This is a genomic window from Candidatus Binatia bacterium (assembly GCA_036563615.1).
Classification (GTDB): domain Bacteria; phylum Desulfobacterota; class Binatia; order UBA12015; family UBA12015; genus DATCMB01.
Genome location: DATCMB010000015.1, coordinates 1 through 40,864 on the forward strand (window position 1 = coordinate 1; position 40,864 = coordinate 40,864).

A 40,864-nucleotide genomic window follows, 5' to 3' on the forward strand; every position below is an offset into this window, starting at 1 on the left:
GCTGACGCCGCCGACGAGCAAGCTGCCCTCGCAGCCCGCGACGCAGGCGGTCGCGAGAGCGCACGCGGTCGTGAAGACGGCGGCGAGCGCGCTCGCCCTCGAGGTCGGTGCCGGCACGGCAGCGCCTTGCATGCGCGAGCCGCGTCGCGCTTGCAAGCGGGCGCGGACTCGCGCACGTCGTCCTCACATGCGCGCGCTGCTCGACGCCACCACGCCGCTCGGCGCAGCGCTGCGCACGACGCTCGCCGCGACGCTGGCGATGGCGCTCGCCCTCGCGCTGCACGTCGAGGTGCCGGCGCTCGCGGTCGTCTTCGTGCTCGCGCGTGGCACCGCGGGCGCCGTCGCCATGCTCGGCGGAGCGGTGGTCGGCAACCTCGCGGCCATCGCTCTTCTCGCGTCGTTCGATCAGAGCCGGGCCGCGTTCTCGCTCGCGCTGCTCGCCCTCACCACGCTCGCCGGCTACGCGTCGCTCGGACGGCGCTACCCGTACGCGTTCGTCCAGTTTCAGCTCAGCTTGCTGATCCTCGTCGGGCAGGCGCTCGATGCGCCCGATCGCGCCGTGCTGCACGCGTTCTACGATCTGGCGAACGTCGCGATCGCGGCGTTTGCGACGTTCGTCGCCGGCGCGTCGCAGCCCTTCGCCGTCCCCGAGCAGCTTCGGCGCGCGCTGGCTGCGGCGCTGCGCGCGTTGCCGTCGCTCTGCGATCCGGCGACGGCGGACGACGCGGCCGTGCGGCTCCAGCTCCTCGTGTTGCGCGCGCGTCGGCTGCTCGCGCAGGCGTGGCCGACGCGGCTCACCTCGCGCGCGCGCCATCGCGCGCTCGACGCGGCCGTGACGGCGGTCGACGATCTCGTGCGCGCGCTGCTCGCGCTCCGTGCGCTCGCGCGCTCGCGCACGAGCGCGTCGGGTACGGCGCACGATCTCGAGCGCGCGTGCGCGGACCTCGCGACGGGCGCGGCCGCGTTCGCGCCGCTCGTGGTACCGTCGCGTCCCGGACCCGAGGACGCCGCCGCGCTGCGCGACGAGGCACGCGCGCACGCGCTCCTCACCCGGCGCGCGGTGCTCGCCGTCGAGCAGCAGGACACCGCTGCTGCACGGCTCGCGCAGGTGGCACGCGACGCGCTCATGCGCCTCGCGCTCCTCGCGCCGCTGCTGCCGCCCGGCGCCGCGAGCGAGAGCCGGCTCGCCTCGCTCGAGGATCGCGGCGCGCTTCCGCCGGCAACGCGCGACCGTCCGCCGCTCGACCGCTACCGGCTGCGCCATGCCGTCAAGGCGGCCGCGTCCTACCAGCTCGTACTCTGGGCGTGGGTCGCCGCCGAGTGGGGCGCGATCGTTCCGGCCTTCGTCGTCTCGGTGCTGGTCGCGACGCTCGCGACACCGCTCGGCGCGACGCTGCGCAAGGCCGCGCTGCGCGTCGGCGGCGTGCTCGCAGGCGGTCTCGTCGGGCTCGCGATCTCGATCGTCCTTCTGCCGTACGTGACCGAGCTGTGGACGATCTGCGTCGTCGTGGCGCTGCCGCTGTTCGCGTTCTTGCTTCTGCAGCAGCGCAGCGAGCGGCTCGCGTTCGCATCGCTGCAGGCGGCGATCGCTTTGAGCTTGACGCTGGTGCACGGACCCGCGCCGTCGCCCACCTGGCGCGCGCCGCTCGAGAGCCTGATCGGCCTCGCGTTCGGCATCGTCGTGGTCGTCGGCGTGATGCACGCGGTGTGGCCGATCGACGCCGTGACGTCGGCGCGGCGAACGCTCGCGGCGCTGGTGGCCGGCAGCACGCGCCGGCTCGCCGCCCTGCTCGGCTCGGGCGAGCCTGACGAGGCCCACGACGCCGCCGCGGCGCGGCTCGACCGCGAGCACGCCGCGGGCTTCGCGCACGAGGTCGAGCTCTACGGCGGACAGTTCGGGCGGCCGCCGGGGCAGCTCGCCCGACTCGTCCGCCTCGCCTGCGAGGTCGACGCGCTCGCGTGGACGTCGTGGGGAGCGCGCTCCGCCGAGCGCACGACGGCGCTGCCGGCCGAGCGCGCGAAGCCGCTGCCAGACGACGCCGCGCGCGAGCTCGCGAGCGCCGCCGCCGCCCTCGAGGAGGCGGGCACGGAGATCGCGCGCGCGCTCGTCGCCTTGCCGGGCGAGCTCGAGACGTCCGCGCTCGACGCCGCCCTGCAGCGGCTGCGCTCGTCCTGCGCGACGCTCGGCGCGCGCGCGGGCGAGCACGGCCTTGCGGAGATCACGGAGTTCTCGGCGATCGCGACCTGCGTCGCGCGCGTCCTCGACGAGCTGCGCGACGGGCTCGCAGGCCCGATGGGCGAGACACTCGCGTCACGACGCGCGGCTTGACGCGCGGACTCACCGCTCCACTGCGCGCCGCCACCGCGCGCATCGCTCGCGCGCGCCCTCGATCGCGCACGGCCGGATCGCACGTCGCGGTTGCGATCCGCAGCTCGCGTACGACCTGCTACGGCGCCCGCGCCTCCTCCGGCCACGGCCTCGGTCGCATCGATCGTCACCTCCGCGTTCGCACCCGAGCGCAGCGGGTGCGCCGGATCGAGCTCGGTGAAGGTCACGCGCACGGGAAAGCGCTGCGCGAGACGCACCCAGTCGAGCGTCTGGCTGACGCGCGCGAGGCCGTAGCCGGTGGTCTCGCCGTCGACCTGGTAGATCCCCGCGCTCACGCCCTCGACGACGCCGGGGAAGGTCTTGCCGGGGTACATGTCGACGGTGATCCACGCACGTTGCCCCGGGCGGATGTTGCGCAGGTAGGTCTCCATGAAGTTGGCGCTCACCCACCAGGTGTGCGCCTCGACCAGCGCGAACAGCTCCTGGCCGCGCTTCACGTACGTCCCGACGCGGACCAGGAAATTCGTCACGTAGCCGTCGGCGGGCGCCGGCACGCGGGTGTACGAGAGGTCGAGCTCCGCGGCCCACAGGTCGGCGCGCGCGAGCTCGAGGTCGGCTTCCGCGGCGCGCACCGCCGCGAGGTCGCTGTCGAGCTTCTCGCGCGACACGAACTGGTCGCGTGCGAGGCGCTGCGTGCGCTCGAGGATCTGGCGCGCGTTGAACAGCTCGGCCTCCGCGCGCGCCACCTTGCCGGCGGCTCGCCCGACGCGGGCTTCGTACGGCTGGCGCTCGATCTCGAAGAGCAGATCGCCCTTCCGCACCGTCTGGTTGTCGCGCACGTAGAGGTGCGTGATCGGGCCGTCGACCTGGGCCGCGATGCCGACGACGTTGGCGCGCACGTAGGCGTCGCGCGTGTGCGGGTAGCGGTGCTGGTACTCCCAGGTGCGCCATCCCGCCCACGCCGCGAGCGCTCCGAGCAGGAGCACCGTCGCGATGCGGAACAGCCGCTTTCCTCTGCGTCGCACGGCCGCCCCCTCAGCCCGCCGCCGTGACGTTCTCGCCGATCGCGCGCAGCAGCACGGCGTGGCTGATCAGCAGGTCGGTGCGCGCGCCGACGTTCGCCGCGCGCGCGGTCGCGAGCTGCGCGAGGCCGTTCAGCAGCTCGACGACGTCGCCGACGCCGTCGCGGTACGTCTGCAGCGCCGCGCGGTACGATTCGCGGGCGGCGGCGAGCAGCGCGTCGCTCGCGCGCACGCGCGCGACCGCGGTGCGCAGGTCGTAGTACGCGTCCCACACCTCGGCGACGACCCGCTGCGTGCGGTCGCGCAGCGCCGCGGCGCTCGCCGCGCGACGAGACTCCGCGGCGCGCAGCGCGTTCCACCGCCGGAACCCTTCGAAGAGCGGCACGTTGACCTCGATGCCGTAGCGGTACTCGTCGTAGGCGCCGTCGTTCGGTCCGCCGAGCTCCGGTGCTTGACGGTTGTAGCTCGCGCCGGCGACCAGCTCGGGGAGGAAGGCGGCCTTGGCGGCGGCGATCTGCGCGTCGTCGCGCAGGACCTCCGCCCGGTACGCGCCGAGCTCCGGGCGCTTGCGCCGCGCGCGCGCGATCAGCTCGTCGACGCTCTCCTCGACCGGCTCGAGCACGAGCGACGTCGGGAGCGGCGCCACCTCGAAGCGCGTGTTCGCGTCCCAGCCGACGGCGGTCGCGAGCGCGCCGTGCGCCGACTCGACCGCACCGCGGTCCGCCGCGATGTCGAGCTCGACCCGCGCCACCCCGGCACGTGCCTGGTAGACGTCGACGATCGTCCCGGTACCGACGCGCAATCGCTCGTCTGCCGCGCGCAGCACGAGCGTCGCGTCCGCGAGCGTCTCCTCGTCGGCCGCGAGCATCGCCCGGCTGCCGATCAGCGCGTAGTACGCGGTCGCGACGTTCAGCAGGACGTCCTGGATGCGCTGGTCGTAGCGCCAGTTCGCGGCGAACAGTACTTGACGTGCGACCTCGACCTCCGCCGCGCGCCGTCCGAAGTCGAAGACCAGGTAGTCGATCGAGATGCCGGGCTCGCGCACGGGCTCGACCGGGGGCTGCTTGCCGTCGACCGCCGGCGCGCGATGGTCGACCACCGAGACGTTGCCATAGACGCGCGGCAGGTAGCGTCCCCGCTCCTCTTCCCAGCCGGCGAACGCGGCCTTCGCCTCGTGCCACGCGCGCTGCGTCTGCGGGTTGTTGCGCAGCGCGACGTCGAGCAGCTCCGCGAGCGTCAGCTGCGCCTCGTCCGACGCGGGGGCCGGCGCCGGTCGCGCGACGAGCGGATCCTCTTCCGGCAAGCCGAGGGCGCCGTCGTATGGCGGCGTCCACGGCTCGCCGAGCTCGGGCGGCAGCAGGTCCGCCGTGCGCAGCACGCCGCCGAGCGAGGCGCAGCCGGCGAGCGCCGCGGTCCACGCGATGCTCACGACGACCGACAGCGAGTAGAGCGCCGCCCTCCCCGCATCTCCCGTTCGTCGTGCACCCCGGCCACGCTGCTTCATCTGCGAACCGACCCAGCCGGGCTGCGTTATCAGGACGTGCCGCGGCGACCAAGCGGCGGCGCAAAGAGGACGAGAGCCTTGCGCTCCGCGAGTGACGAAGGCTCGTCACGCGAACAAAAGTGAACGTGCAAACTTGAACGCGGTCCTTGACGTTTCCTATGCGCGCTGCGCTGCACGTGCGGATTCGTCAACGCCTGCCGTGCAGTGAGTGCGCCATCGGACGCGCGCTGCCTGGCATGGCGGCTGCATCCGCAGGCCCGCTGCGATGCAGCCCAAGCCGAAGATCCTCATCGTCGACGACGAGGCAGGACCACGGGAGTCCCTCAAGATCATCCTCAAGCCCGAGTTCGAGGTCGTCACGGTCTCGCGGGGGTCGGATGCGCTCGAGATGCTCCGCGACGGGAGCTTCGAAGTCGTCCTGCTCGACCTCACCATGCCGGAGGATCTCTCGGGCACCGAGACGCTCCAGTCCATACGCGACGCGAACATCGACGTCGAGGCGATCGTGATCAGCGGCCAGGGCGCCGCCGATCCGATCATGGCGTGCGTCAACCTCGGCGCCTTCCGCTACATCAAGAAGCCGTACCGCGCGGACGAGGTCGTCGGCGCCGTGCGCGACGCGCTGCACAGCCGCGAGACGCGACGTCGTCAGCAGGCGATGCGCGAGCGCTTCCTCGGCAGCCTGTCGCACGAGCTGCGCACACCGCTCAACGCGATCGTCGGCTACAGCGAGATCCTGCACGACGAGATCCGCGACCTGCTCGCGGAGGAGCATCGTCACGCGCTGGCGCGCATCCAGCACAGCTCGGAGCGTCTGCTCGCGTACTGGGAAGGGCTCTTCTTCCTCGGCGAGCTCGACTCGGGGAGCCTGCTCGTCCAGCCGCGCGAGCTCGAGGTGCAGCCGTGGCTGCAGCGTCTCGTGCAGCGCATCGATCGCAGCAGCGAGGGCGGTCCGTCGCTGCACCTCGACTGTCCGCAAGGGCTCTGGGCGCTGACCCATCCCGAGACGCTCGCCCGTCTGCTCGCGGTGCTGATCTACGAAGCGACCGAGGACCAGAGCGGTCCGATCGTCGTCTCGGCCTGGGATTCCGGCGACGCGGTGTGCTTCGCGGTCGAGCACGACCTTCTGCCCTTCGAGACGCCGCCCGCCGAGGGCAGCTCGGATCAGGACGCGACCGCGACCGAGCTCGCCCGTGAGGTCGTCGCCCGCGCGTCCGACCTGCTCGGTGCGACCGTCGAGCGCACCTCGGCCGGCCCCGGCCGCATCCGCATCCTGATCACCATCCCGCCGATGCGCGACCCGACCCGGAGGTCGTCGCTGCGGCGGACCCACTTCCCATCCGGCGTCATGGCCGCCGCCACTCGCTGAGAAAGGCTTCACCCGTGTTCTTCATCCACTGCGACCACTGCGACGAGACGCTTCGAGCGGGCACCATCGACGGGCGCGACCCGGCGCTCGAGCGCGACGAGGACCTCGAAGCCTTCCACCAGGCGCACGCCGGCTGTCCGCTGCGCTTCTTCCAGCCGACGGGACGCGGCACCGCGAGCGGCCCCTGGCACGAGCCGATGGTCGAGCGCTGGCTCGAGGTCCGCGACCGTGACGGCCTCGCGGTGGCGATCGGCTCGCGCACCTCGATCGAGGAGCCGCTGCGCTGGCGCATCGAGCGCATCCCGTTCGAGGAGGAGCTCGACGTCGGCCTCGATGAGCCGCTGTTCCGCGACATCGTGACGCGCGCCGTGCGTCCGCACGTCCTCTCGGAGCGTCAGCTCGCGGCCTGGACGCTGCACATCGCGAACTTCGCCCGCTCGCTCGCGCCGGAGGACGTCGTGGTGCTGTTCGACGACGTCGCCGAGCCCGACCGCAGCGCGGCCTGCATGACGCTCACGGCGCGCGTGCCGCTCGAGGCGTCGCTGCGCGCGTTCCGCTTCGAGGTGCCGATCGAGGAGCGGCTGCGCGGTCTGTTCGACGATCCGGAGTTTCCGCCGCTGCGCGTGACGCGTCGGCCTGCGCGGCGTCGCGTCGCGACCACGCACCTGCAGGACGCGGCCGTGCGCCTTGACTCACCGGACCCCCTCGTCTAAGGCCCGCGTAGCTCGCCCGGCAACGCTGCCGTCGAGGCGTCGGGCGACGGCGGCCAATGCGCACCGAGGGACTGGACGAGGGCAACATCCGCTCGCCCCGCGAGCGGCGTCCTCTGGACCGCGCCGCCGCGGTCGCCGCGCTCGATGCGCGCGGCGACGCGCTCGACGAGCTGCGTGCGCGCGCGCGCGACCTGCGCGACGCCGGCAAGGGACGGACGATCACCTTCTCGCGCAAGGCGTTCTTCCCGGTCACCAACCTGTGCCGCGACCGCTGCGCGTACTGCACGTTCCGGCGCGACGAGGGCGAGGACGGCGCCTGGACGATGCAGCCCGAGGAGATCCGCGCCTGGGCCGAGCGCGCGCGCGACCTGAACTGCATCGAGGCGCTGATGTGCCTCGGCGACAAGCCCGAGGTCGCGTTCCCCGGCTACCGCGCGTTCCTCGCCAAGCGCGGGCTCTCGTCGACCATCGAGTACGTCGCCGAAGCCTGTCGGATCGCGCTCGACGCGGGGCTGCTGCCGCACTCGAATCCCGGGGTGATGAGCGCCGCCGAGATGGCGCTGCTCCGGCCGCTCAACGCAAGCCTCGGCATGATGCTCGAGACGACGAGCGTTCGTTTGCGCCAAAAAGGACACGCGCATTACTACGCGCCGGACAAGGACCCGAAGGTTCGTCTGCAGGTGCTGCGCGACGCGGGCGAGCTGCGCATCCCCTTCACCACGGGACTGCTGATCGGTATCGGCGAAACGCACGAGGAGCGCGTCGATACGCTGTTCGCCATCGCCGACTTGCACCAGCGCTACGGCCATGTGCAGGAAGTGATCGTGCAGAACTTCCGCGCCAAGCCCGACATTCCGATGGCGACCTGCGAGGAGCCGGACGCGGCCGACCTCGCGCGCACCGTCGCGGTCGCGCGCCTCGTGCTCGGTCCCGAGGTGAACATCCAGGTGCCGCCCAATCTGTCGCCCGAGGCGCTCGCCTACCTGCTCGACAGCGGGATCAACGACTTCGGCGGCATCTCGCCGCTGACGCCTGACTACGTGAATCCCGAGGCGCCGTGGCCGCACCTCGCGTCGCTCGCGCGCGAGTGTCGGCGTGCGGGCTACGTGCTCGCCGAGCGGCTGCCGATCTATCCGGAGTACGTCGATCGCCCGGGCTTCCTCGACCCGGGGCTCGTCGAGCGCGTCGCCGCGGCGCAGGACGAGATCAACGAGCGCAACGCGCGCGGACTCGAGACCTTCGCATGAAACCGGTTGGCGACGAGGTGCGCGCGCTGCTGCCCGACGGCACGCCGCTCGAGGCTCTGCTTGCGGGCGCCCGACGCGAGGTCGCGCGCGTGATCGAGCGCGCGCTCGAGCGTCGGCCGCCCACCGAGGCCGAGGTCGCGCTGCTGCTCGAGACGACGGGCGACGATCTGCGCGCGCTGATCGCGGCCGCCGACCACGTGCGGCGCGAGGACGTCGGCGACGTGGTGACGTACGTCGTCAATCGCAACGTCAACTTCACCAACGTCTGCTTCGTGAACTGCCAGTTCTGCGCCTTCAAGCGCCAGCGCTGGGAGAGCGACGCCTACAACCACGGCGTCGACACGGTGCTCGAGAAGGTCGCCGACGCGGTGCGCCGCGGCGCGACCGAGATCTGCATGCAGGGCGGGATCAACCCGCAGATGGGCGCGTTCACGTACCGGGACATGCTCGTCGCCATCAAGACGGCGTTCCCGCAGATCCACATGCACGCGTTCTCGCCCATGGAGATCATGTACGGCGCGCGGCGCACGAACATGTCGTACTCCGACTACCTCGCGATGCTGCGCGACGCGGGGCTCGGCAGCATCCCGGGCACCGCCGCCGAGATCCTCGACGACGACGTGCGCGAGATTCTGTCGCACAAGAAGGTCGACGTCGCGACGTGGGTCGAGATCGTCACGACCGCGCACCGGCTCGGCATCCCGAGCACCGCGACGATCATGTACGGCCACCTCGAGAAGACGCACCACGTGGCCGCGCACCTCGCGCTGATCCGCCGTTTGCAGGGTGAGACCGGCGGCTTCACGGAGTTCGTGCCGCTGCGCTTCATCCACAACAACACGGCGCTCTACCAGCGTGGCCTCGTGCAGCCGCTCGAGACAGGCGCGGTGGACCTGCGCATGTACGCCGCGTGCCGCCTGTTCTTCCGCGGCTCGATCGACAACCTGCAGACCTCGTGGGTGAAGCTCGGCCACGAGCTCGCGGCGCTGTCGCTCGCGGCGGGCGTCAACGACTTCGGCGGCACGCTCATGGAGGAGAGCATCTCGCGCGAGGCCGGGGCGGACGCCGGCGAGTACACCTCGGTCGAGGAGATCCATCGCCTGGTCCGCTCGATGGATCGGATCCCGCGGCAGCGCACGACGCTCTACAAGGAAGTGCCCTCGCCCCTCGACGCCGCGTCCGCGGCCGGATCGGGCGAGCCTGCGGTCGCGCGCGCGTGACGCCGAAACGACCGGGCAAGGTCGTCGTGCTGGCCGGCGGGGTCGGCGCGGCGCGGCTGCTGCGCGGGCTCGCACCGCTGGTCGCGCGCGGCCAGCTCACGGTGATCGTCAACACCGCGGACGACGACGTCTTCTACGGCCTGCACGTCTCGCCCGACATCGACACCGTGCTCTACACGCTCGCCGGGCTCGCCGACCCGGTGCGCGGCTGGGGCATCGGGGGCGACACCTTCCACTTCCTCGAGGCGATGAAGCGCTACGAGCGCGAGGTGTGGTTTCAGCTCGGCGATCGCGACCTCGCGACGCACGTGTTCCGCACGGCGCGGCTGCGCGCCGGCCAGACGCTGTCGCAGGTCACCGCGCAGCAGGCGCGCAGCCTCGGCGTCCAGGCGCGCATCCTGCCGATGAGCGACGACCCGGTGCGCACCGTCGTCGAGACCACCGGCGGCAAGCGCTCGTTTCAGGAGTATCTGGTCCGCGATCGCGCGCGCGAGACCGTGCGCAGCTTGACCTACGTCGGCGCGCGCTCGGCACGTCCCGCGCCCGGCGTCCGCACGGCGCTCGCGCAGGCGAGCCTCGTCGTGATCGCGCCGAGCAATCCGCTCGTCAGCATCGCACCGATCCTCGCCGTGCCCGGCATCCGTCAAGCGCTGCGCCGCACCGAGGCGCCGGTGGTCGCGGTGTCGCCGCTGATCGGCGGACGGCCGGTGAAGGGCCCGGCGGACAAGATGATGCGCGCGCTCGGCGTCGCGCCGACGCCGCTCGGCCTCGCCGACTTCTACGCCGACGTGCTCGACGCGATGGTGCTCGACAACGCCGACCGATCGTACGTCCCGCGCCTCGCGTCCCGCGGCATCGCGACGACGTGCCTCGACACGCTGATGCGCTCGCCGGTGCGCTCGACCGCCGTCGCGCGCGCCGTGCTGACGCTCGGCGCGTCGCTGCCGGGCCGGCGCAACGTCGCGAGCTGAGCCGTGGCGATCCACGTCCTGCCGATCCCGGGGCTGCCGCAGGTTCGGCCGGGGGACGACCTCGCGGCTCTGCTCGGCGACGCGATCGAGAAGGCGCAGCTCGGCGTCAAGCCGGGCGACGTCCTGGTCGTCTGCCAGAAGGTGGTGTCGAAGGCCGAGGGACGCGTGGTCGCGCTCGCCGACGTCGAGCCGTCGCCGCTCGCGCGCCGGTGGGCGGCGCAGTACGACAAGGACCCGCGTCTCGTCGAGCTCGTGCTGCGCGAGAGCACGCGGATCGTACGCATGGACGCGGGCAACCTGATCGTCGAGACCGGCCCGGGCTGGGTGTGCGCCAACGCGGGCATCGATCAGTCGAACGCGCTCGCGGAAGGCGTGGTGACGCTCTTGCCGGTCGACGCGGACGCGTCGGCCGAGCGCCTGCGCGCGACGCTCTCCGCGCGCTTCGGCGTCGCGCTCGCGGTGATCGTCACCGACACCTTCGGTCGCCCGTGGCGCGAGGGTCAGGTCGAGTTCGCGCTCGGCGTCGCCGGCATGGCGCCGGTCGAGGATCTGCGCGGCACGCGCGACATGGTCGGGCACAAGCTCGGCGTCACGGTGATCGGCGTCGCCGACGAGATCGCGTGCGCGGCCGGCCTCGCGATGCGCAAGGCCGCGGGCGTGCCGGCGGTGCTGATCCGCGGCTGCGCGATCCCGCCCGAGCAGACCGGACCGGACGCGAAGCGCGGCGGCAAGTCGGTCATCCGCCGCCGCGAGCTCGACCTCTTCCGCTAGCGGATCTCGCCGGCGGCTTCCACGAGCGGCGCTGGCGCGACCTCCGGCGCGTCCGGGACGCGATCGGTGGGCAGCGAGTGCGCGGGGCGCACCCAGCTCGGGTCGCGGCCCGGCGGCACCGGGACGCGCTCGTGCTGGCGCTTCGCGAGACGCTTCAGGATCTTCATCGCGTTCTCGAACTCGTCCATCGAGCGCGTCTCGACGCGGCCTTCCGCGACCAGGCGGTCGAAGATCTCCTCGCCCTTGCGCGTGCGCAGGATGGTGATCGTCCAGTCCGTCATGCCGACGCCGCCGCACGAGATGTCGGAGACCTCGGCGGTGAAGTCACCGCAGTGGTGGCACTCGGGGCGCGCGTACTCCTGCGCGCGCTTGAGCGGGATCTCGATCAGCTCGCCGCCCCGACGGTAGATCAGCACCTTGCCCTTGACGTTGAACTTCTCGACCTCGGCGAGCGGGATGCCCATCTCGCGCTCGATCTTCTGCTCCATCAGGCCCTCGTAGGTGAAGACCTCGGTGCAGAGCAGACCGATCGTCAGCACCACGCGGTCACCGAAGCCCTTGAGGAACTTCGACTGCCGCGCGATGTGCTTCTCCTTCTTGCGGCCGTTGTCGAGGTAGGACGGGTCGGCCTGCTGCATCTTGCGGATCGGCGTCACCTGGCAGGGCACGCCGACGAACGCGATGCGCGTGCAGCCCTTCTCCTCCGCCTGCTCGAGCGCGAGCTCGTTCGGGCAGTACGTGTACCAGGAGCCCGCCGTCTCGAGCGCCTCGTCGCGCGAGGTCACGAGACGCGGCACGGGGTGCGCCGGACGCTCGGGGTCGCGCGCCGAAACCGCGGCGCCGTCGATCAGGCCCTTCTCGAAGGCGTAGGCGAGCAGCGTCGTCACCACGCCGCCGTCCTGACACCTCGCCTTGACGAGCGGGTCGGTGGAGCGTGCGGCGACGATCCGCCGGTAGCGGCCGAAGACGTCCTCGTGGACCTTCGGCTCGTCGCGGAACACGGCCGGGGCGAGCTGGAACTCGCGCGGGTAGAGCCGCGGGCACACCTGCGCGCAAACGTCGCAGCCGATGCCTTCGCTGATGCCGCAGAAGTCGAACGGGGCGGTGGCCTTGGCGGTCTGCCGCGGCTTGCCATCGACGTACTCGATGACGTTGTGCGGGCACACGAGGACGCACGAGCCGCACTCGCAGCAGCTCCCGTAGGCCACGACCTCGTTCATCATCTGCTTGAAGGTCGAGCGCAGCGGTCGGGACATTCGCTCAGTCGTAGCGAATCAGCGAGTGAACGGGAACTGGCGCCAGGCTGTTGCGCCCGTTGAGAAAGCCGAGCTCGACCAGGAAGGCGCACGAGAAGACCTCGCCGCCGAGCCCGCGCACCAGCTCGATGCCGGCGCGCGCCGTGCCGCCGGTCGCGAGCAGGTCGTCGACCAGGAGCACGCGGTTGCCGCGTCCGACGGCGTCGCGGTGGATCTCGAGCGAATCCGTGCCGTACTCGAGCGCGTAGGACGCGGACTGCGTCTGCCAGGGAAGCTTGCCGGGCTTGCGCGCGATCACGAAGCCGACGCCGAGCTGCACCGCCACGGGCGCGCCGAGGATGAACCCGCGCGACTCGATCCCCAGGACGACGTCGACCTTGCCGCGGAACGGCTCGGCGAGGCGCTCGACCGCTTCACGCAGAGCGGCGCCATTCGCGAGCAGCGGCGTGATGTCCTTGAAGACGATGCCTTTCTTCGGGAAGTCGGGGATGTCGCGGATCCACTGCGTGAGATCGCTCATGGCGGTCGGTCAACCTCCGGTATCGCGCTTCGTCCGCTGCGCGAGCTGCGACGAGGGTGGCTTCTTGGGTAGGTACGCGAGCGGGTCGCGCGCGCGGTTGTCCTTCCGCACCTCGAAGTGCAGGTTCGGACCGGTCGTACGCCCCGTTCGTCCGACGGATGCAATCACAGCGCCCCGCCGAACACGAGCGCCCTGCTTCACCAGGTTCTTGCTGTTGTGCGCGTACACGGTGGTGAGCCCGCCCTCGTGCTGCAGGATGACCACCTTGCCGTAGCCGCGTAGCGTGCCGACGTAGACCGCGACACCGTCGAGGGCGGCGCGGACCGGCGTCCCCTCGGGCGCGGCGATGTCGATCCCATCGTGGTGCGCGTTGCGGCGCGGGCCGAAGCGCGAGCTGATCGTCCCGTCCGCCGGCCACACGAACCCCTTGCCGGTCTCACCGCGGACGACGGTCTTCTTCGTCTGCTGGCGCGCGCCGATCAGGCCGCAGCCGGGAGCTGCGGCGAGCAGAGCCAGGCCCAGCACGACGGCCAGCCCCGCGCGCGCGACGGCGATCCTCCTCCTCTCCAGCCCCATCCTCGTTCGCGTCCCGAGCGCCTCGCGCGGCGACGTCCTCCGAACGGAGTCGTGCGCTCAGCGGGCGTGGCCGTAGCGGCCGAGGAGCTTCACGAAGCGGCAGTCGCCGATGTACTCCTCCGTCACGCCGTCCGCATCCACGCGCAAGCGCATCAGCGTCTGCGAGTCCTCCTCTCCGACCGGCACGACGAGCCTGCCGCCCGCGCGCAGCTGCGACAGCAAGGGGCGCGGGAGCTGCGGCGTGCCGGCGGTCACGATGATCGCGTCGAACGGGGCCTCGGCGTTCCAGCCGATGGTTCCGTCGCCGACGCGCAACGCCACGTTGTAGAGGCCGAGCTGGTCGAGGACCCGGCGAGCACGGCTGGCGAGCGCGGCGATGCGCTCGATGGTGAAGACGTTCGCGCAGATTCTGGCCAGGACGGCCGTCTGGTAGCCGGACCCGGTGCCGATCTCGAGGACGCGCTCGGTGCCCTGCAGCTCGAGCGCCTCGGTCATCAGCGCGACCGTGTAGGGGTGCGAGATGGTCTGCCCGTGCCCGATCGGCAGCGGGTGGTCGTCGTACGCGCGCTCCCGCAGGGCCTCGTCGACGAAGACGTGGCGCGGGATGGTCGCCATCGCGGAGAGAACCCGCCGGTCGCGAATGCCGCGCGCTGCGAGCTCCTCGACCATGCGCTTGCGCAGGCGGTCAAACAGCATGGCCTACCGCCCCACATCCTCCCCACTCGACCACGGCGGCACGCGTAGCAGGGTCGTACGGACGGAGCAAGCGAAACGTCGGTCCCCGGGGAACACACGGCTCCCCGGGGACGGATGAGTCGGGACGGCCAGATTTGAACTGGCGACCCCCTGCACCCCAAGCAGGTGCGCTACCAGGCTGCGCCACGCCCCGACGTCCTGGCTGTCTACTGACTTTACCTCTGCCGAGCAAGGTAGCGGCGCGCAACGAGCACCCGATCGAGGCGGCAATGGACGCGTCTTGCGCGCCTGCGACAAGCAAACCGCGCAGGCTCGCAGGAACCTTGCAGCGCTGCCTGTCTCGGTCGCCCGAACGATAGCCGAAACTTCTTTATTGCATGACGACTTGCCGCACTTTGCGGGGGCACACGGCTTGCTGTCCGGGCCCGTCGTGGCCATCGCGCTCGTTCCACCCGTCTCGTCTAGCTCCAGCCGATTGGTCCATCGCTGAAGCCAACCCAAGACCTGCACAGAGGAACCGATGCTCGCCTTTTCCGACCCAACCGCGACGCTCTGTACCGCCGTCGTCGCCGGCTTCGCCTTTGGTCTCCTGCTGATCGGGAACCGCAAGCGCTGACCCGCCCAAGCCCCGCACAGGCGACCAAACTTCGGAACCTTCGGAGGCCGAACCACCGATGAAATCCCAAAACTCCTCGCTCGCTCGTAAGGACGCCGCCAACTTCACCAACGAAGAACAGGGAACCAGCCGCGCCCAAGGCGTCGCCCACGAGCCTTCGCCCGGTGCTCGTCCCCAGGCCACCCAGCCGAGCCGTCGGCGCAGCGAGCGCGCCGCCGTCCGCGACACCAACCCCTTCGGCCCCGACGTCATCCTCCCCGAGCAGTTCTACGACCAGCGCAACGGCACCGAGCACGTCTCGGGCGAGAAGGCGCTCATGCTCGCCGTGCTCGAGGACGGCATCCGCTGCTTCCAGGAGCACCTGAAGAACCCGCGCGTGCGGCCCCGGCTGCTCGCCCGTCAGGCGGAGAAATGGATCCGCTCGACCGACTGGGACTGGCCGTTCTCGTTCAACAACGTCTGCGAGTCCCTGTCGCTCAACCCGGACTGCCTGCGCAGCAAGCTGCTCGCGCCGCGGCCGAACGGCGAGGCGCCGCCGAAGCCGCGCCCGTCGAGCCATCGCGTCTACCGCCTCACCCCGCGCGTCAAGCCGCCGCGGCGGCGCTGATCGCACGGGACCGGCGCCGGCGGCAGTGGACCGTCGGGACGGCGGCTTGCGCCGCCGGCGCCGACACGCGCGATCTCGACGCCTGTCGCGCGGTCGGCGCGCCCTGACGGCGCGGGCGCTCACGCGGCGCCCGCGCGTCCGCGTCCGGGAGTCGGTCGGCCGGCGCGCGACGAGCGGGCATGACGCCTGCGTGTCAGCGCGCTGCGCCGACGAGACGGCCCGGTCGGCGCGCGCGCTCAGCGCGGCTGCGCCTGGGAGTCCAGCCCGGCCGTCGGCGAGGCCGATTCGGAGGCGCGAAGCGCGTCGTTGATCGCGTTCTTCAGCACCTGGCTCGCCTTGAACGACAGCACCCGCCGGCCGGAGATGATGATCTCCTCGCCGGTCTGGGGGTTGCGGCCCTTGCGCGGCCGCTTGTGATTGACGACGAAGTTGCCGAAGCCGGAGAGCTTCACCTTCTCGCCGGCCTCGAGACGCGACTTGATGAGCTCGAAGACCAGGTCCACGACGTCGCTCGCGTCCTTCTTCGACGTTTTGGCCCGCTCGTAGATGCGCTCGACGATGTCTGCCTTGGTCATAGTCGACTCCGACGCCTTCTACGCCGACGCGTCGGCGGCTTTCAACCGCCGACGTGCACGACCGGAGCGGACCTCAGGCCGCTAGCGCCGCCTTCGCGCGCTCGGCGATCGCGCCGAACGCCGTCGCATCGCGCGCCGCGAGATCGGCGAGGACCTTGCGGTCCATCTGGATGCCGGCGCGCCGCAACCCTTCGATGAAGCGGTTGTAGGACAGACCGAAGCCGCGCACCGCGGCGTTGATGCGCACGATCCAGAGCGAGCGGAACTCGCGCTTGCGGACCTTGCGGTCACGGTAGGCGTACGTGAGGCCCTTCTCGACCGTCTCGCGCGCCTGCCGGTAGAGCTTGCGCCGCCCGCCAACGTTGCCCTTGGCGAGCTTCATGATCTTCTTGCGGCGCTGACGCGCCTTGGTGCCGCGTTTCACGCGTGGCATGGAACAGTCTCCTCAGAGGTACGGCAGCAAGCGCTTGACGCTGGGCACGTCGACCTTGGCGACCAGGGCCGAGTGGCGCAGCTTGCGCTTGCGCTTGCGCGTCTTGACGGACATCTGGTGGCGGGCGAACGCGTGCGCGCGCTTCACCTTGCCGCTGCCGGTCGCCTTGAAGCGCTTGGCAGCCGAGCGGTTGGTCCTGAGCTTGGGCATGTCGTCGTATCTCCTGGGGCGATCTCGCGGCTCACGCGCCCTGTGCTTGCGCGGTCTCGCTCGGGGCGCTCGTCGTCAGGGCCGGCACGCGGGCGCGACTCACGACCTCGGCGACGAAGACGTCGACCGGCTGCGCCGGCAGGTTCGGCGGCCCGCCGCGCCAGCGCGGCGACACCACGCCTGCCGCGGCGTCCCGGTCGCCGACCACCGCGATGACCGGCACCTTCGCGACCTCCGCCGCGCGGATCTTGAACCCGAGCTTCTCGTTCCTGTCGTCGACCTCCACGCGCACGCCGGCCGCCTCGAGCCGGCTTCCGATCCGGTGGGCATACTCCGCGACGCGGTCCGTCACGCTTAACACCCGCACCTGCACGGGTGCCAGCCAGAGCGGAAGCGCGCCCGCGGTGTGCTCGAGCAGGATCGCGATGAAGCGCTCGATCGAGCCCAGGATCGCGCGGTGCAGCATCGCCGGGCGGCCCTCGGTGCCGTCCGGGCGGACGTAGGTGATGCCGAAGCGGTCCGGCATCGCGCAGTCGATCTGGATGGTCGACAGCGTCCAGGTACGCTTCAGCGCATCCCGGAAGTTGAACGCGATCTTGGGGCCGTAGAAGGCGCCGTCGCCCGGGCTGATCGTGTACTCGAAGCCCGCGCGCGTGAGGCCTTCCTTGAGCGTGCGCTCGGCCTCGTCCCAGAGCTCGACGGCGCCGAGGAACTTCTCCGGCCGCGTCTCGACCGCGACCGCGACGTCGGTGAAGCCGAACGCGTCGTAGACCTCGCGGGTCATCGCGAGGAACGACGCGAACTCCTCCTCGACCTGCTCCGGCGTGCAGAAGATGTGCGCGTCGTCCTGCGTGAAGCCGCGCACGCGGGTGAGACCGTTCAGCACGCCCGAGCGCTCGAAGCGGTGCAGCCGCGAGAAGTCCGCCATGCGGATCGGCAGGTCGCGGTACGACTTCTTGCCCTGCCCGAACAGGTAGACGTGGCCCGGGCAGTTCATCGGCTTGATGCCGTACTCCTCGTCGTCGGCCTGCACGAGGAACATGTCGTCGCGGTAGCTGTCGTAGTGACCCGACGTCTTGAAGAGGTCGGTCTTGTACAGCAGCGGCGTGATGACCTCGGTGTAGCCGTAGCGCCGGTAGAGATCGCGGACGTACGCGACCAGCGTGTTGTAGATCACCGTTCCCTTGGCGTGGAAGAACGGGATGCCGGGCGCGACCGGGTGCAGCGAGAACAGGTCGAGCGCGGGGCCGAGCCGGCGGTGGTCGCGCTTCTTCGCTTCCTCGAGCAGCGCGAGGTGCTCCTCGAGCGCGGCCTTGTCGGCGAACGCCGTGCCGTAGATCCTCTGCAGCATCGGGTTGCGCTCGTCGCCGCGCCAGTAGGCGCCGGCGACGTGCGTGAGCTTGAAGGCGCCGAGCTTGCCGGTCGAGGTGACGTGCGGACCGCGGCAGAGGTCGGTGAACTCGCCCTGCGTGTAGAGCCCGATCGGCTCGTCGGGCGGGATGCTCTCGATGATCTCGGCCTTGAAGTTCTCGCCGATCGAGCGGAAGTGCTTGACCGCCTCGTCGCGCGGCACGACGGAGCGCCGGACCGGGAGGTTCTCCTTCACGACCTTGCGCATCTCGGCCTCGATGCGCTCGAGGTCCTCCGGCGTGAAGCCACGCTCGTAGGCGAAGTCGTAGTAGAAGCCGTCCTCGATCACCGGACCAATGGTCACCTGCGCATCCGGGAAGAGGCGCTTCACCGCCTGCGCGAGCAGGTGCGCGGTCGAGTGGCGGATGACGTCGAGCCCCTCGGGGCTCGCGGGCGAGATCGGAGCGAGCTCGCCGTCGTGCTCGAGCGGCCGTGACAGGTCGATCGGGCGGCCATCGAAGCTGGCCGCGATCGCATCCCCGAGAGCGCCTGCGCGCTTCAGAACCGCGCCAGCGGTCTCCCCGACCTCGGCGCGAACGGGCTCGTGGCCCGGGATGCGTATGGAGATCTCCGACATGTCACGGCCTGGATGATAGGCACGGGCGGGATTGAACCGCCGACCTCTTCCGTGTCAAGGAAGCGCTCTCCCACTGAGCTACGTGCCTTCTCGCTGCTGGGTCAACCGGTTCGCGTACCGAAGGCCCAGCGTGGTGTCAACCGCCGTGTCACGTTCGTCGTGTCGCCGCGTGGCTTTCTCCCGTTGCGAAGCATGTGCTTGATGCCGCGCGGATCACACGTTGAAGCGGAAGTGGATGATGTCGCCGTCGGCGACGACGTAGTCCTTGCCCTCGAGCCGCAGCTTGCCGGCCTCCCGGCAGCGCGCCTCGCTGCGGTACTTCATGAAGTCCTCGAAGGGAATCACCTCGGCGCGGATGAAGCCACGCGCGATGTCGCTGTGGATCTTGCCCGCCGCGACCTGCGCGACGTCGCCGCGACGGATCGTCCAGGCGCGCACCTCGTCCTCGCCCGCGGTGAGGAAGCTCATCAGGTTGAGCAGGTTGTAGGAAGCCTGGATGAAGCGGTCGCGCGCCGATTCTTCGAGACCCATCTCCTTCTCGAAGCTGCGCCGGTCGGCGGGCTCGAGGTCGGCGAGCTCCATCTCGACCTTGCCGGAGATCACGAGCAGCCCGAGCTTCTCGCGCTCGGCGAAGTCGCGCACGTCCTCGGGCGGGGGCTGGGCGACGGCGTCCTCGTTCACGTTGAGCACGGTGAGACGCGGCTTCAGCGTGAGGAACGCGAAGCCCGCGAGGCTCGCCTCCTCCTCGCGCGACAGGCCGAGGTGGCGGATCTCCTGCTCGGACTCCAGCGCGGCCTTGATCTTCTCGAGCAGCTCGCGCTCGCGCTCCTTGCCCTTCTCGCGCTTGAGGCGCTCGAGGCGGCGCTCGACGATCGCGAGGTCCGCGACCACGAGCTCCGTCTTGAAGCTCTCGAGGTCGCGCCGCGGATCGGGCGCCGGCTGCGCCGGATCGTCGAACGCGCGCACGACGTGCGCGAGCGCGTCGACCTCGCGCATCTGCGTGAGGACGCGCTCGTCGAGACGACCGGCCGCCGTCGGCGGATCCGGGAAGTCGACGAACGTCATCTCGGCGTAGGTCACCTTCTTCGGCGAGAAGATCTCGGCGAGCGCGTCGACGCGCGGGTCGGGGACCTTGATCGCGCCGAGGTTCGGCTTCGCCGCCGCCGACGCGGTGCCGAGGCCGACGTCCGCGTGCAGACCGGTCAGCGCGTTGAAGATCGTCGTCTTGCCGGAGCCGGGAAACCCGGCGATGCCCATCCGCACCTGCCGTACTCCTACGCCTTCTTCGTCTCGAGCAAGCCGCGCACGTGCGCGCGGCAGATCGCAACCACCGACTTCGCGTCGATGATCTCGTCGTCGGCGATCATGCGCACGACCGTCGCCACCGGCAGCGGGCGGATCTCGGAGATCACCTCGTCGGCGTCGAGCTTCTGCGTCGCGGGCGTCAAGCTACGCGCGAGGAAGAGGTGGATGCGCTCGGTCGTGTAGCCGGGCGCCGGCACCACCTCGCCGAGATCGATCAGCTCGCCCGCCGCGACGCCCGCTTCCTCGATGAGCTCGCGCGCCGCGCAGTCGCGCGGCGATTCGCCGGGCGCCAGCGTGCCCGCCGGGATCTCCCACAGCATGCCGCCCACCGCGTGACGGAACTGGCGCAGCAGCAGGATCTCGCCGTCGTTCGTCAGCGGCACGACCGCCGCCGCACCCGGGTGTCGGATGACCTCGAGATCCGTCTCCGTGCCGCCGGGCAGCCGCACGCGCTCGACGCCGATGTCGAGGATGCGACCCTGATGGATCTGCTTGCGCGAGAGCACGACGGCGCGCGACATCCAGCGCACCATAACAAGGGCGCGTGCGCGCACAACGCGTCCTGCGCTTCGCCGCGCAAAGCTGCGACGACGTCGAAGCGGCGCGCGCGTCGATTGCGCGCGACGAGCACCCGTACTACGCGACCCGTCCTGGAGGACCGACGATGGCGCTGAAGCGTGCACAGATTCGACTCACCCCGGAGGAGCGGCAGGAGTTCCTCGCCAAGGGACGCACGATCTACCTCGCGTCGCACGGCGAGGACGGATACCCGCACCTGATCGCCATGTGGTACGCGATCGAGGACGACGGCTCGATCGTCATGACGACCTACCGCAAGTCGCAGAAGGTGAAGAATCTGCAGCGCGATCCGCGCTGCGCGCTGCTCCTCGAGGAGGGCGACACCTACGACAAGCTGAAGGGCGTCTTCCTGCGCGGCCGCATCGAGATCATCGACGACGAGGAGCGCACGCTCGCCACGCTCGGCAAGATCGGCGCCCGCATGGCGGGGTCGACGCCTCCGCTCCGCGAGCAGATGGAGGCGATGCGCCCGCAGGCGCGCAAGCGGGTCACGCTGGTGTTCCGCGCCGACAAGACGCGGAGCTGGGACCATGCGAAGCTGGGCGGCGCGTACTGAGCGCGCCGCCATCCCCGCCGTCGCTGCTTCTCGGCGACGCTGGTCGCCGGACTCGGCGGCGTTACTCGCCGGACTCGTCCGGCAGCACCTTGAGCGTGATCGTCGCCTTCACGTCGTGCGCGATGCCGATCACGATGCGGTACGTGCCGAGACGCTTGATCGGGTCGTCGAGGTCGATGCGGCGGCGGTCGACCTTGATGCCGCGCTGCGCGAGGTGACGCTCGATGTCGAGGTTGGTGACCGAGCCGTAGAGCCGATCCTCCTCGCCCGCACGAGCCTTGATCTCGAGCACCAGGCCCTCGAGACGATCCGCTTCCGCACGCGCCGCCTGACGCTCGCGCTCGCGCTTGATCTCGATGAGCCGCTTCTCGTGCTCGAGCTGCGCGAGGTTACGCCGGCTGGCCTCGACCGCCATGCCGCGCGGCAGCAGGTAGTTGCGCGCGTAGCCGGGCTTCACCTTCACGACGTCGCCCATCGCGCCCAGGTTCGGCACGTCCTCTCGCAGGATCACTTCCATCGCCATCGCGCTCTCTCCGTACCGCCGATGCCCGCTTCAGCTCAGTCGCGAACCAGCGTGAAAGGCAGCAGCGCGGTCGCGCGCGCCTGCTTGATCGCGGCCGTCAGACGACGCTGGTGCTTCGCGCAGTTGCCGGTGATCCGGCTCGGGATGATCTTGCCGCGCTCGGTGATGAAGTTCTGCAGGACGCGAACCTCCTTGTAGTCGAGCGGCAGCGTCTTCTCGGCGCAGAAGCGGCAGACCTTGCGGCGTCCGCCGCGGCGGCGGAACAGGCCCTTGTCGTCCGAGCGCGAACGTGCCGGCTTCTTGGCTGCGTCGCTGGTCTTCGTCTCCATCGTGACTGCCCCTCAACCTTTCGTGCGGTCCGCTCAGCCGACCTCGGGCGACTCGCCCTCGGCCTCGGCCTCCGCAGCGCCCTCTGCGGCCTGCTCCGCTCCCCCGGACTCGCCGGCCTCCGCGCCCTCCTCGCGCTCGCCCTCGGTCGCTTCGCGACGCGGCTTGTGCAGCTCGAGCGGCGGACGGTTCGGATCGACCTGCGTCGTCATGTAGCGCAGCACGTTCTCGGAGATGCGCAGGTTGCGCTCGAGCTCGGACACGGTCGCGCCCGTCCCCTTGAACGTCACGATCACGTAGAAGGCGCGACGCTGCTTCTGGATGCGATACGCCAGGTCGCGCAGACCCCACTCGACCGCTTGGGTCACCTCACCACCGTTGCCGGTGATGATCTGCTTCACCCGCTCGATCTGCTCCTTGATCGCGGCCTCGCCGAGATCCGGGTGATAAGCGATCAGTGACTCGTAGGAACGCATGCGGCCTCCGAAAAGAATGCTCGTTTAACAACGGGCATGGACGTGCTCAAGCCACCCTGCAGACGAGACCCGGCTCACGCGGGCTCGCGCGGCGCGGGCGGCGGGGTCGGCGCCGGCGGGGCGTTGACCCGGTTCATCGCGACGTCGAGGGGCAACGTGCACCAGGCGGTGACGGCGTCGACCGCGGCCTCGAGGCGCTCGTCGATCAGCTTCCGCTCCTCGTCCGAGAAGGGCTCGAGCACGAAGTCGACGACCTCCGCTCCGGCCGCCGGGCGCCCGATCCCGATCCGCAGCCGGTCGAAGTCCCGCGTCCCGAGGTGCTCCACGATCGACTCGAGCCCACGATGGCCGGCGGTGCCGCCGCCGCGCTTCAGCTTGATGCGCCCGAGCGCGAGGTCGAGGTCGTCGTGCACGACCAGCATCTCGGTCGGCTGGACACCCGTCTCCTGCACGAAGGCCGCGACCGCCGTGCCGCTCCGGTTCATGTAGGTCTGCGGCTCGATGAGCACGACGTCGCAACCGTCGATCGCCACCTCGGCGCAAAGCGCGTCGTGCTTGCGGCGAGCGAGCGACACGCCGCGCGAGCGCGCCAGCAGGTCGACCACCGCGAAGCCGACGTTGTGCCGGGTCGCCGCGTAGCGCGCGCCCGGGTTGCCGAGGCCGACCACCAGCCGCCGTGACAAGTGCGGCTACTTCTTCGCCTCGGCCTTCTTCGCGTCGGCCGACTCGGCGGCTGGCGCCGCAGCCGCAGCGCCTTCCGCGGCCGCCGCGCCCTCCTCGCCTTCCGGCTTCGCCTCGACGGTCGGCGGCAGCACGCTGACCAGCGTCTCCGCCGGATCGAGCAGCGCCTCGACGCCTTCCGGCAGCGTCAAGTCGCGGACGTGCAGCGCGTCGTGGATGCCGAGCGGGGAGACGTCGACCGCGATGAAGTCCGGGATCGCCGTCGGCAGGCAGCTCACCGGCAGCTCGCGGACGATCGGCTGCAGGATGCCGCCGAGCGTGACGCCCGCCGCCTTGCCCTCGTAGTGCAGCGGCACGCGCACCTCGATCTTCACGTCGAGCGCGACCTCGTAGAAGTCCGCGTGCACGGGCGCGCCCGTGACGGGGTGATGCTGCACCTCGCGCAGCAGGCACATCTTCTTGTCGAGCTCCGCCGCGCTCGAGCGCAGCTCGATGAGGTGGGTGCCCTCGAGATTCGCGATCCGCCGGCTGAAGTCGCGCGCGTCGAGCGTCAGCGTCACGCACTTCGTCTTGGGGCCGTAGAACACCGCGGGGATGCGGCCCTTGGCGCGCGTGCGTCGAGCGGCGGACTTGCCGGTGCGCTCACGCGGCTCGACTTCGATCGTCAGCGTTTCCATCTCGTGCTCCGATTCGTTGCTTGCTCGCTCAGATGAACAGCGAGCTGATCGACTCTTCGTTGTGCGTCCGGCGAATGGCCTCGCCGATGAGCTGCGCGACGGACAGCACCTTCACCTTCGAGCAGGCGCGAGCGCGCTCGTTGAGCGCGATCGAGTCGGTGACGATGATCTCCGTCATCTGGGACTTCTCGATGCGATCGATCGCCGGGCCCGACAGGACGGCGTGCGTGCAGGCCGCGATGACCTCGCTCGCACCGGCCTCGAGCGCGGCCTTCGCCGCGTTGCAGAGCGTGCCGGCGGTGTCGACCATGTCGTCGACCAGGATCGCGAGACGCGAGCGCACCTCACCGATGATGTGCATCTCGGCGACCTCGTTCGGACCCGAGCGCCGCTTGTCGATGACGGCGAGCGCGCCGTCGAGGCGCTTCGCGAACGCGCGCGCACGCTCGACGCCGCCGGCATCCGGCGAGATCACGGTGCACGGCTCGCGGCCGATCCGCTCGCGCAGGTGACGCAGCAGCACCGGCGTCGCGTAGAGGTTGTCGACCGGGATGTTGAAGAAGCCCTGGATCTGCCCGGCGTGCAGATCCATGGTGAGGACGCGCGACGCGCCAGCGGTCTCGAGCAGGTCTGCGACGAGCTTCGCGCTGATCGGCGTGCGCGGCGCGACCTTCCGATCCTGGCGCGCGTAGCCGTAATACGGGATCACCGCGGTGATGCGCCCGGCGGACGCGCGCTTGAGCGCATCCAGCATCAGGAGCAGCTCCATCAGGTGATCGTTGCCCGGCGTCGACGTCGACTGGATCACGAAGACGTCGCCGCCGCGAACGTTCTCCTGGATGTCGACGTTGATCTCGCCGTCGCTGAAGCGACGGGTCTCGGCGAGCGCCAGCGGCACGCCCAGGTAAGCACAGATGTCTCTCGCCAAGGACGGATTCGAGCTTCCGGAGAAGACCTTGATCGCGTCTTTCGCGTTGTCACCCCGCAGGTGTCCGTCCATCATGTGCCGCCGACGTCTCGTTTCTCCCTCACCGTCGCCCGTTTGGCATCGCCGTCGGAAGCTGGGCGGGAAGGATTCGAACCTTCGAATGCCGGATCCAAAGTCCGGTGCCTTACCAACTTGGCGACCGCCCACGCGGGTCGACGCGGGGTTTCTAGCGGTCCCCCGTCGGGGTCGCCAGGTCGCTTGGGGAGCACCGAGATACGAAACGTCCGCCGGGCGCGCAAGGCGGCGTGGCCGGAACCGCCCCGGAAATCGTTCGACGCTGTCTGCGAACCGGCCGACGTTGCCCGCGCGCGGCGGCGCTCGCTAAGGACGTCCGTGGCGTCGTCACCGGAGGAGCTCCTGCGCGTCGCGGCCGAGACGGCCCGCGAGGCCGGTCGGCTGATCCGCGAGCGCTATGCGGTTCCGCGGACCATCGGCACCAAGTCCGCGACCGTCGATCTGGTGACCGACACGGATCGCGCGGCCGAGCGCCTGGTCATGGCGCGGCTCGCCCGCGCCTTCCCGGGGCACGCGCGGCTCGGCGAGGAATCGGGCTTCGTGCGGGGCGAGGCCGCGGACGGCGAGCGGATCTGCTGGGTGGTCGACCCGCTCGACGGCACCACCAACTTCGCGCACGGCGTGCCGCACTTCGCGGTGTCGATCGCCGCGGTCCGCCTACCCGACGACGTGGCCGACCCCTCCGACGCCGCGAGCTTCCCTGCCCGCCGGGCGATGCCGGTCGCGGCGGCGGTCTACGACCCGATGCGCGACGAGCTCTTCACGGCGGCCACGGACTCCCTGGCCACCTGCAACGGCGCCCCGATCTCGGTGTCCGCGACGCCCGAGCTCGATGCCGCGCTGGTCGCGACCGGATTTCCCTACGACCGGCGCGAGCGGGCCGAGTTCTACCTCTCCTTCTGGCGGCGGATGCTCGTCGCGACGCGCGACATCCGGCGGATCGGCGCCGCGGCCCTCGACCTCGCCTGGGTCGCCTGCGGCCGTCTCGACGGCTTCTGGGAGTGGAACCTCCACCCGTGGGACGTCGCCGCGGGCTCGCTGATCGTCCGCCAGGCGGGCGGTCGGGTGACCGATTTCCTGGGCGACGAGCCGGGCGTCGAGGCGCGCCAGACGCTCGCCAGCAATGGGCGAATCCACGAGCAGCTGCTACGCGAGATGCGTGAACTGGTCGCCCGTACGCCGTGATTCCGGGCGCCACGTGGCGACACGCGTCGGCGTGTAGTAGTAGGAAACGCCGTCACGCGCCCGTGGTGAAAAGGATATCACGAGGGTCTCCGGAACCCTAAGTCCAGGTTCGATTCCTGGCGGGCGCATCTCCCTCCCGGCGCGGCGCAGCCCGACTCGAGGTCGCGGCGGCGCTGCCCGCCTCCCGCTCGAGGCCACAGAACGCTCCTCGAGCTCTGGCGCCGCGAGCTTCGCGCCACGTGCATGGCTTGGCAGTCGATTAGCCCCACTTATCGATTCCCTGAAAATTTACGTGCAGGGTTGCATGTAAGTTCCCGGTGCTTACAGTGAGTGACGGAAAGGAGGTCGGATCGATGATGACGTTCGTTCCCGGCCCCTTGGCGCCCGTCCCGGACGGGTTCCTCGCGGTGCCGATGGATCCCACAGCTGGGCTCGTCGTGCTCACCGTGGCCCTGGTCGCCGGCGTCGCCGCCATCCTCTTCGCCACGCTGGCCGCGCGCGGCTGGCCGTGCGAGAAGGGCGCCCACGACGGGGATCACCGCATCCCGCAGGCGGCCTGATCCCCTCGGCGGCACCGCTTCGCGCGCACCGTGCGCGAGGCCAGCGGAGCCTCGCGGGTCCGTAGCGGTCGAGCCCCGGTGGCGGATGGCGTCGCCGGCGCCGCGCCCGCCGCTCGTTGCTTGACGAACGCCGGCCCCGGAGCGAAGCGCGCGACTTGCGTGGAGTGAGCGCGAGGCCTCTGTTACAGGCTTCGGGCTCCCGCATGGATCCGGTTCGCGCGCTCGAGCCACACGTCGCCCTGCGCGACGTCGAGATGGCTTTCGACGACCGCGTCGTCTTCGACGGCCTGTCGTGCGCGTTTGCTCGCGGCCGCATCTCGGTCATACTCGGCGGGAGTGGATCCGGTAAGAGCACGCTGCTCCGGCTCATCGGCGGACTCGTCCGGCCGCACGCCGGCCGCATCGAGGTCGCCGGCCGAGACATCACGAGCCTCTCGGAGCGCGAGCTGTGCGACGTCCGCTCACGTCTCGGCATGCTCTTTCAGGGCGGAGCGCTTCTGGACTCGCTGACGGTCTACGACAACCTCGCCCTGCCGCTGCGCGAGAACACCGAAGCCTCGCCCGCGGAGATCGACGCGCGGGTCCGCCAGCGGCTCGCCGCGGTCGGGCTCGCCGGCTGCGAGAACCTCCTCCCCGGCCAGCTCTCGGGCGGCATGCTGCGTCGTGCGGCGCTCGCGCGCGCCATGATCTCCGAGCCCGAGATCCTGCTCTGCGACGAGCCGTTCTCCGGCCTCGATCCGCTGTCGCTGAAGCGTATCGAGTCGCTGCTCGCCGGGATCAACCACCGCTTCGGCACGACGCTGCTCGTGGTCTCGCACCACATCCCGTCGACCATGCGGCTCGCCGATCAGGTGCTGCTTCTGCTGCCCGGCCGCGTCGTGCAGGGGACGCCGCAGGAGCTGCGGGCGAGCGACGATCCGGAGGTCGCGGGCTTCTTCAACGAGGACCTCGACGAGTCGGACGAGCCGGGCTCGAACGGCTGGTGGGACACCATCGAACGCGGCGGCGCTCCGTCCTGACCGGCGATGCTGAATGCGATTCGTGAAATCGGATTCCGCTTCCTGGTGTTCGTGGCGGAGCTCGGACGGATGGCGAAGTTCGCCGGCGCGATCGTGCGCGCGACCGTCCTGCCGCCCTATCGCTTCCGACGCTACCTCGAAGAGCTCTACAACCTCGGCGTCCTGTCGCTGATCATCGTCTGCATCTCCGGCCTGGCGGTCGGCATGGTGCTCGGGCTGCAGGGCTACAACACGCTCGTGCGCTTCGGCGCCGAGAGCTCGCTCGGGGCCGTGGTCGGGCTGTCGCTGATCCGCGAGCTCGGTCCGGTGCTGAGCGCGCTGCTGGTCACCGGGCGCGCCGGCTCGGCGACCGCGGCCGAGATCGCCTCGATGGTCACCACCGAGCAGCTCGACGGCCTGCGCATGATGTCGATCGATCCGGTGAGCTTCGTCGTGTCGCCGAAGGCGGTCGCGATGGTCGCCGTCATGCCGATGCTGAACGCGCTGTTCATCCTGTTCGGAATCGCCGGCGCGTACCTGATCGGCGTCACCCTGATGGGTCTCGACGCCGGTGTGTTCACGTCCAGCTTGACGTCCAACGTCCGCTTCGGTGAGGACGTCATGGGCAGCTTGGTGAAGGCGCTGGTGTTCGGCGCCCTCGCCGGCTTGATCGCGACCTTCCGCGGCTACTTCTCCACACCGACCGCCGCCGGCGTCAGCGCGGCCACCACGTCGACCGTGGTGATCACCTCGGTCGCGATCCTGATCGGCGACTACTTTCTCACCGCACTCTGGGGGATCGAGCTTTGATGAGCCGTTCACCTGCGCGCGATCTGGTCGCAGGGCTCTTCGTGCTGGTTGGGCTCGTAGCGATCGCAACCCTCGCCTTCCGCGTCGCCGCCAACCCGCTGCTGAACAACGGCGGCCTGCGCCTCTACGCGAACTTCGACCAGACGGGCGGTCTCAAGCCGCGCGCGCCGGTCGAGATCGCCGGCGTCAAGGTCGGCCAGGTCGCCGAGATCACGCTCAACTACGACTACCGCGCGCGTGTCGCGCTCGACGTCCGGCCGGATCTGGAGCTGCCGATCGACACCAGCGCGTCGATCGTGACCGCCGGCGTGCTCGGCGACCGCTACGTCTCGTTGCAGGTCGGCGGCGACGACCAGATCCTGCAGAACGGAGACGAGATCACCTTCACGGAATCGGCGGTGATCCTCGAGCGGCTGATCGGCAAGATGGTGCACAACGCCGGCGTCGATGGCGGCGGCTCGGGCGGCGCTTCGGGAAGCGGTGGCGCTGCAGGCGGAGACGGGGGCGCCGCCGGGGACGCGGAGCGATGAGCCCGCTCGCGCGACTCGTTGCGAACGGCGGCCTCGCAGCCCTGCTCTGCTGCGCGCTCGGCTTTCCCTCGACGCCGTCCGCGCACGCGCAGGCGACGGCGCCCGACGCAGCCGCGACCGCCGCTGCGGCGCGCGACGTGTCGAGCGAGCCGAGCGGCTCGGTCGACGATCCGTGGGAGCCGTTCAACCGCACCATGTTCGACTTCAACGAGGACCTCGACCACTACGTCCTCAAGCCCGTCGCGACCGGCTGGGACTACGTCATGCCGCGCCCGGTGCAGCGCGGCGTCGACAACTTCTTCGACAACCTCAAATTTCCCGCGCGGTTCGTGAACGACCTCCTGCAAGGTCAGATCGACCCGGCCGCGATCACGCTGTGCCGCTTCGCGGTCAACACGACCGTCGGCATCGGCGGCATCTTCGACTGGGCGACCGACATGGGGCTGCCGAAGCACACCTCCGACTTCGGTCAGACGCTCGGGATCTGGGGCGTGCCCTCGGGACCCTACCTCGTGTGGCCGGTGTTCGGCCCGTCGAGCCCGCGCGACACGGTCGGGCTGGTCGCGGACTCGTACCTCGACATCGCGACCATCTTCGGTGACATCTTCACGCTGGCGGGTGCGCGCGTCATCCAGACGGTCAACACGCGCTCGCTGCTGCTCGAGGACGTCGACGCCGCGCGCCGCGCGTCGCTCGACTTCTACATCGCCGTGCGCAGCGCCTACACGCAGCGCCGCGAAAGGCTGATCCGCGGGGAGTCGGAAAGCGGGACTGCCATCGACGACGACGATCTCTACTTCCCGGAGGATACGGACGAAGAGGTGCTTCCGTGAGAATCAGGAGATCTTTCGTGACGGTCGCCGCGCTGGTGGTGACGCTCGCGTGGACGGCCGTCGTCGCGTCGGCGGAGCAGACGCCGCGCGCCTTCATCCAGGAGACCGCGGACGAGGTCCTCGCCGTGCTCAAGGACGGCAGCCTGTCCTCCGACCAGAAGCTCCGTCGCATCGAGGACATCGCCTACGCGCGCTTCGACTTCGACACCATCGCCAAGCTGGTGCTGGCGCGGAACTGGCGCAAGCTCACCCCCGAGCAGCAAAAGGAGTTCATCGAGGAGTTCAAGCGGCACCTGTCGGTGACCTACGGCCGCAACATCGAGAGCTACCGCAACGAGACGATCGAGATCACGGGCGACCGCGAAGAGGCGCGCGGCGACTGGACCGTCAAGAGCAAGATCATCCGCGGGGGCGGCGACGACATCCTGGTCGACTACCGGCTCCGCAAGTCCGACGCGGGCCAGTGGAAGGTGATCGACGTCACGATCGAGCACGTCAGCCTGGTCGCGAACTTCCGCTCGCAGCTGCAGGACATCGTCGCGAGCCGCGGCGTCGACGAGATGCTGCGTCTGCTGCGCGAGAAGAACGCGTCCGGGGAGAGCATCCTGCCGAACGACGGCAAGCCGAGCTCGGGGTCGACGCAGAGCTGAAGCCGTCGCGCCGCGCCCGGCGCGAGACGCGGCGCGTGGTCTTCTCCTCGGTCCGGCGGCGAGCGACGCAGAGGTCGGACGCGGCGTCGGCGCGTGACGCGCGCGGACGCAGCCGCCGGGCTCAGCCCTTTCGGCCCCACACCGGCCGGCGCTTCTCGAGGAAGGCGCGGATGCCCTCGCGGGCGTCCTCGAGCGCCGCGTTCTCGCACATCGCCGCGCCCGCCAGCGCGTAGGCGTCGTCCTCCGGCAGCGCGAGCTGCCGGTAGAAGGCGCGCTTGCCGAGCGCGATGGTCTCGGGGCTCGCGGCGACGATCCGCGCCGCGAAGCGCGCGATCTCGGCGTCGAGCTCTTGCAGCGGCACGACCCGGTTCACGAGCCCCCAGTCGAGCGCAGTCTGCGCATCGATCGGCGCGCCGGTGAACAGCATCTCGAGCGCCCGCTTGCGACCGACCGCCCGCACGACGGGCACGGCGGGCGTCGAGCAGAAGAGCCCGATCGAGACGCCCGGGGTCGCGAAGGTCGCGACGTCGGCTGCGATCGCGAGGTCGCAGGCGGCGACGAGCTGGCAGCCGGCGGCGGTCGCGATGCCGTGCACGCGAGCGATGACCGGCTGCGGGATCTCGTGCAGCCGGAGCATCACCCGCGAGCACAGCGCGAACAGCCGCTCGATCTCGGCCGACGTCGCCGCCTGAAGCTCCTGGAGGTCGTGCCCGGCGCTGAACGCCGGACCGTTGCCCGCCAGGACCACGACGCGCGTCTGCGGGTCCGAAGCGCAGCGGTCGAGGGCCGCGAGCAGCGCCTCGAGCAGCTCGTGCGACAGCGCGTTGCGCCGCCGCGGTCGGTTGAGGATCAGCCGGGCGATCGGCCCCGGCTCGTGAACGACGACCGGGCCTTCGTCACGCTGCGGCGCGAGAGCGTCCACGGGGACGGCTTATCACCCTCTGCGAGGAGGGCCAACCATGGCCAGCCAAGCACCGACTGGCGCATTTTAGATACACCCCAAGTGTGGCGTTTATGCTACAGTGATACGCGGAGTCTACACGGCTGCGCCGCCGCGGGGCGCCGTGCCGCCGCCCGACAGCGCGTCGGGACGGCGCCTGCCGGGCGCGCTCAGATCCTCCTTGTCACGCCATCCGAGGTCGTCGGAAACCACCGTCGGCGCCTGCGGATAGCCGCGCCAGCGTAGATCACCTTCGCCCGGCCCGAGGGGAATCCAGTGCTCGCGCACGGTCTGCCTTCGGGTACGTGAGTCGGTCGAAAAGGAAGGGCCTCGTCGTTGCGTCAGCATCGCAGTTCACCCCTGGCGACATGCAGCCGACGCCCCGCAGTGCAAGAACGAAGCCGCGTAAAACTACGTGCACACCCCCGCGCGAGGGACGGGGGTGTGGCCGGGACGGCGCGGGAAATCGAGCCCGCTCGCCGCTCAGGCGACGGCGGACGACGCGGTCTCGGGCAGGTACTCGGCGGGCGACTGGAGGGCCTGGGCGGCTTCCTGTCGACGCCACTCGACGATCATCGTCTTGATCGTCCGGTGACAACTACCACAGCCGTCGCCCGCCCCGCAGGCCGCGGTGACCTGCTGTCGTGTGCGTGCGCCGGCCGCGATGCATGCACGAACCCGCTTGTCGGAGACCCCCTGGCACAGGCACACGACCATGAGCCCACGACTATCGAAATTGAAAGTCACTTTCAAGACGTTTCTCGCCCGGGAATCGATTTTCCCGATCGGGGTCAGTGAAAATCGTGTGACGGCGGCGTCGGACCGGGCAGCGTGAGCCCCTTCATCCGCCGCGCCTCGAGGTGCACGACCCCGTCCTGCCGCTGCAGGCGGCCCTCGACGACGAGCAGCGGCGAGGTGTGCAGCTCGACCCGGAACTGCGCGTAGCGATCCGGCATGACGACGACGTTGCCGGTCCCGGTCTCGTCCTCGAGGGTGAGGAAGCAGATCCCCTTCGCGGTGCCGGGGCGCTGCCGGACGATGACCAGCCCGGCGGTCTTGAGCCAGGCGCCGTTCGCCTTCTCCTGCAGGCGTCGGAGCGGCACCACGCCCTCGCGCTCGAGCGCGGGCCGCAGGTGAGCCAGGAGGTGCGGACCGGTCGTGAGGCCGCTCGCCCGGTAGTCGGCGAGCGTGCTCTCGAACGGCGTCATGTCGGGCGGGCGCGTGCGCGTGGCCTGCGGGGTGAGCCCGGCGAACAAGGGCTCGCGCGCCAGCAGCCCGCTCACCTGCCAGAGCGCCGTGCGACGCGACTCGCCCGCGATCGTCGCGAGCGCGCCGAGCTCGGCGAGCGTCCTCAGCTCGCTCTCGAGGAGCCCTGCGCGACGCGCGAGGTCGCCGACGTCGCGGATCGGGGCTTCGGCGCGTGCCGCGAGCAGGCGCTGGGCGGCGGCCTCGCGCAGACCGCGCACGAAGCGTAGGCCGAGCCGCACCGCTGCGCGCGCGCTGCCGCCCCGTCGCGACGGCTCGCCGCCGTTCTGCAACGCCGCGCTGGCGTCCGGGCGCTCGATCGTCGAGCGCCACGACGAGCGCAGGACGTCGATCGGCAGGACGCGCACGCCGTGCCGCTCGGCGTCCTTCACCAGCGTCGCCGGGTGGTAGAAGCCCATCGGCCAGGCGTTCAGCAGCGCGCACAGGAACGCCTCGGGATGGTGCGCCTTCAGGTACGCCGAGGCGTACGCGAGCAAGGCGAAGCTCGCCGCGTGCGATTCCGGAAAGCCGTAGAGCGCGAACGAGGTGATGCTGCGCACGATGGCGTCGGCGCGCTCGCCGACGATGCCGTTCGCCGCGAGACCGTCGCGCAGCCTGCGCTCGATCGCCCGCATCCGCTCCACCGAGCGCTTGAAGCCCATCGCGCGGCGTAGCTCCTCGGCTTCTCCCCCCGTGAAGCCGGCGACCGTCATGGCGATGCGCAGCAGCTGCTCCTGGAAGAGCGGCACGCCGAGCGTGCGACGCAGGATCGGCTCGAGCTTCGGGTGCGGATAGGTGATCGGCTCGCGCCCCGCGCGCCGGTTCAGGTACGGGTGCACCATCTGCCCGACGATCGGACCGGGACGGATGATCGCGACCTCGACGACCAGGTCGTAGAAGGTCCGCGGCTTGAGCCGCGGCAGCGTCGCCATCTGCGCGCGCGACTCGATCTGGAACACGCCGATCGTGTCGGCGCGGCGGATCATCGCGTAGGTCTTTGGGTCGTCCTGCGGCAGCTTGGCGAGGTCGAGCTCGACGCCGTCCGCCTCGCGCGCGAGCGGGATCGCCTCCTCGAGCACCGCCATCATGCCGAGCCCGAGCAGGTCGATCTTGATCAGGCCGAGGTCGGCGCAGTCGTCCTTGTCCCACTGCACGACCGAGCGTCCCGGCATGCTCGCGGGCTCGAGCGGGACGATCTCGTCGAGCCGTCCGGCGGCGATCACCATGCCGCCCGAGTGCTGGCCGAGGTGACGCGGCAGCCCCTGCATGGCCTCGACGCAACGGATCAGCAAGCGCACGCGGCGCGCGTTGACGTCGACCCCGCCGGCCTCGAGCTGCGCGACCAGCGTGTCGTCCCGGTCGCGGAAGCCGTGGTGCGCGAGCAGCTTGCTGAGCCGCTCGATCTCCGGCTCGGGGAAGCCGAGCGCCTTGCCGGCGTCGCGCAGCGCGCTGCGGACGCGGTAGGTGATCACGTTCGCCGTCATGGCGACGCCCGAGCCCACCGTGCGGCCGTCGCCGGCCCGTACCGGTCCTTGCGGACCGTAGCGGCGGTAGACGTACTGGATGACCTCCTCGCGACGATCGCCCGACGGCAGATCGAGGTCGATGTCGGGCCACTCGCCGCGCTCCTCGGAGAGGAAGCGTTCGAACAGCAGGTTCATGCCGACGGCGTCGACCGCGGTGATGCCGAGCGCGTAGCAGACGGCGCTGTTCGCGGCGGATCCCCTGCCCTGCACGAGGATGCCGCGCTCGCGACAGAAGCGGACGATGTCCCAGACGATCAGGAAGTAGCCCGCGAGGTCGAGCTTGCCGATCACGGCGAGCTCGTGCTCGAGCTGCGCCGCGACCCGCTCCGACAGCGGATCGCCGTAGCGCTCGCGCGCTCCGGCGTACGTCAAGTATCGAAGATGCCCGATCGGCGTCTCGCCGGGCGGCAGCGGGTATTCGGGGAAGCGGTAGCCGAGGTCGGAGAGCGTGAACTCGCAGCGCTCGGCGATCGCCAGCGTCGCGGCAACGGCCCGCGGCAGGTCGCGGAAGCGCTCCGCCATCTCGCGCGGCGTGACCAGGTGGCGCTCCGCGTTCGCAGCGACGAGGCGTCCGGCGGCGTCGAGCGTGGTCTTCGCGGCGAGGCAGCAGAAGACGTCGAGCACCGAGCGCTCCTCGGCGCGCGCCATCGCGACGTCGCCGGTGGCGACGAGCGGAATGCGCAGCATGCTCGCGAGATCGCGCAGCGCGCGCGTGCGGCGCTCGACCCGCCGATCGGAGCTGCGCTGCACGTCGATCCACAGCCGCCCGGGGAAGATGCTCTGCAGGCGCTTGCCGAGACGCCCGGCCGCGAAGGTGTCGCGCCGGCGCAGCGCGTTGGTCAGCGGGCTCGACGGCCCGCCGGCCAGGCAGAGCAGACCCTGCGCGTGCTCTTCGATCTCGTCGAGCGTCACGACGCTGCTGCCCTTCGGCGCGCGCGCGTGCCCGAGCGTCAACAGCTTGCAGAGGTTGCGGTAGCCCGTGCGCGACTCGACCAGCAGCAGCAAGCGCGCCGTCGCACCGGACGGGCCTTCCGACAGCGTGACGTCGGCGCCGACCAGCGGTCGTACGCCCGCCTCGCGCGCCGCCTTCCAGAACCTCGGCGCGCCGTAGACGCCGTCGCGATCGGCGAGCGCGAGTGCCTCGTGGCCGAGCCGGCCGGCGATCTCGGCGAGGTCCTCGGGCGTCGAGGCCCCCTCGAGGAAGGAGAAGGCGCTGCGACAGCGGAGCTCGACGTAGGGCACGGAGCGCGGCATGGCGATGACGAGATTTCGCCTTTTCTTCGCTCCGAGACAAGCGCGGTCGGCTTGTGCCGACGAGCGCTTGCAGGTACGCCGCGGCTCGATGTCCGACGCGCTGTACCGAAAGCCGGTTGCGGAGCTGGCGCGGCTCATCGAGCGCCGCGAGGTGTCGCCGCGCGAGGTCGTCGAGCACTTCCTCGCCCGCATCGAGAGCGAGAACCCGCGGCTCAACGCGTTCGTCACCGTCTGCGCCGAGCGCGCGCTACGCCGTGCCGACGAGCTCGGCGAGGAGCTCGCGCGCGGCACCTACCGCGGGCCGCTGCACGGCATCCCGGTCGGCATCAAGGACCTGACCGACACCGCCGGCGTCCGCACGACGTATGGCTCGGGGCTCTTCCGCGATCACGTCCCGTCCGAGGACGCGGAGCCCGTTCGTCGCCTGCTCGCGGCCGGAGCCGTCGTCGTCGGCAAGACGAACACGCACGAGTTCGCCTTGGGCACGACGACCAACAACCCGCACTTCGGCGCGACGCACAACCCGTGGCGCCACGGACACGTACCGGGCGGCTCGAGCGGCGGATCGGGCGCGGCCGTCGGCGCAGGGCTGGTTCCGATCGCGACCGGGACCGACACCGGCGGCTCGATCCGCATCCCGAGCGCCGCGTGCGGCTGCGTCGGCATCAAGCCGAGCTACGGTCGCGTGAGCCTGAGGGGAACGTATCCGCTCGCGACCGGCCTCGATCACGTCGGTCCGCTCGCGCGCACGGCGGAGGATTGCGCGATCGCTCTCAATGCGCTCGCCGGCTTCGATCCGCACGACCCGACCTCGCGCGACCTACCGGCGGAGGACTTCACGCGCGAGCTCGGGCGCTCGTTGCGCGGCCTGCGCGTCGGCCATGCGCCGTCCTACCGGCCGCTTCCGGTGACGGCCGAGGTCGAAGCCGGAGTGGCCACGGCGCTGCGGACGCTCGAGCAGCTCGGCGCGCAGCTCGTCGAGGTGAAGCTGCCCGACGCGCAGCAGGTGAACTCCGCGGCGAGCATCGTCCTGCTCGCCGAGTCGTACGCGCAGCACGCGCAGCTCTTCGCGGCCAACCGCGACGCGTACGGTGTCGACGTCCGCGAGCAGCTCGAGCTGAGCGCCGGTCTCGATGCGGCGACCCTCGCCCGAGCGCGGGAGGCGCGCGAGAGCATCGCGCGCACGGTGGCCGACGTCGTGACGCGCGAGGTCGACGTCCTGGTGCTGCCGACGATGGCCATCACCGCGCCGCCGATCGGCCGTGCGACGGTCGACATCGGCGGCAACGACGTCCCGGTCGCGCCGGCGATGGCGTCGTACACCCTGCTGCACAACGCGACGCGGTTGCCGACGGTCGCGGTGCCGGTGGGGCTCGCCGCGAACGGTCTGCCGACGAGCGTTCAGCTCACGGCCGCGGATCGCCGCGAAGCGTTCGTCCTCGCGGTGGCACACGCGCTCGAGACGGCGCTGTGGCCGCACGAGCGACGCTGGCCCGCGGATTCGCCGGCGCGCTGACCGAGAGCTTCTCGTCGGCCCAGCGCGCACCGGCTCGTCGCGCTTACTGGCCCGCTTCGGACTTGCTCGCTTGCGGCGACGGCTGCGGTCCCGAGAGGCTCGCCTTCGCGCCCGCCGTGGGCTTGGGACGGGGCTTGCCGGCGCCGATCAGGTTGCCGTCCGCGTCGCGCAGCTGGATCGTCTTGCCGTCGACGATGACGGCGGTGGCGATCAGGATGGGGCGCTGGCTCTTCACCATCGTCCCCTCGAGCTCGACCGGCTCGCCCTCGCGCAGCGAAAGGCCCTTCTCCTCGCAGTAGTCGTCCGGTGCGACGAGCGCGGTGAGCCTCGGCCCGTCGTCACGCTCGATGAGGAGCCGCACCGGCCCCTTCCGGCCGCGCGACGAGCGAATGATTTTGCCTTTGACGCGCGTCGTCGGCCCCTTCGCCGAGATCAGCGGCAGGCGCGGACGACGTTCCGTCGCGGCGCTCGTGGCCTCGGGCGCGGGTTGCGCAGTCGGGGATGGCTGCGCGTCGCTGCGCGACGCACCGGAGACCGAGAGCAGCACGCCGAGCGCAACGACGAGCAGAGCGCGAATCGTGAGCAGGCGAACGTTCATCGCGCGCAGCGTATGGAGCGGCGTGCCGGGTGTAAAGCGCGCCGTCCGACGTGCGCGCTGGTTGGTTGCTGCGGGCAGAGGGCGCTCAGGAGGCCGCGCGGCGCTCGAGGAAGCGCAGGATGCGCTCGGGCGCGTCGCCCAGAATGGCCGGCCCGTGGCTCGGAACGACGTCCGCACACCCGAGCTTGGCAAGACGCTCCATCGACGCTTCCGCTTGCGCGCGGTCGAGCGTGACGCCGGGGATCGGGTCGTGTCCGATCTCGCCGCGCACGTTGAACACACCGTCGGCGCAGAGCAGCACGCCGTCCTCCTCGTGCAGCAGCGCGATCTGTCCCGGCGTGTGACCGGGGATGTCGATGACGCGCAGCACGTCGAGGACGTGCTCGCCCGCGGCGACGGTGCGCGTCACCTGCACGGGCTCGACGCGCGGTCGTTGCGTCCAGCGACTCACGGTGTTCACCACCCACGGCAGAACTCCGCACGCCGCGCGGGCGAGCGGCTGCCCCTCGATGAACGGCTTCTCGACCTCGGAGGCGATCACCTCGGCGCCGCTGTGCCGCGCGAGAAATGCCGCGCCGCCGATGTGGTCGGCGTGCGCGTGGGTGAGAACGATGTGCGTGATCTGGTTCGGACGCGGCAGCGATTCGGCGGCGGTGAGGATCGCGTAGTGCCAGCCGGGGAAGCCGGCGTCGACCAGGAGCAGGCCACGCTCGTGGCGCACGAGAAAGCTCGCGACCTGGAAGCGACCGTGCAGATCGACGGCCGCGATGTGCCGGCTGATCGGCCGCAGCCGTGCGACGGGCATCGTTGGCGCTTTAGAGCGTCCGTGGTTGGTCGGCAACCGGAGCGTGGCGTGCTTCGTTCGTAGCGGGCCGCTCGCTGGTCATCGTGCGCGGATTCACTCGTTGGCTGGCCCGTTCGAGCCATTCGTTCGCGCTCGTTGGCTCGCGCTCATTCGTCGCGCGGTGGAGCGCGTCACGCGCGCGCTTCGCGCGGCGCGCGTGCCAGGTAGAGCGCGCGCCACGCGTCCGAGCAGGCCTGGGCGCTGCGTCAGCTGCAGCGTGCGGTCTGGGTCGCGGCGAGCGTCTGCGCGACCACGTCGCGCAGCGCAGACGGCGGGCACGGCTTGGTCAGGTAGTGTGCACAGCCTGCCGCCAGCGCACGGTCACGCACGACGCTTTGCGTGAGCGCGCTCAAGGCGACGACGGGCACGGCGGCGAGCGTCGGCATCGCCTTCAGCTGGCGCGTGACCTCGACCCCGTCCATGCCGGGCAACGTCATGTCGACCAGCACGAGGTCGGGCGGCGTTCGCGTCGCGACGTCGAGCGCTTCCGGGCCGTCGCCTGCCTCGAGGACCGTGTATCCGACGCGTCGCAGCGTTCCCGCTACGACGCCGCGCATCTCGCGGTCGTCGTCGACCACCAACACCCGTTGCTGGCGCGTCGTCATCGCTCGTCCTCCGGGCTCGTAGGGCTGAGCACGTCGTCAGGTCGTCGGAATCCGGAATCTCGGTAAAACGCCCGTGGCTCGCCTATCGTACGGCGTTGGGGCCGAGCGCGGGTTTGCAAGGCACATGCCCTTGCGCATGTCGTTCGTGCGCCTCCGAGGCGGTCGCGCGGTCTGGCAGGGCTGCAACGCCCCCGCGAAGGCTTGCGTCCGTGCGGGCTGCGGGTGCCGATGCAACACCCTTCATGGCAGCGCTGCCGGGGTTCGCCCCGTCGAGCGTGCAAGGCCATGCGTGCTGCGAGCCTGACGATGCGCAGCGTCGGCGCGCCTTGAGATCGGCCTGCGCCTCGGCTAACGACAGCGGCCATATGGCGCAGGATCATCAGGTCATCCTCGGTGCGATCGTCCGGTCGATCGACAAGAAGCTCGAGTGGGAAGCGATCGCTTCGCAGGGCGACGTGGTTCGGCTCACGGTGCGGCAGCACGGTGGCGAGGCCAGCATCGACATCCGTCGGAGCGAGATCGCCGAGGCGCTCGAGGACAACGTCGCGCGCAACCGTCTGCGCGAGCGCATCAAGCGCGCGCGCAAGCGGATCATCGACAGCAAGCCGCCCTACATGCCGTGGCGCCTCCCCAAGATCGAGCCGATCGGTGCGCCGGGTCCGCGCTCCGGTTGGGGTTCTGCGCGCCGCTGACGTTCACTTTTTCCGCGATTTCTCGCGGTGATGCGCGAGCGAATTGACAGGCTGCCGTTCGCTCGCTACCGAAACTGTCGCGGGGTGGAGCAGTCCGGTAGCTCGTCGGGCTCATAACCCGAAGGTCGTAGGTTCAAATCCTACCCCCGCAACTCGACGCGCAGCACGGTTCACCGTGCTGCGCGTTTTTGTTTGTGCGTGCGGTGTCGGGGGACACGCTTCGCGATACGGTGACGGAGCTCGTTGCGCTCGAGCTCGCACTCGAGGCGCAGCGCGGGATCGTCGTCGAGCCGTCGACCTGCACGGCGCGGTTGGGTCTGCGGTGAGAGCGAGCAATGCCGTCTGCGGACGGTTTCCGGGATCTTCGCCGACGCCGCTTGCTCCGGTTGACCGTCGTCCGTCGAGCGCACCGGCGACGCGCGCAGCTGTGTGACTCTTGCCGGCGAGCCGAGCGCGTCCTCGGCTGGACCAGGCGCGCGGGCTTCGGACTCCAGTGGGGCCGGTGCGCGCAGGGGAAGCGCTCGAAGATCGAGCTGGGGCGCGCGACGCGCCGAGCGATCTGTCGCCTCTGGCGACCCGATCGTCGCAGCGCAGCTCGAGACCGCGCTGGCGCGTCGCGATGGGTACGCTCGAGAGCACCGACGCTCGGAAAAGAAAAGGCCCGCCAGAAACTGGCGGGCCTTCCTTTTTAAGATCCGGCGACGTCCTACTCTCCCACGTCGAAACGACGCAGTACCATCGGCGCTGAAGGCTTTCACTGCCGTGTTCGGGATGGGAACGGGTGGGGCACCTTCGCCATTGTCACCGGAAGATGATCGTCCTTGCGGATCTCGCGACCCGAAGGACGAGCTGCATACTGGGTAGTGAGCTTCCAGAGCTCTCGAGCGTGGTAGCTCGTCAATAGTGGTCAAGCCTCACGGCCAATTAGTACAGGTTAGCTACACGCATTGCTGCGCTTCCACACCCTGCCTATCAACGTCGTCATCTTCGACGGGCCTTCAGGGGCTTTCGCCCAGGGAGATCTCATCTTGGGGTGGGCTTCCCGCTTATATGCTTTCAGCGGTTATCCCGTCCGCACATAGCTACCCGGCGGTGCCGCTGGCGCGACAACCGGAACACTAGCGGTGCGTCCCTCCCGGTCCTCTCGTACTAAGGAGAGCTCCCCTCAAATCTCCTCCGCCCGCGGCGGATAGGGACCGAACTGTCTCACGACGTTCTGAACCCAGCTCGCGTGCCACTTTAATCGGCGAACAGCCGAACCCTTGGGACCTGCTCCAGCCCCAGGATGTGACGAGCCGACATCGAGGTGCCAAACCTCCCCGTCGATGT

The 40,864-nt window shown here is 70.6% G+C and carries 43 protein-coding genes, 5 tRNA genes and 2 rRNA genes; 21 read left to right on the forward strand and 29 right to left on the reverse strand.

Features of this window, described 5'->3' with window-relative positions; all coding sequences use genetic code 11:
* Positions 1–187 precede the first annotated feature (187 nt).
* Positions 188–2,329 carry an FUSC family protein gene (locus tag VIS07_12530; GenBank protein HEY8516334.1) on the forward strand — a complete coding sequence of 714 codons (2,142 nt, stop codon included), beginning with the start codon at positions 188–190 and terminating at the stop codon, positions 2,327–2,329.
* Positions 2,326–3,381 (forward strand): hypothetical protein, encoded by a 1,056-nt coding sequence (locus VIS07_12535; protein HEY8516335.1) that lies wholly within the window; start codon positions 2,326–2,328, stop codon positions 3,379–3,381. The genes VIS07_12530 and VIS07_12535 overlap by 4 nt, the downstream gene beginning before the upstream one ends.
* On the opposite strand, the gene VIS07_12540 is transcribed toward VIS07_12535, so the two are convergent.
* Positions 3,365–4,780 carry a TolC family protein gene (locus VIS07_12540; protein HEY8516336.1) on the reverse strand — a complete coding sequence of 472 codons (1,416 nt, stop codon included), beginning with the start codon at positions 4,778–4,780 and terminating at the stop codon, positions 3,365–3,367. The two genes, VIS07_12535 and VIS07_12540, sit on opposite strands and share 17 nt — an antisense overlap.
* 340 nt (positions 4,781–5,120) lie before the next feature.
* On the opposite strand from VIS07_12540, the gene VIS07_12545 reads away from it, so the two are divergent.
* From VIS07_12545 to cofE, 6 genes are read left to right on the forward strand one after another with little or no spacing between them, the layout of a single operon-like run.
* Positions 5,121–6,224, forward strand: a complete 1,104-nt coding sequence (locus VIS07_12545) for a response regulator (protein HEY8516337.1) — start codon at positions 5,121–5,123, stop codon at positions 6,222–6,224.
* A gap of 14 nt (positions 6,225–6,238) precedes the next feature.
* Positions 6,239–6,937: a hypothetical protein gene (locus VIS07_12550; GenBank protein ID HEY8516338.1), complete on the forward strand. Its 699-nt coding sequence runs from the start codon at positions 6,239–6,241 to the stop codon at positions 6,935–6,937.
* A 56-nt stretch (positions 6,938–6,993) separates the two neighbouring features.
* Complete coding sequence (gene cofG / locus VIS07_12555; GenBank protein ID HEY8516339.1) at positions 6,994–8,184, forward strand: 7,8-didemethyl-8-hydroxy-5-deazariboflavin synthase CofG; 1,191 nt, start codon at positions 6,994–6,996, stop codon at positions 8,182–8,184.
* On the forward strand, positions 8,181–9,404 hold the full coding sequence (cofH, locus tag VIS07_12560; protein HEY8516340.1) for a 5-amino-6-(D-ribitylamino)uracil--L-tyrosine 4-hydroxyphenyl transferase CofH: 1,224 nt from the start codon (positions 8,181–8,183) through the stop codon (positions 9,402–9,404). The genes cofG and cofH overlap by 4 nt, the downstream gene beginning before the upstream one ends.
* Positions 9,401–10,375, forward strand: a complete 975-nt coding sequence (gene cofD / locus VIS07_12565) for a 2-phospho-L-lactate transferase (protein ID HEY8516341.1) — start codon at positions 9,401–9,403, stop codon at positions 10,373–10,375. The genes cofH and cofD overlap by 4 nt, the downstream gene beginning before the upstream one ends.
* A 3-nt stretch (positions 10,376–10,378) precedes the next feature.
* The gene (cofE, locus tag VIS07_12570) at positions 10,379–11,146 is read left to right on the forward strand and encodes a coenzyme F420-0:L-glutamate ligase (GenBank protein ID HEY8516342.1); all 768 of its coding nucleotides are present in this window, start codon (positions 10,379–10,381) and stop codon (positions 11,144–11,146) included.
* On the opposite strand, the gene VIS07_12575 is transcribed toward cofE, so the two are convergent.
* The 5 genes from VIS07_12575 to VIS07_12595 all read right to left on the reverse strand — a co-directional run bounded on the left by VIS07_12575 (position 11,143) and on the right by VIS07_12595 (position 14,387).
* Complete coding sequence (locus VIS07_12575; GenBank protein HEY8516343.1) at positions 11,143–12,402, reverse strand: Coenzyme F420 hydrogenase/dehydrogenase, beta subunit C-terminal domain; 1,260 nt, start codon at positions 12,400–12,402, stop codon at positions 11,143–11,145. The two genes, cofE and VIS07_12575, sit on opposite strands and share 4 nt — an antisense overlap.
* A 4-nt stretch (positions 12,403–12,406) precedes the next feature.
* A complete protein-coding gene (locus VIS07_12580) occupies positions 12,407–12,922 on the reverse strand; it encodes an adenine phosphoribosyltransferase (protein HEY8516344.1) in 516 nt (171 codons plus the stop codon).
* Between the two features lie 9 nt (positions 12,923–12,931).
* Complete coding sequence (locus tag VIS07_12585; protein HEY8516345.1) at positions 12,932–13,498, reverse strand: M23 family metallopeptidase; 567 nt, start codon at positions 13,496–13,498, stop codon at positions 12,932–12,934.
* A gap of 57 nt (positions 13,499–13,555) precedes the next feature.
* Positions 13,556–14,194 (reverse strand): protein-L-isoaspartate(D-aspartate) O-methyltransferase, encoded by a 639-nt coding sequence (locus VIS07_12590; GenBank protein ID HEY8516346.1) that lies wholly within the window; start codon positions 14,192–14,194, stop codon positions 13,556–13,558.
* A gap of 119 nt (positions 14,195–14,313) precedes the next feature.
* Positions 14,314–14,387, reverse strand: a tRNA-Pro gene (locus tag VIS07_12595).
* 481 nt (positions 14,388–14,868) lie between these two features.
* Between VIS07_12595 and VIS07_12600 the strand changes: the two genes are divergently transcribed.
* Positions 14,869–15,417, forward strand: a complete 549-nt coding sequence (locus VIS07_12600) for a hypothetical protein (GenBank protein HEY8516347.1) — start codon at positions 14,869–14,871, stop codon at positions 15,415–15,417.
* Positions 15,418–15,653: 236 nt separating this feature from the next.
* On the opposite strand, the gene VIS07_12605 is transcribed toward VIS07_12600, so the two are convergent.
* From VIS07_12605 to VIS07_12635, 7 genes are all read right to left on the reverse strand, one after another.
* Positions 15,654–15,992 (reverse strand): integration host factor subunit alpha, encoded by a 339-nt coding sequence (locus tag VIS07_12605; protein ID HEY8516348.1) that lies wholly within the window; start codon positions 15,990–15,992, stop codon positions 15,654–15,656.
* Positions 15,993–16,065: 73 nt separating this feature from the next.
* Positions 16,066–16,425, reverse strand: coding sequence for a 50S ribosomal protein L20 (gene rplT, locus VIS07_12610; GenBank protein ID HEY8516349.1), 360 nt, complete (start codon positions 16,423–16,425; stop codon positions 16,066–16,068).
* A gap of 12 nt (positions 16,426–16,437) precedes the next feature.
* Entirely contained in the window at positions 16,438–16,635 is a 198-nt protein-coding gene (gene rpmI / locus VIS07_12615; protein HEY8516350.1) for a 50S ribosomal protein L35, read from the reverse strand.
* Between the two features lie 31 nt (positions 16,636–16,666).
* Complete coding sequence (gene thrS / locus VIS07_12620; GenBank protein ID HEY8516351.1) at positions 16,667–18,622, reverse strand: threonine--tRNA ligase; 1,956 nt, start codon at positions 18,620–18,622, stop codon at positions 16,667–16,669.
* 16 nt (positions 18,623–18,638) lie between these two features.
* Positions 18,639–18,710, reverse strand: a tRNA-Val gene (locus tag VIS07_12625).
* Positions 18,711–18,835: 125 nt separating this feature from the next.
* Positions 18,836–19,879, reverse strand: coding sequence for a redox-regulated ATPase YchF (ychF, locus tag VIS07_12630; GenBank protein ID HEY8516352.1), 1,044 nt, complete (start codon positions 19,877–19,879; stop codon positions 18,836–18,838).
* Between the two features lie 17 nt (positions 19,880–19,896).
* Positions 19,897–20,448 (reverse strand): NUDIX hydrolase, encoded by a 552-nt coding sequence (locus VIS07_12635; protein ID HEY8516353.1) that lies wholly within the window; start codon positions 20,446–20,448, stop codon positions 19,897–19,899.
* Between the two features lie 143 nt (positions 20,449–20,591).
* Here VIS07_12635 and VIS07_12640 point away from each other — a divergent pair, with 143 nt between their 5' ends.
* Positions 20,592–21,062, forward strand: a complete 471-nt coding sequence (locus VIS07_12640; protein HEY8516354.1) for a pyridoxamine 5'-phosphate oxidase family protein — start codon at positions 20,592–20,594, stop codon at positions 21,060–21,062.
* 61 nt (positions 21,063–21,123) lie between these two features.
* Here the strand turns inward: VIS07_12640 and rplI are convergent, their stop codons facing one another.
* The 7 genes from rplI to VIS07_12675 form a co-directional block, all read right to left on the reverse strand.
* Positions 21,124–21,585, reverse strand: coding sequence for a 50S ribosomal protein L9 (rplI, locus tag VIS07_12645; protein ID HEY8516355.1), 462 nt, complete (start codon positions 21,583–21,585; stop codon positions 21,124–21,126).
* Positions 21,586–21,620: 35 nt separating this feature from the next.
* Positions 21,621–21,914: a 30S ribosomal protein S18 gene (gene rpsR, locus VIS07_12650; protein ID HEY8516356.1), complete on the reverse strand. Its 294-nt coding sequence runs from the start codon at positions 21,912–21,914 to the stop codon at positions 21,621–21,623.
* A gap of 33 nt (positions 21,915–21,947) precedes the next feature.
* Positions 21,948–22,388 (reverse strand): 30S ribosomal protein S6, encoded by a 441-nt coding sequence (gene rpsF, locus VIS07_12655; GenBank protein HEY8516357.1) that lies wholly within the window; start codon positions 22,386–22,388, stop codon positions 21,948–21,950.
* Between the two features lie 74 nt (positions 22,389–22,462).
* On the reverse strand, positions 22,463–23,071 hold the full coding sequence (pth, locus tag VIS07_12660; GenBank protein ID HEY8516358.1) for an aminoacyl-tRNA hydrolase: 609 nt from the start codon (positions 23,069–23,071) through the stop codon (positions 22,463–22,465).
* A 6-nt stretch (positions 23,072–23,077) separates the two neighbouring features.
* Positions 23,078–23,746, reverse strand: coding sequence for a 50S ribosomal protein L25 (locus tag VIS07_12665; protein ID HEY8516359.1), 669 nt, complete (start codon positions 23,744–23,746; stop codon positions 23,078–23,080).
* Positions 23,747–23,774: 28 nt separating this feature from the next.
* Positions 23,775–24,749 carry a ribose-phosphate pyrophosphokinase gene (locus tag VIS07_12670; GenBank protein HEY8516360.1) on the reverse strand — a complete coding sequence of 325 codons (975 nt, stop codon included), beginning with the start codon at positions 24,747–24,749 and terminating at the stop codon, positions 23,775–23,777.
* 58 nt (positions 24,750–24,807) lie between these two features.
* Positions 24,808–24,880, reverse strand: a tRNA-Gln gene (locus tag VIS07_12675).
* Between the two features lie 52 nt (positions 24,881–24,932).
* Between VIS07_12675 and VIS07_12680 the strand changes: the two genes are divergently transcribed.
* The 8 genes from VIS07_12680 (at position 24,933) to VIS07_12715 (ending at position 30,315) form a co-directional block, all read left to right on the forward strand.
* Positions 24,933–25,934 carry an inositol monophosphatase family protein gene (locus VIS07_12680; GenBank protein HEY8516361.1) on the forward strand — a complete coding sequence of 334 codons (1,002 nt, stop codon included), beginning with the start codon at positions 24,933–24,935 and terminating at the stop codon, positions 25,932–25,934.
* A 56-nt stretch (positions 25,935–25,990) separates the two neighbouring features.
* A tRNA-Arg gene (locus tag VIS07_12685) sits at positions 25,991–26,062 on the forward strand.
* Positions 26,063–26,287: 225 nt separating this feature from the next.
* Positions 26,288–26,494, forward strand: coding sequence for a hypothetical protein (locus VIS07_12690; protein HEY8516362.1), 207 nt, complete (start codon positions 26,288–26,290; stop codon positions 26,492–26,494).
* 203 nt (positions 26,495–26,697) lie between these two features.
* Positions 26,698–27,513 (forward strand): ATP-binding cassette domain-containing protein, encoded by an 816-nt coding sequence (locus tag VIS07_12695; GenBank protein ID HEY8516363.1) that lies wholly within the window; start codon positions 26,698–26,700, stop codon positions 27,511–27,513.
* Between the two features lie 69 nt (positions 27,514–27,582).
* The gene (locus VIS07_12700; GenBank protein HEY8516364.1) at positions 27,583–28,302 is read left to right on the forward strand and encodes an MlaE family lipid ABC transporter permease subunit; all 720 of its coding nucleotides are present in this window, start codon (positions 27,583–27,585) and stop codon (positions 28,300–28,302) included.
* The gene (gene mlaD / locus VIS07_12705) at positions 28,302–28,832 is read left to right on the forward strand and encodes an outer membrane lipid asymmetry maintenance protein MlaD (protein HEY8516365.1); all 531 of its coding nucleotides are present in this window, start codon (positions 28,302–28,304) and stop codon (positions 28,830–28,832) included. The genes VIS07_12700 and mlaD overlap by 1 nt, the downstream gene beginning before the upstream one ends.
* The gene (locus VIS07_12710; protein ID HEY8516366.1) at positions 28,829–29,665 is read left to right on the forward strand and encodes a VacJ family lipoprotein; all 837 of its coding nucleotides are present in this window, start codon (positions 28,829–28,831) and stop codon (positions 29,663–29,665) included. The genes mlaD and VIS07_12710 overlap by 4 nt, the downstream gene beginning before the upstream one ends.
* A gap of 17 nt (positions 29,666–29,682) precedes the next feature.
* Positions 29,683–30,315, forward strand: coding sequence for an ABC transporter substrate-binding protein (locus VIS07_12715; GenBank protein HEY8516367.1), 633 nt, complete (start codon positions 29,683–29,685; stop codon positions 30,313–30,315).
* A gap of 121 nt (positions 30,316–30,436) precedes the next feature.
* Here the strand turns inward: VIS07_12715 and VIS07_12720 are convergent, their stop codons facing one another.
* The 4 genes from VIS07_12720 to VIS07_12735 form a co-directional block, all read right to left on the reverse strand.
* The gene (locus VIS07_12720; protein ID HEY8516368.1) at positions 30,437–31,237 is read right to left on the reverse strand and encodes an enoyl-CoA hydratase; all 801 of its coding nucleotides are present in this window, start codon (positions 31,235–31,237) and stop codon (positions 30,437–30,439) included.
* A gap of 114 nt (positions 31,238–31,351) precedes the next feature.
* Positions 31,352–31,543 carry a hypothetical protein gene (locus VIS07_12725; protein HEY8516369.1) on the reverse strand — a complete coding sequence of 64 codons (192 nt, stop codon included), beginning with the start codon at positions 31,541–31,543 and terminating at the stop codon, positions 31,352–31,354.
* Between the two features lie 195 nt (positions 31,544–31,738).
* Entirely contained in the window at positions 31,739–32,002 is a 264-nt protein-coding gene (locus VIS07_12730; GenBank protein HEY8516370.1) for a (2Fe-2S)-binding protein, read from the reverse strand.
* Positions 32,003–32,046: 44 nt separating this feature from the next.
* The gene (locus VIS07_12735; GenBank protein ID HEY8516371.1) at positions 32,047–35,280 is read right to left on the reverse strand and encodes an error-prone DNA polymerase; all 3,234 of its coding nucleotides are present in this window, start codon (positions 35,278–35,280) and stop codon (positions 32,047–32,049) included.
* Between the two features lie 88 nt (positions 35,281–35,368).
* Here VIS07_12735 and VIS07_12740 point away from each other — a divergent pair, with 88 nt between their 5' ends.
* Positions 35,369–36,796: an amidase gene (locus VIS07_12740; GenBank protein ID HEY8516372.1), complete on the forward strand. Its 1,428-nt coding sequence runs from the start codon at positions 35,369–35,371 to the stop codon at positions 36,794–36,796.
* A gap of 43 nt (positions 36,797–36,839) precedes the next feature.
* On the opposite strand, the gene VIS07_12745 is transcribed toward VIS07_12740, so the two are convergent.
* The 3 genes from VIS07_12745 to VIS07_12755 all read right to left on the reverse strand — a co-directional run bounded on the left by VIS07_12745 (position 36,840) and on the right by VIS07_12755 (position 38,843).
* Positions 36,840–37,157 carry a hypothetical protein gene (locus VIS07_12745; protein HEY8516373.1) on the reverse strand — a complete coding sequence of 106 codons (318 nt, stop codon included), beginning with the start codon at positions 37,155–37,157 and terminating at the stop codon, positions 36,840–36,842.
* Positions 37,158–37,479: 322 nt separating this feature from the next.
* On the reverse strand, positions 37,480–38,199 hold the full coding sequence (locus VIS07_12750) for an MBL fold metallo-hydrolase (GenBank protein ID HEY8516374.1): 720 nt from the start codon (positions 38,197–38,199) through the stop codon (positions 37,480–37,482).
* A 245-nt stretch (positions 38,200–38,444) separates the two neighbouring features.
* Positions 38,445–38,843, reverse strand: coding sequence for a response regulator (locus VIS07_12755; protein ID HEY8516375.1), 399 nt, complete (start codon positions 38,841–38,843; stop codon positions 38,445–38,447).
* 242 nt (positions 38,844–39,085) lie between these two features.
* Here VIS07_12755 and VIS07_12760 point away from each other — a divergent pair, with 242 nt between their 5' ends.
* Positions 39,086–39,535: a hypothetical protein gene (locus tag VIS07_12760; protein HEY8516376.1), complete on the forward strand. Its 450-nt coding sequence runs from the start codon at positions 39,086–39,088 to the stop codon at positions 39,533–39,535.
* Positions 39,536–39,613: 78 nt separating this feature from the next.
* A tRNA-Met gene (locus tag VIS07_12765) sits at positions 39,614–39,687 on the forward strand.
* A 541-nt stretch (positions 39,688–40,228) separates the two neighbouring features.
* Here VIS07_12765 and rrf read toward each other — a convergent pair.
* A 5S ribosomal RNA gene (rrf, locus tag VIS07_12770) occupies positions 40,229–40,344 on the reverse strand.
* A 94-nt stretch (positions 40,345–40,438) separates the two neighbouring features.
* A 23S ribosomal RNA gene (locus VIS07_12775) occupies positions 40,439–40,864 on the reverse strand; the annotation flags it as partial.

Bases quoted from the DNA above. Each gene is read 5' to 3' on its own strand.
- VIS07_12530 (HEY8516334.1), top strand. From the start codon at position 188: ATGCGCGCGCTGCTCGACGCCACCACGCCGCTCGGCGCAGCGCTGCGC.
- VIS07_12545 (HEY8516337.1), top strand. From the start codon at position 5,121: ATGCAGCCCAAGCCGAAGATCCTCATCGTCGACGACGAGGCAGGACCA.
- cofG (HEY8516339.1), top strand. From the start codon at position 6,994: ATGCGCACCGAGGGACTGGACGAGGGCAACATCCGCTCGCCCCGCGAG.
- cofH (HEY8516340.1), top strand. From the start codon at position 8,181: ATGAAACCGGTTGGCGACGAGGTGCGCGCGCTGCTGCCCGACGGCACG.
- VIS07_12575 (HEY8516343.1), bottom strand. From the start codon at position 12,402: ATGTCCCGACCGCTGCGCTCGACCTTCAAGCAGATGATGAACGAGGTC.
- VIS07_12580 (HEY8516344.1), bottom strand. From the start codon at position 12,922: ATGAGCGATCTCACGCAGTGGATCCGCGACATCCCCGACTTCCCGAAG.
- VIS07_12585 (HEY8516345.1), bottom strand. From the start codon at position 13,498: ATGGGGCTGGAGAGGAGGAGGATCGCCGTCGCGCGCGCGGGGCTGGCC.
- VIS07_12590 (HEY8516346.1), bottom strand. From the start codon at position 14,194: ATGCTGTTTGACCGCCTGCGCAAGCGCATGGTCGAGGAGCTCGCAGCG.
- VIS07_12600 (HEY8516347.1), top strand. From the start codon at position 14,869: ATGAAATCCCAAAACTCCTCGCTCGCTCGTAAGGACGCCGCCAACTTC.
- VIS07_12605 (HEY8516348.1), bottom strand. From the start codon at position 15,992: ATGACCAAGGCAGACATCGTCGAGCGCATCTACGAGCGGGCCAAAACG.
- rplT (HEY8516349.1), bottom strand. From the start codon at position 16,425: ATGCCACGCGTGAAACGCGGCACCAAGGCGCGTCAGCGCCGCAAGAAG.
- rpmI (HEY8516350.1), bottom strand. From the start codon at position 16,635: ATGCCCAAGCTCAGGACCAACCGCTCGGCTGCCAAGCGCTTCAAGGCG.
- thrS (HEY8516351.1), bottom strand. From the start codon at position 18,622: ATGTCGGAGATCTCCATACGCATCCCGGGCCACGAGCCCGTTCGCGCC.
- ychF (HEY8516352.1), bottom strand. From the start codon at position 19,879: ATGGGCATCGCCGGGTTTCCCGGCTCCGGCAAGACGACGATCTTCAAC.
- VIS07_12635 (HEY8516353.1), bottom strand. From the start codon at position 20,448: ATGTCGCGCGCCGTCGTGCTCTCGCGCAAGCAGATCCATCAGGGTCGC.
- VIS07_12640 (HEY8516354.1), top strand. From the start codon at position 20,592: ATGGCGCTGAAGCGTGCACAGATTCGACTCACCCCGGAGGAGCGGCAG.
- rplI (HEY8516355.1), bottom strand. From the start codon at position 21,585: ATGGCGATGGAAGTGATCCTGCGAGAGGACGTGCCGAACCTGGGCGCG.
- rpsR (HEY8516356.1), bottom strand. From the start codon at position 21,914: ATGGAGACGAAGACCAGCGACGCAGCCAAGAAGCCGGCACGTTCGCGC.
- rpsF (HEY8516357.1), bottom strand. From the start codon at position 22,388: ATGCGTTCCTACGAGTCACTGATCGCTTATCACCCGGATCTCGGCGAG.
- VIS07_12665 (HEY8516359.1), bottom strand. From the start codon at position 23,746: ATGGAAACGCTGACGATCGAAGTCGAGCCGCGTGAGCGCACCGGCAAG.
- VIS07_12670 (HEY8516360.1), bottom strand. From the start codon at position 24,749: ATGATGGACGGACACCTGCGGGGTGACAACGCGAAAGACGCGATCAAG.
- VIS07_12690 (HEY8516362.1), top strand. From the start codon at position 26,288: ATGATGACGTTCGTTCCCGGCCCCTTGGCGCCCGTCCCGGACGGGTTC.
- VIS07_12695 (HEY8516363.1), top strand. From the start codon at position 26,698: ATGGATCCGGTTCGCGCGCTCGAGCCACACGTCGCCCTGCGCGACGTC.
- VIS07_12700 (HEY8516364.1), top strand. From the start codon at position 27,583: ATGGCGAAGTTCGCCGGCGCGATCGTGCGCGCGACCGTCCTGCCGCCC.
- mlaD (HEY8516365.1), top strand. From the start codon at position 28,302: ATGAGCCGTTCACCTGCGCGCGATCTGGTCGCAGGGCTCTTCGTGCTG.
- VIS07_12710 (HEY8516366.1), top strand. From the start codon at position 28,829: ATGAGCCCGCTCGCGCGACTCGTTGCGAACGGCGGCCTCGCAGCCCTG.
- VIS07_12735 (HEY8516371.1), bottom strand. From the start codon at position 35,280: ATGCCGCGCTCCGTGCCCTACGTCGAGCTCCGCTGTCGCAGCGCCTTC.
- VIS07_12740 (HEY8516372.1), top strand. From the start codon at position 35,369: ATGTCCGACGCGCTGTACCGAAAGCCGGTTGCGGAGCTGGCGCGGCTC.
- VIS07_12750 (HEY8516374.1), bottom strand. From the start codon at position 38,199: ATGCCCGTCGCACGGCTGCGGCCGATCAGCCGGCACATCGCGGCCGTC.
- VIS07_12755 (HEY8516375.1), bottom strand. From the start codon at position 38,843: ATGACGACGCGCCAGCAACGGGTGTTGGTGGTCGACGACGACCGCGAG.
- VIS07_12760 (HEY8516376.1), top strand. From the start codon at position 39,086: ATGGCAGCGCTGCCGGGGTTCGCCCCGTCGAGCGTGCAAGGCCATGCG.